Raw genomic sequence first — 57671 nt, 5'->3', positions numbered from 1 at the left:
GACACTGAAGTGCGCCTGCGCGTGCACGCCCCGCCGGCGCTGTGGGTCAATGCCCCGAGCCTGGGGCCGGGCTGGCTCAAGGTGCCGCTGTATCCGCACCCGCTGCGTGGCCAGAAAATCTGGAACGTGCTGGGCTGGTTCCTGGCGATCGGCCTGTTGTCCACAGCCTCCGCCTGGATCTTCGTCCGCCAGCTCAACCAACCGCTCAAGCGCCTGGTGTTTGCCGCGCGTCAGCTGGGGCAGGGGCGTAGCGTACGCTTGCCGATCAGCGACACGCCGAGCGAGATGGCCGAGGTGTACCGCTCGTTCAACCAGATGGCCGAAGACGTCGAACAGGCCGCGCGTGAGCGTGAGTTGATGCTAGCCGGGGTGTCGCATGACCTGCGCACGCCGCTGACACGCCTGCGCTTGTCGCTGTCGCTGATGGCCAACGACAACGACCTGACCGATGACATGGTGCGGGATATCGAGGATATGGACGCCATCCTTGACCAGTTCCTGGCCTTCATCCGCGATGGCCGTGATGAGCCGGTGGAGGAGGTCGACCTGGGAGATCTGGTGCGTGAAGTGGTGGCGCCGTACAACCAGCCGCAGGAACGTGTGCGCCTGTGCCTGGAGCCGATCCCACCCTTCCCGCTGCGCCGGGTTTCACTCAAGCGCATGCTGGGTAACTTGATTGGCAACGCGCTGCATCACGCCGGCAAAGGCGTCGAGGTGGCGGCCTATGTGTCGGGCGACGAGAGTGCGCCGTATGTGGTGCTCAGCGTGCTCGACCGCGGGGCGGGGATCGATGAGTCGGAGCTGGAGACGATCTTCAACCCGTTCATTCGCGGAGACCGGGCGCGTGGCGGCAAGGGCACCGGGCTGGGGTTGGCGATCGTCAAGCGGATCGCGGCCCAGCATGGCGGCAATGTTGAATTGCGCAATCGATCTGGCGGTGGGATCGAGGCGCGGGTGCGTTTGCCGTTGGGGCTGTTGTTGCCGCGTAATGCTGTTTGATCGTTAGCGTCTGTACCGGCCTTATTGCGGGGCAAGCCCGCTCCCACGCCGAAATTTCGTCATGTTGAAAGTTGGCGTGGGAGCGGGCTTGCAACGCGATGAGGCCAGGATCAACAGCATCAGCCTTTGCCTTTGGTCCGGGTTTGATTCGGCCCGCCATTCTTTTCCAGATGCTCGATGATCATCCCAGCCACATCCTTGCTGGTGGTCACCTCGATGCCTTCCAGCCCAGGCGATGAATTCACCTCCATCACCAACGGCCCGTGATTGGAGCGCAGGATATCCACCCCGGCCACGCTCAAGCCCATGACCTTGGCCGCACGGATAGCGGTGATCCGTTCTTCCGGGGTGATCTTGATCAGGCTGGCGACCCCGCCGCGATGCAGGTTGGAGCGAAACTCGCCTGGCTTGGCCTGGCGCTTCATCGAGGCGATCACCTTGTCACCCACCACGAAGCAGCGGATGTCGGCGCCGCCAGCCTCCTTGATGTACTCCTGGACCATGATGTTCTGCTTCAGGCCCATGAACGCCTCGATCACCGATTCTGCCGCCTGGGTCGTCTCGCACAGCACCACGCCGATGCCTTGCGTGCCTTCCAGTACTTTGATCACCAAGGGTGCGCCGTTGACCATCTGGATCAGGTCTGGGATGTCGTCCGGAGAATGGGCAAAGCCGGTGATCGGCAGGCCGATACCCCGGCGCGACAGCAGCTGCAGCGAGCGCAGCTTGTCGCGCGAGCGGGCGATGGCCACCGACTCGTTGAGCGGATACACGCCCATCATCTCGAACTGGCGCAGCACCGCGCAGCCATAGAAGGTCACCGATGCGCCGATGCGAGGGATCACTGCATCGAAACCTTCCAGCGGCTTGCCGCGATAGTGGATCTGCGGCTTGTGGCTGGCGATGTTCATGTAGGCGCGCAGGGTATCGATCACAACCATCTCATGGCCGCGCTGGGTACCGGCTTCGACCAGGCGGCGGGTGGAATACAGACGCGGATTGCGCGACAGCACAGCGATCTTCATGCAGCACCTGTGACAGGGGAAAGGGTGGCCAGGAAGGCCGGTTTGTCTTGCACGTATTTCAAACCTGGGTTGACCACCAGTTGGCCGTGGATCAACGCCTTGGAACCGAGCAGCAAGCGGTAACGCATGGACTTGCGGCAGGCCAGGGTGAATTCGACCTCCCAGACCCGGTCGCCCAGGGCCAGCGCGGTGCGGATCACATAGCGTACCTGGGCCTGGCCATTGGAGCTCTTGATGGTCTTCATGGTCACCAGCGGCGCTTCGCAGCGACGATGGCGCAACTGCACCACGGTACCCAGGTGCGCAGTGAAGCGCACCCATGGCTCACCGTCACGCTCGAATGTTTCCACATCGGTGGCGTGCAGGCTGGAGGTGCTGGCACCGGTGTCGATCTTGGCGCGCAGCCCCGCGACACCGAGGTCGGGCAGGGCGACCCACTCACGCAGGCCGATCACACTCAGATGGTCAAATGTCTTCACTAATCACACCCTGCGGATAAGGTGGTGAACTGTAAGCATCGCGCAGTTTTTTTGCATCCGTCAGTCACGGTAGTACAGTTCCGTGAAAGACAGAATTCGAGGAAATGAGATGGCACAAAAGCCTGAAGACGACGACAAGGTGCGCCTGGACAAATGGCTGTGGGCGGCGCGTTTCTACAAGACCCGTGCCTTGGCCAAGGCCGCCATCGAAAGTGGCAAGGTGCATTGCCGGGGCGAGCGCTGCAAGCCGGGCAAGGAGCCGCGCGTGGGCGATGAGTTCGTTTTGCGCACCGGGTTTGACGAGCGCACTGTGGTGGTCAAGGCACTGTCAGTGGTACGCCGCGGTGCGCCGGAGGCGCAGCTGTTGTATGCCGAGACCGAAGAGAGCATTCGTCGTCGTGAGCAAGCGGCGCAGCAGCGCAAGGATGGGGCGCTGGGCATGACCACCGACGGTCGGCCGAACAAGAAGCAGCGGCGGCAGATTCATCAGCTGCATGGCAGTTTTGATTGAGGAGTGGCTGCTGGGGCTGCTTTGCAGCCCTTCGCGGGCAAGCCCGCTCCCACAGGGACCGCGCCGCTATTGGGCTCAGCGCTGTCATTGTGGGAGCGGGCTTGCCCGCGAAGGGCCGCAAAGCGGCCCCACAATCGATCAGGCGCCGCGCACCACAGCCAACCTGCCGACCCACGGCAATCGCTCAACCACACCGAACAATGGCGCAGTCCAGCGCAGCAGCGCCGCGCTGCCTTTAGCCGCCAACGGCGTATAACAGCTCCAGCCCAACGCCAGCACCGCCATCAGCAATCCGCCGATGTAGTCGTCCTGCCCCCAATGCGCACCGGCCACCAGGCGCGGCAGCATGAACACGCCAGCCAGCCCCCAGATCACCAGTCGTTGCAGCAAACGGCGACTGAACAGGTTCATGAACAGCGCCCAGACCAGCAACACCGAGGCATGGTCACCGGGGAAACTCTTGCTGGAACGGTCTTTAAGCTCCCAATGAGCTTCAAGGTGCGGGTAGAAATCGCTCAGGCGTATGGCATCGCCAAACACCATCGATGGACTATCGTGTTGCCATCCGGATGCATCCACCCACTTGGAAAACAGCGCGCGAATCACCACTAAGAGGATAAGCGTGATCAAAAAGCCAAAAAATGCCTCGCGCACTTGGCTGGCCTTGAACACCCATTCGCCACGGATCAGCAGCGTCAGTAGGATCAGGCCGACGACGATGTCGAACGGTCGCAGGCTGCCGAGGGTCCAGATGTAACGCCAGGCGCTATTGTCAGCCAGCGGCCCATTGAGGCTGTGGAACAGCCACTCGTCGAAAGTCAGGCACAGGATCTGGCCAAATGGCCATAACCAGAAACACAGTAGAGCGATGGGCAGCAGCGTGCAGGCTGCCAAGGGTCCCCAGGACCACTTCGCTTGGAACAGTGGTCGATTGTCCATAAGATACCTCTATTACCAACAGGATATGGAGCGCCTCGTGAGCGCTCTGCATCGGGCCTTTTGTAAGGCCTGTAAACATTTTGACATCATTTTCAGATAGCCAGAACCTATGAGCGATTTTCCAGATACCGATTTCACCCAACGTTTCATCTTCGACGACCGCGACGTGCGCGGCGAAATGGTCGGGCTGGAGCGCAGCTATGCCGAGGTGCTGGCCAAGCATCCCTACCCACGGCCGGTCGCGCAGTTGCTTGGCGAGCTGATGGCCGCCGCTGCCCTGCTGGTCGGCACGCTCAAGTTCGATGGCTTGCTGATTCTTCAGGCGCGCTCCGAAGGGCCGGTGCCGCTGCTGATGATCGAATGCTCCAGCGAGCACGAGATCCGTGGCCTGGCGCGCTATGAGGCGAGCCAAATCGCAGATGATGCGACCCTGGCAGACTTGATGCCCGAAGGCGTGCTCGCCCTGACCATCGACCCGATCAACGGCCAGCGTTACCAGGGCATGGTCGACCTGCATGGCAAGGACCTGTCGGAGTGCTTCACCAATTACTTCGTCATGTCCCAGCAGATCAACACCTGCATTTCCCTTACCGCCGACGGCACTCGCGCCCGTGGCTTGCTGGTGCAGCAACTGCCGGCTGATCGCCACAAAGACAGCGACGAGCGTGACGAGAGCTGGAACCACGTCAAGGCCTTGGCCAACACCGTAAAAGCTGAAGAGCTGCTGGGCCTGGACAACGAAACCGTGCTGCACCGTCTGTATCACGAAGACGCTGTGCGCCTGTTCGATATCCAGCCGCTACAGTTCCGTTGCAGCTGCTCTCGGGAACGTTCCGGCAATGCTCTGGTCAGTCTTGGCCAGGACGACGCCCAGCAGCTGGTGGCCGAACATGGCGGGCAGATCGAGGTGGATTGCCAGTTCTGCAATCAGCGTTATCTGTTCGACGCCGCCGATGTGGCGCAATTGTTTGCCGGTGGCGGCACAGGCGGGGCAGCAGAAACACGTCACTAAAACGTTTAATCGTAGTGAATTCTCCTGTCTAAATGCGATAAACCGCAGTTCTGACAGGAGGGGCCTACTTTTTTTGGGCGTTTCTGGCATAATCCGGCCACTTTTTTCGCTGTAGTAGTTTGAAACAGACAACTACAAAACGTTTGGAGCACTCGGCCTCGGGCCGGATGGGGTATCTCATGACGCAAGCCAACAACACCGTGTACACCGACCTGAGCGTCGATGAGCTGGTAAAAGAAGCGCTGTCCCGCGGTGAAGGCGTGCTGGCCGATACTGGCGCACTGGTCGTGGAAACCGGTCACCGTACCGGCCGTTCGCCAGCGGACCGTTTCATCGTCGACGAACCCAGCACCACTGCGGCAATTGCGTGGGGCCCGATCAACCGCAAGTTCCCGGCCGACAAGTTCGATGCCCTGTGGGCTCGCGTCGAGGCGTTCAACAACGCTCAGGAACACTTCGTTTCCCACGTTCACGTAGGGGCTGCCGAAGATCACTACCTGCCGGTCAAGATGACCACCCAGACTGCCTGGCAGAACCTGTTCGGCCGTTGCCTGTTCATCAACCCTGCCCAGTACAACCCAGCGGGTCGTGATGAGTGGCAGGTGCTGAACGTGGCCAACTTCGAGTGCGTGCCTGAGCGTGACGGCACCAACTCCGACGGCTGCGTGATCATCAACTTCGCCCAGAAGAAGGTGCTGATCGCTGGCATGCGTTACGCCGGTGAAATGAAGAAAGCCATGTTCTCGGTGCAGAACTTCTTGCTGCCGGCCGCCGACGTGCTGCCGATGCACTGCGCTGCCAACATCGGCGAAGCAGGCGATGTGACCCTGTTCTTCGGTCTGTCCGGTACTGGCAAGACCACCCTGTCGGCCGACGAAAGCCGTTACCTGATCGGTGACGACGAGCACGGTTGGGGCGAAGGCGTTGTCTTCAACATCGAAGGCGGCTGCTACGCCAAGTGCATCGACCTGTCCGAGAAGAACGAGCCGGTCATCTGGAAAGCCATCAAGCACGGCGCCGTGCTGGAAAACGTCGTTATCGACGATGCCAAGCACGCCGACTACACCGATGTCAGCCTGACCCAGAACAGCCGCGCCGCCTACCCGCTGGAGCACGTTGCCAAGCGCTCCGAGCACAACCTGGGCGGCGAGCCGAATGCGGTCATCTTCCTGACCTGCGACCTGACCGGCGTACTGCCGCCAGTGTCGATCCTGAACAACGAGCAGGCGGCCTACCATTTCCTGTCCGGTTACACCGCGCTGGTCGGTTCGACCGAAATGGGTTCGGGCGGCGGCATCAAGTCGACCTTCTCCACCTGCTTCGGCGCACCGTTCTTCCCGCGTCCGGCTGGCGAATACGCTGAGCTGCTGATCAAGCGCATCAAGGGCTTCAACTCCAAGGTCTACCTGGTCAACACCGGCTGGACCGGCGGTGGCTACGGCGTTGGCAAGCGTTTCAGCATCCCGACCACCCGTGCAGTGATCGCAGCGATCCAGAGCGGCGCGTTGGTAGGTACCGAGACCGAGCACCTGGACATCATCAACCTGGACGTGCCTAAGGCTGTTCCAGGCGTCGAGACCAACCTGCTCAACCCACGCACCAACTGGGAAGACAAGGCGGCCTACGACGAAGCAGCTAAAGGCCTGGCCAAGCTGTTCATCGAGAACTTCAAGAAGTTCGAGGTTTCCGACGCCATCAAGGCGGCTGGCCCACAGCTGTAAGCTGTAGCTAGCTTGGAATGAAAAAGCCGCCCTTTGGGGCGGTTTTTTCGTTCATGGGACATGGTTTATGGCCACAGCCGTCGCGCATGAATGATGCGTAAGATCTCTACGCTGTCCTGCAAGATGCGGTAGACCATCACGTAGTTTGGCCGAATCACGATTTCCCGGGTGCCTGGATACCGACCTTGTTTATAAATGCGGGGGTTCTGGGCTGCTCTTCTTGCCTTGTCTCTGAAGTCTTCGTCTAACGCAATGGCGGCGTCAGGGTTATCGTCAGCGATGGCATCCATGATTCGCAAGCGGTCTTTCTGAGCGTTGGTGTGCCAAAGCAAATGCATCAACGGGTTTTACCCTTCAACGCGAGGCGGCGCGCGGCGAATTCTTTTTCTATTTGTTCATCATCCATCGCAGGGGTTGGGTCGTTCAGGCTTGCCTCGACTTGTTCGATAAACCAGGCGTCATATGCGGCGGCCTGATGTGCACGCTTCAGGGCCGATGCACGATCAGGTCGTTGATAGGTGCTCATTTGAAGTGGGTCGTAGGTCGAGCTATCCACCTGGAAGTGGTCGATGCCTAGTTCGTGCAGGTAGCTGACCAAGGTTTCAAGCTTCTTGAACAGCCGGGTGTTGCCGCTTCGTTGCGCCGTCAGGACATGTTCGTCATGGTTGATATTGACCTGTATGGCCCAGCCGCCAGGCTGCCCCACAATGTGGGTTCCATTGATACGTCCGGTTTCAGCCATGCGCCTAAGGTCGGCGTGATCGAGTTGATGGGTCGGCACGGGTGTATGTCTCGGTTTCATCGGGATGCACCATGCTATGCAATCTACAGTTGATTGCGACTATATGACTTCCTAACTCTTTGTGGGAAGCTTCTCTCTCATGTAACCAACATTTGTGGTATTCCATGACCGAATCTCCCCAGCGCACCGACTTCAGCCATTTCCACCCCATCCTCACCCGCCCGCAAGACAACGACCTCAACGGTCATATCGCCGGTGCCACGGTGCACGGCTTCTTCGAAACCGCGATCCAGGCATTTCTCGTCGAACAGGCCGAGCTTGACCTGCGCGAAGGTGCGCTGGCCGGCTTTGTGATCAGCTCGGCGGCAGAATTCTACGCATTGCCTGCCTTCCCCGACGTACTCGAAGTGGGCCTGGGCGTCACCCGCCTGGGTGGCAGCACAGTGGAGTACCGATTGGCGTTGTTCCGTCCCGGAGAGCCGGATGCCTGTGCGGCAGGCACATTGGTGCAGGTGTTCGTCGAACGCGCCTCTGGCGAGCCGGTGGCACTGCCAGAAACGCTGCAGATCATCCTCGCAGGCCTGCAGCTCAATCGTTGAGACGGATGATGCCCTCGCGCACGGCAAACAGCACCAGGCCGGCGACGTCATGAATCTGTAGGCGATGCATGATTTGTGAGCGATGAGCTTCTACAGTCTTCACGCTCAGGCCCAGGCCTTCGGCTATCGAGCGGGTGGTTTCGCCACGGGCGATCAGTCGCAGGATTTCCAGCTGGCGGGTGGTTAGCGGTGCAGACAGGGTGGCAGCGCTCCGCTTGCGGCTATGTCTGAGGGCCTGGCCGATGACCATCGGCAAGACGCTCGAAGACAGGTACTGGCCGCCTTGGCGCAGGGTCAGCAGCGCCTGCTCCAACTCGGCCACCGTGGCGTTCTTGAGCAAAAAGCCGTGGGCGCCCAGCTGTAGGCAGCTCAACACATGCTCCAGTTCCGAGCGCGGCGAGAGCATCAGCACGCGGCTGGTGGGGGCGCGAATGAACAGTTCTTGCAGCGCCTGCTGGCCGTCCAACTCGCCACTCATGTCCAGTACGACCACGTGCGGCTTGAGCTTTTCGGCCAGGGCCACGGCGTTCATCGCATCGCCGGTATCGGCAACCACGGCATATTGTTTTTTCTGTTCGAGCAGGGCGCGCAGGCCTGCGCGGAACAGCGGCGAGTCATCGGCAAGCAGTATTCGACAAGGCATGGATCAGGGCCTGTTTCGCAAGAGAAGAGGGGCGGCATGCCTGCTCGATCCACAAGCGCCCAGCCGCACGGGGCGCGTTCAGTCCCTGTCTGCCGATCACTGCGGCAGTGCTGCTCATCATAGGCGCGCGAACACCGAGGGCAGTAGTGGCCGCAAGGGTAGGTCGAGGTCGTGGATGCTTTCGCTGTGGCCGATCATCAACAGACCGCCTGGGGTCAGATGCTCGACCACACGCTGCAGCACGTCGAGCTTGTACCGGGGGGCAAAGCTTGAGAGCAGGTTGCGCAGCAAGATCACATCGAAGCGGCCCAGGTGCGTGGGAAACGGCTCGATCAAGTTGATCGTCTCGAACATCACCTGCGCGCGTAAAGCTGGGGCGATGCGCAGGCGTCCGGCCATTTCGCCGACACCGCACAGGCAATGCCGGCTCAGCCAGCCTTCGGGAAAATAGCGCGCCTGGCTGACGTCATAGATGCCCGCGCGCGCCTGCTCCAGCAAGGCTGCGTCGCGATCACTGGCAAGCACCTGCCAGCCAGCGCCAGGGTGCTGCTCGGCGGCCACCATGGCCAGGCTCCAGGCTTCTTCGCCGCTCGCGCAGGCGGCGCTCCACAGCCGGGGCGGGTGAGCGAGCTCGGCCAGCCAATGGTTGAGGAACTCGAAGTGTCGGTGCTCACGGAAGAAATAACTGTCGCAGGGCACCAGCAGGCTCAGCAAGTGCCTGTATTCGCTATCGTCCTGAGCGTTGCCTAGCAGCGCCAGGTAGGCGTCGAAGTCGGACAGTTGATGCAGCTTCAGGCGCTTGTGCAGGCGCGCCGCGACCACCGCGCGACGGTCATCGGCCAAGTGCACGCCGCTGGCCTGTTCGACCAGTAGACGGATCTGTTGGTAATTGGCTTGATCGAGCAGTGGCGGGCGGGAGCGGCTGGGCATGGCTCAGCTGGCCCAGGTCGTGATCTGACCTATGGTATCGACGATGATCGTGCGCATTCCCCGCGTCCTGTGCGTAATTATTCAATAAGGGATGATAGCTAGTGGCACCTTGCCTCCATATCGGGGCCACCCTTAATCCTGTTGTGCGCGGGACAAATGAAAAGGCCCCGCCGATAGGGGCAGGGCCTTAGGTGCCTGGCTTAGGGTTGCACGCCTGAGCCGTCAGGCATCAGTGACGCCAGTGGCGTTTGTGCTTGTTCTTGCGATGGCCGTAGTGGTGGCCGCGGTCGTAGTGACGACGGTCGTCGTCGTAGCCACGGCGGTAGCGGCGTTCATGGCGCTCGTCTTCATCGGCCTTGTTGCCCATGTAGTTACCCAGGGCGCCACCTGCACCGCCGCCAGCGGCTGCACCGATGTAGCTACCGTTGGTGCCGCCGACGCTGCGGCCGAGTACGTTACCGCCAGCCGCGCCCAGGGCGCCGCCGATTGCTGCTTCGCCGCGCTGGCGTTTGTCGGCACCGACCGCACTACCGGCCGCACCGCCCAGGCCTGCGCCGATGGCGCCACCGGTGCTGCCACCGATTTGCTGGCCGACCACTGAGCCGAGTACCCCACCCAGTGCGCCGCCAATACCGGCTTCGGTGGTGCCGCCCGCCATGGCAACGCCGCTGAGCAGGCCAAGAGACAACAACAGAATCGAGGAGTACTTCTTCATCAAGAGAGCCTCATAGGGATGACGAGGGCGAATTTGAGGCTCGGCAGGGCGTCTGGCAATCGAAATCCGACGAGTAACACGAGTTGTACACAATTCTCTAAGTTACTGTTTTTTCGGTGAAACTTTCTCGATTTTCGGCGGTCATAGGTTACTTGAGACAAAGCCCTGGCCATTGCGGACAGGGCTTTTTTTTGGCTTTTTCGCAGGTTTGAGGGCAGGTCCGCTTCGGGTGGATGTTCTGACCCTATCGCTGTCTTAGATGATGCGCCCGCTATCGCCAGCACGCTCAAGCTTGATGGCGACGAATTTCGAGGTCGGTGTATGGCTACCGTCGCCGATGCTCTCCAGCGGCACCAGCGGGTTCACTTCTGGATAGTAAGCCGCTGCCTGGCCTGCCGGGATGTCATAGGCCAACAGCGTGAAGCCCTGCACCCGACGTTCAAGCCCATCGTCCCACAGCGAGACGATATCCACCTTCTGCCCCGGCGCGAAGCCAAGGCGAATGATGTCGGCCTCATTGACGAACAGCACATCGCGCTGCGCTTTGACGCCGCGATAGCGATCGTCCAAGCCATAGATGGTGGTGTTGTACTGATCATGCGAGCGCATCGATTGCATGATCAGGTCTGGTAGCTGGCCGCTGGCGCGCACGCGTGGGTCGAGCAAGCTGTCGGGCAACAGGTTGGCCTTGAAGTTGGCTCGCTTGGTCGCGGTTTGCCATTGGCGGCTGCCAGCGCTGTTGCCCAGGTAGAAACCACCAGGATGGCGCAGGCGTTGGTTGAAATTGGCAAAGCCTGGAATGGTGTCGGCGATCAGCTCGCGAATGCGGTCGTAGTCGGCTACCAACCAGTTCCAGTCGACCGGCTGCTTGCCCAGCGTGGCGGCAGCGATACCGGCGACCACCGAAGGCTCCGAGCGCATCTGTTTTGACAGTGGGTGCAGCTGGCCATTGGAGGCATGCACCATGCTGAACGAATCTTCCACCGTCACCGCTTGCGGGCCTTCGGCTTGCAGGTCGATATCGGTACGCCCCAGGCATGGCAGGATCAGTGCCTGCTTGCCATGGACCAAATGGCTGCGGTTGAGCTTGGTGCTGATGTGCACGGTCAGCTCGCAATTGCGCAGGGCGCGAGCCGTACGCTCGCTGTCCGGGGTGGCTTGGGCGAAGTTACCGCCCAGGCCGATGAAGACCTTGGCTCGACCTTCGAGCATGGCGTGGATCGCCTCGACCGTGTTGTGGCCGTTGTGGCGCGGCACGGCGAAGTCGAAGCGCTTTTGCAGGGCATCGAGCAGCAATGCCGGTGGCCGCTCGTTGATGCCCATGGTGCGGTCGCCCTGCACGTTGCTGTGGCCACGCACCGGGCACAAACCTGCACCTGGCAGGCCAATGTTGCCGCGCAGCAGCATCAGGTTGACGATTTCCTGGATGGTCGGCACCGAGTGACGGTGCTGGGTGATGCCCATCGCCCAGCACATGATCACCCGCTTGCCTTTGCAGTACATGCGCGCCGCTTGTTCGATCTCGGCCAAGGTCAGGCCAGATTGGGCCTGCAATTGCTCCCAGGGGGTGGCATCGACCACGGCCAGGTATTCATTGATGCCGTGGCCATGTTCAGCGATGAACACATGATCGAAAATCGCTGGTTCACCCTTGGCCTGGGCCTCGCGCTCCCACTGCAAGAGGAACTTGGCCATGCCGCGCAGCAGCGCCATGTCGCCTCCCAGGGCTGGGCGGAAATAGGCGGTGTTGGTAGGCCGGTCGCTGTTGGTGAGCATCTCCAGCGGGTTCTGCGGGTGCTGGAAGCGCTCCAGGCCACGTTCCTTGAGCGGGTTGACGCAGACCACCTGGGCACCGCGCTTTACCGCATCGCGCAGCGGATCGAGCATGCGCGGGTGGTTGGTACCCGGGTTCTGGCCCCAGACGAAGATCGCGTCGGCGTGCTCGAAATCATCGAACGTCACCGTGCCTTTGCCGACCCCGACGCTCTGGCCCAAGGCGACCCCGCTGGCCTCGTGACACATGTTCGAGCAGTCAGGGAAGTTGTTGGTGCCATAGGCGCGGACGAACAGCTGATAGAGGAACGCCGCCTCATTGCTGGCCCGGCCGGAGGTGTAGAACTCGGCTTGGTCGGGGGTGGCCAGGTTGTTCAGATGGCGGGCGATCAAGGCGAACGCGCTGTCCCAGTCGATCGGCTGGTAGCGGTCGCTGGCTGGGTCATAGACCATCGGCTCGGTGAGCCTGCCCTGGTACTCCAGCCAGTAGTCGCTCTGCTCGAGCAACGAAGTGACGCTATGCCGGGCGAAGAACGCCGCATCGACGCGGCGCTTTGTAGCTTCCCAGTTGACTGCCTTGGCGCCGTTCTCGCAGAACTTGACCATGCCGCTTTCCGGCGAGTCGCCCCAGGCGCAGCCCGGGCAGTCGAAGCCGCCGTTCTGGTTGGTCTTGAGCAGCGCGCGGATGTTCTTCAGCGCGTTGTCGCTGGCGACCCAGGCCTTGGCCACGCTGCGCAAGGCGCCCCAGCCTCCGGCGGCGCCGTGGTAGGGCTTGTAGCGGGGAGTGATTTGTTCTTGTGGGAGTTGCTGATGCGAGGTCACGTCTACGACTACTCCGCCACAGGGCTGAACACCCGTGGTGCACTGTGTTTAGGCAGGTGAATAAGATTGAGGTTGTGCTTGCGCGCCCATTGCAGGGCAAGACCGGTGGGCGCCGACAGGCTGACCAGGGTTTGAATGCCCGCGCGCAGGACCTTCTGGATCAACTCCAGGCTGCAGCGGCTGGTAACGATGGCCAGGCCGCCGCGGGTATCGATCTGCTGGCGCAGCAGGGCGCCGATCAGCTTGTCCAGGGCGTTGTGCCGGCCGATATCCTCACGGCCCATCAACAGCTCGCCGTTGCTGTCCATGTACAGCGCGGCGTGCACCGCGCCGCAGTGCTGGCCCAGCGGCTGGAATTGGTCGATGCGTTGCCGCAGGTCCTTCAGCCAATGGGCGGGTGGCAGCGGTGCCCCAGGCAGTTTGTCGAGCTCTGGCAGCGCCTGCTCCAAGGCTTCGACACCGCACAGGCCGCAGCCGCTGGTGCCGGCCAACTGGCGGCGCTGGTTCTTCAGGTTCCAGAAGGCGCGGCTGGAGATCTCCAGGTCGGCATACAACGCCGAGCCTGAGCCTGAGAACTTCATGTCATAGATTTCCGCCGTGCCCTCGACGATCCCGCTGCCGACGCTAAAGCCGACCGCGAAGTCTTCCATATCGGTAGGGCTGACCAGCATCACGGCCTGATTGAGGCCGTTATAGGCGATGGCCAAGGCGACTTCCTCGGCGAGCGGCGTGCTGGCGCGCGCGTCATCGCTAAGCTGGAGATAGTCGTAGGTATTGCTGGCGGCAGGCAGGGACAAAGGCGTGGACGCCGAGCAGACCGGAGGTTTGCTGTTCATCAGGGCGGATCACTGGCAGCTTTTTACCAGCACAAGCCTAGGCCCGTGGGCTGGCGCCGTCTAATCGCTAGGGTCTATGCCTTGATAGAGCGCGTCGATGGGTCGCAGCAGGGCGAGGTTGGCAAACCTGGCCTAGACTCGTGCTTCCGAGGATTCATCAACAAGGAGCGCGTCATGAGCCTGTTCAGTTTCGTCAAGGAAGCCGGCGAGAAGTTGATCGACCTGCTGACCCCTGGCAATGCCAATGCCGAAGAGCAACTCAAAGAGCATGTAAGCAAGGTCGGCCTGGGTAATCCGAACATCACCGCCACTGTAGAGGGCGACAAGATCATTCTCAAGGGCGAGGTGGCCAGCCAGGAGGAGAAAGAAAAGATCATTCTCGCAGCGGGCAACATCAGTGGTGTGGCCAGCGTCGATGACCAGATCACCGTAACCGGGCCGATTGCCCAGGCGGCGAAGTTCGTCACGGTCGAGAAGGGCGACACCCTGAGCGCTATTTCCAAACGGGTGTATGGCGACCCGAACAAGTACCAGAAGATCTTCGAAGCCAACAAGCCGTTGCTGTCGCATCCGGACAAGATTTATCCGGGGCAGGTGCTGCGGATTCCGGATTGAAGGCTATTCATCAATTGATTTAACCCCTTCGCGGGGCCCAGCAGTTCTGTAGGAGCGGGTTTACCCGCGAAGAGGCCAGTGCGATCAAGCGCTATGTACGGGCGAGGGCTGCGCCCTTGTTCGCGGGCAAGCCCGCTCCCACAGGATCCTGTTCAATCCATGAAAGTCTGTTTCGCTTACTCGATCCCCACCAGCAACTCCCGATAATCCTCAACCGCCGCGAACTCCTGGGTATCACGCGGCGCTGCCTTGCTGTCCGGCTGGCGCACCGCTAGCAGGTGCCTCACGCCAAAGCGCTGCGCGCTACGCAGGATCGCCAGGGTGTCGTCGATAAAGAGGCTGCGCGCAGGCTCAAAGCCGATATCCGCCTGCAATGCGTCCCAGAACTGTGGGCTCTCCTTGGGATAGCCATAATCATGCGAGCTGATCAGCCGCTCGAAATACGGCGCCAGCTCGACGCGCTCCAGCTTCAGCGACAGCGAATCGCGATGGGCATTGGTGATCATCACCACCCGCTTGCCCGCCTTGCGCAGGCCGGCCAGGAAGGTGTCGGCGTCCGGTCGCAGGGCGATCAGTTCAGCGATTTCCTGCTTCAATTGGCGAATCGGTAACTTCAGCTCGCGGCTCCAGAAGTCCAGGCAGTACCAGTTGAGCGTACCGGCATTACGCTCGAACAGCGGCTGTAGCTCCATTTCCGCCATTGCCCGGCTCACGCCATGCAGCTCGGCGTAGCGCTGGGGCAGGTGCTGCAGCCAGAATTGATTGTCGTAATGCAGGTCGAGCAGGGTGCCATCCATGTCCAGCAGGACGGTATCGATATCGGACCATTGAATTTGCGGCATGGGAAACTCTCGATCAGTCGGCAAGCCACGGTATAGTAACCCGTTCACGCCAAGGAGCCGCCCCATGCGCCAGAAACCCACCGTCCTCAGCCGCGAAATCGTCGCCAGTAGCCGCCTGTTCCGGGTCGAAGCGGTACAGCTGCGCTTCTCCAACGGCACCGAGCGGACCTACGAACGGCTGGTCGGGCGGGGGAATGGCTACGGCGCGGTGATGATCGTGGCGATGCTCGATGCCGAGCATGCGGTGCTGGTCGAAGAATACTGCGGCGGCACCGACGAGTATGAGCTGTCGCTGCCCAAAGGCCTGATCGAACCGGGCGAGGATGTGCTGGCCGCAGCCAACCGTGAGCTCAAGGAAGAAGCCGGTTTCGGCGCACGCCAGCTGGAACATCTGACCGAGTTGTCGCTCTCGCCCGGCTACATGAGCCAAAAGATCCAGGTGGTGTTGGCCACCGACCTCTATGAAGAACGCCTGGAAGGCGATGAGCCTGAGCCGATGCGGGTCGACAAGGTCAACTTGCGCGAGCTGTCGGCCTTGGCCATGCATCCGCAATTCACTGAAGGTCGAGCCTTGGCAGCGCTGTACCTGGTGCGTGACATGCTGACTCAACGCGGGCTGCTCAGCGCATGAACGACCAACAGCTGATGCACGAAGTGGTGAAGCTCGCCCTGGTTGCCGGCGAGGCGATCTTGCCGTACTGGCGCGCAGACGTGGCGGTCACCGCCAAAGCCGACGATTCACCGGTCACCGCAGCTGACTTGGCCGCTCACCGGGTCATCGCCGACGGTCTGCAAGCGTTGGCGCCTGAGATCCCGGTGCTGTCCGAGGAAGATTGTGAGATCTCCCTGGCCGAGCGGCAAAGCTGGAGCCGCTGGTGGCTGGTCGATCCGTTGGATGGCACCAAGGAATTCATCGCCGGCAGTGAAGAGTTCACCGTCAACATCGCCCTGATCGACAACGGTGAAGTGGTGTTCGGTGTGGTGGCGATGCCGACCAATGGCCGCTGCTACTTCGGCGGTCGTGAGCTGGGCGCCTGGCGCGTTGATCGAGGCGCTCACGCCGAACGGATCCGGGTGCGCAACACGCCGCCAGCCGATGGCCAGTTCACCGTGGTCGCCAGCCGCCGCCATTCCAGCCCTCAGCAGGAAGCCTTGCTTGCCGGCCTGAGTGGTGCCTTGGGCGAGTTGGCACTGGCCAATATCGGCAGCTCGCTGAAGTTCTGCCTGCTGGCCGAAGGCGCCGCCGATTGCTATCCGCGCCTGGCACCGACCTCGCAGTGGGACACCGCGGCCGCCCAGGGCGTGCTGGAAGGAGCAGGCGGCGAGGTGATCGGCCTGGACGCCCAGCCGTTTCGCTATCCACCGCGTGAATCGTTGCTCAATCCGTTCTTCCTCGCCCTGCCCAGCGCCGCGCAGTGGCGCCAGGCGTTGATCCAGCTCGCCTCAGCGATGTAGCACGTACTGCCCGCTGAAGTTGACCGCGGGCTCGTCGCTGCCACTGTTGCTCACCACCGTTGCCAGCGTCAGGCGGGCGCGGCCACGGCGCTGGTACATCGTCACGAAACGCTGCCAGGTGCTGTCGTCCGGCGCCTGGCAGCGGGCGACCGCCGCGCCGGTGACCGGCAGTGGATAACTGATCTGCCCCTCCTGAATGACGATATGCCCATCGTCGATGCCGGCCTCGCGCAAGCGCAGGTGTAGCCAGCCCCAGCCCACCAGCACCGCCGCGCAGTACAGGCTGCCGCCAAACATGGTGCTCTTGTGGTTGACGTTGGCTTCCAGCGGCAGTTGCAGCTGCAAGCAGTGGTCTTGCCAGCTGAGCACTTGCAGGCCCATTTCGCGGGTCAGCGGGATGTCGCTGTGCAACACCCCTTGCAGGTATTGGCTGTCGCTGCTCATGGGCGGTTGTCCTCGTGGTCGTCAGGCCCGCTGCCATTGCTGTCGGCAAAGCTCAGGCCGTGCTTGCGCAGTTTGTCGTGCAGGGTTTTACGGGGGATGCCCAGCGCTTCGGCGAGGCTGCGCATGGAGCTGTGTGGCTGGGTCAGCTCAGCGGCGATCAGCGAGCGCTCGAACTGCTCGACCTGTTCGCTGAGGTTGCCGCTGAGCACGGGCGCAGCCACCTGCGGGGCAGCCGCCACCTGACCATCGAGCGCCAGCTCCAGGCCCAAGGCGAAACGTTCGGCGGCGTTTTGCAGCTCACGCACGTTGCCTGGCCAGTCGTGACGCAGCAGCACCGCGCGTTGCGCCGGTTGCAGGGTGTGCGGCGGCAGGCCGTGGCGCTGGCTGGCGGCATCGGCGAAATGCTGGAACAGCACCAGGATGTCGTCGCCGCGCTCGCGCAGGGCCGGGATGCGCAGCGGGGCGACATTCAGGCGGTAGTACAAGTCGGCGCGAAAACGCCCTTGATCGGCAGCCTGGCGCAGGTCTTCCTTGGTCGCGGCGATGATGCGGATATCCAGCGGGATCAGCTGATTGCCACCCAGGCGCTCGACCACCCGCTCCTGCAACAGGCGCAGCAGCTTGACCTGCACGTCCAGGCTCATGCTCTCGATCTCGTCGAGGAACAAGGTGCCGCCGTTGGCGAATTCGAACTTGCCGATGCGGCGCTTCTGCGCGCCAGTGAAGGCGCCGGGCTCATGGCCGAACAGCTCGCTCTCGACCACCGATTCGGCCAGGGCGCCGGCGTTGATCGCCACGAACGGGCCGTCACGGCGGCTGGACAGGTCGTGCAGGGCACGGGCCACCACCTCTTTGCCGGCGCCGGTTTCGCCGAGGATCAGCACGTCGGCGCGGGTCGCGGCCAGGGCACCGATCTGCTCGCGCAGACGCTGCATGGCCGGCGACTGGCCGAGCAGGCGGGTGGACAGCTCGTGGCGGTCGCTCAAGGCCAGGCGCAGGCTGCGGTTGTCCAGCACCAGCCGGCGCAGGGCCAGGGCGCGGCGCACGCTGTCGAGCAGGGCGTCGCTGGCGAAGGGTTTTTCCAGGAAGTCATAGGCCCCCGCGCGCATCGCCTGCACCGCCAGCGGCACGTCGCCGTGACCGGTGATCAGCAACACCGGCAACTCGTGGTCACGCCCGCGCAGGTGTTCCAGCAGTTGCAGGCCATCGATGCCGGGCATGCGGATATCGCTGACCACCACGCCGGGCCAGTCCGCCTCGATGCGTTCGGCCAGGCCTTGGGCGTCGGCCAGGGTCACCACCTTGAGCCCAGCCAGGTCCAGCGTCTGGCCCAGCGCCTGGCGCAGGTGCGGGTCGTCGTCGACCAGGATCACCTGGGTACGGCTGTCGATCAATGTCTCGGACGTCATGCCGAGGGGTCCTCCGAAGTGGGCAAGGTCGCGCCGGGCTTGGCGACGCGCATCTGCAATGTGAGCAGGGCGCCACCTTCCGGGTGGTTGCCGAGCAGCAGTTCGCCGCCCAGGGTGCGCATCAGGCTTTCGCAGATGGCCAGCCCCAGGCCCAAGCCCTGGGTACGGGTCTTGGTGGTGAAGAACGGCTCTTTGGCGTGCTCCAGGGCTTGGCGGGTAAAGCCAGGGCCATTGTCGCGAATGTACAGGTAGACGTACTCATCGCGCCGCTCGGCACTCAGCCACAGCCGGCGCGGGTTGGCTTTTTCGGTGAGCGCGTCGAGGGCGTTGGCCAGCAGGTTGCCGAGCACCTGGCGCAGGCGGGTTTCGCCGGCCTGGACCCACAACGGCGCATCGGGCAAGTCGCGGATCAGTTCCACCGCCATCGCTCTGCGACGCTTGGCCAGCAGGGCCAGGGCGTCATCCAGGGCTGGCTGCAAGGCCACGCTCTCGGGGGCATGGCGATCGCGGCGGGCGAAGGCGCGTAGGTGGGCGATGATCGAGGCCATGCGTCCGGTCAGCTCGCCGATCAGCTTGAGGTTGCCGCGAGCATCCTCGGTGCGCTCGTGGTCAAGCAGGATCTCCGCGTTTTCGGCATAGCTGCGGATCGCCGCCAGCGGCTGGTTGAGCTCGTGACTGATGCTTGCCGACATGGTGCCGAGCACCGACAGCTTGCCCGCCTGGACCAGTTCGTCCTGGGCGCGCACCAGCTCCTGCTGGGCATTTTCGCGTTCCAGCACGGCGCTCTTGAGCCGGGTATTGAGCCCTTCAAGGTCGGCCGTACGCTCGGCCACGCGCTTTTCCAATTGCTGGCGGCCCCGGGCTTCGAAGTCGATGCGGTCGATGTAGTGGCGCCGCCGCTGCATCACCAGGCCCGTCAGCAGAATCAGTACCAACAACGCGCCGCCACCGATGGCCATGACCGTCTGCACCGAGCGATCGATGAGGATGTGAGGCGCGAGGATGCTCACCTGCCAACCGGTTTCCTTGATGTCGCGGGTCTGGATCAGCCAGGCATCCGGGTTGAGGTTCAGCGGCTGTGGGGCCTGGGTCGGATAAGGCTGGATGGCGAGCATGGCGGCCCGTTCGGCTTCGGTCAGGGCGCGGGTGGCACGGAAGCGCCAGTCGGGGCGCGAGGTCAGTACCACCACGCCGTTCTGGTCGGTCAGCAACAGTTGTTCGGGGGTGCGCCCCCACAGCGTTTCGGTGTGGTCCAGGTCGACTTTCACCACCAGCACGCCGATCACCTTGTCGCGATCATGCACGGCGGCTGCGAAGAAGTAGCCACGCTTGGCCGAGGTCGTGCCCTGGCCGAAGAAGCGCCCCAGGCGGCCCTCCATCGCTTCGATGAAGTACGGACGGAAGGCGAAATTACGCCCCAGGAAGCTGTCGTGCTTGTCCCAGTTGGAGGCGGCCAGGGTGTTGCCGCTGACGTCCATCAGGTACATCACCTCGGCGCCGGTCTGCTGGGTGATGCCCTTGAGCAGGCGGTTGGCGTTGGTCACCGCCTCCAGCTTGAACGGATCGGCCAGCACCTGGCGCAGCGCCGGCAGGTCGCCGAGGATCTGCGGCAAGGTCTCGTAGCGGTGCAGGGTGCCTAGCAGGTTGGCCACGTAGAGGTCGAGGGTCTGACGATTCTGCGAGGCCAGTTCGTCCTGGTAGTAGCGCTCGGCCAGGTGATGCAGCGGCCAGAGCAGCGGTGCCAGGCACACGGCAAGTATCGCCAGGCTGCGCCAGCGGGGGCGTCGAGGTGGGGTGGAAATCTGCATCATCGCCAGTCATGCCAGAAGAGTCTGCGGCAATTATGCGCTACTTGGGGCCTTCCTTGGGCGCTCGCGGATTGTGCGGGTTCAGGTGCTCCGTCGTCTTTACGCACACGCCTCTTGAATATCGCCCGCAGCAGTGGCGATATAAGCGACAAAAAAACCGAGGTCACTTGCACATGCCCCTCAGCACCCTGATTCAACGTTCCAGCCAGCCCAGTCCTTCGCTGAGCGAAGCCCAGGCGCATGCCTTGCTGAGGGCGCACTACGACCTTGAGGGCAGCCTGCAATCATTGGGTAGCCAGCAGGACCTGAATTTCCGCGTCGACAGCGGTCACGCACGCTACGTGCTCAAGGTGTGCCATGGCAGTTATGCCGAGGTCGAGTTGCAGGCCCAGCATGCCGCCCTGGCCTACCTGGGTGAGCAGGGCTTGCCGGTGCCGGTGGTGCGTCCCGCGCGCAATGGTTCAGCCTTGCTGGCGCTGGACAGCGAAGGCCAACCGCTGCGCGTGCGCCTGCTCGACTACATCGAAGGCCAGCCGTTGACCCGCCTCAAGCACCTGCCAGCCAGGCTGATGGCCGAGCTCGGCGCACTCTGTGCCCGGGTCGACCAGGCCCTGGCCGACTTCGACCATCCGGGGCTTGAGCGCACCTTGCAGTGGGACCCGCGCCATGCCCAGGCACTGATCGCGCATCTGCTGCCAGTGTTGCGTGATGAAACCCGCCGCGAGCAGGTCGCACGGGTGGCGAGTGAAGCCGGGCAAACCTTGGCAACCCTGGTCGATCAACTGCCGACCCAGGCCGTGCATCTGGATATCACCGACGACAACGTGGTCTGGAGCCGCGACGCCCAGCGCCAATGGCAGTTGCAAGGAGTGATCGATTTCGGCGACCTGCTGCGTACCTGGCGCATTGCCGATCTATCGGTGACCTGTGCGGCGTTGCTGCACCATGCCGAGGGCGATCCGCTGCGCATCCTGCCAGCGGTCAGCGCTTATCAGGCGGTCAATCCGCTCAGTGATGCAGAGTTGCGTGCCCTCTGGCCTCTGGTACGGATGCGCGCCGCGGTGTTGGTGCTGAGCAGTGAACAGCAGTTGGCGGTCGATCCGGACAACCAGTACACCCGCGACAACATCGCCCATGAATGGCAAATCTTCGACACCGCCAATGCTGTGCCCGCGGCGCTGATGGAAGCGGCGATTGTGCAAGCCGCCGGTCGCCAGTTGCCGCCCGTGCAGCTATCTGGCTGCGCGCCTTTGCTGCCGGAGCTGGCAGGTCAGGCGGTGACCAGGGTCGATCTTGGCGTGCTCAGCCCGCATTGCGAGGCGGGTAACTGGGAGCATGCCGGCTTTGACCAGGCCGTACTGGCCGCGCAGCTCGGCGCTGCATGCAGCCTGCATGGCCAGTATCGCTTGTCGCAGACCCATATCGATCGGCCGGACGAGCCCGCCACCTGCGCACTCGGCGTGGAGTTGAAAGTGCCAGCTGGCAGTGTGGTGCAAGCCCCGCAGGACGGCATCTGGCAGCGCACTGGCGAGGGTCGTGGACGCTTGCGCACGGCCGATTGGAGTCTGTGGCTCAAGGGCCTGGAAGACACCCCGGCCGATGGTCAGGCTGTGACCCAGGGGCAGACGCTGGGTACGGCTTGTGGCTTTTTGAGTGTGCAGCTGTGTCGCGACCATGCGCTGCAGCCGCCGTTCTTCGCCAAGCCGTCCGCAGCCGCCGCCTGGTTGGCCCTGTGCCCGTCGCCGCAGCCTTTGCTCGGCTTTGCCTGCGATGCCGAGCCATTGCCCGACGCCCAAGCGCTGCTGGCCCGTCGCGACGCCAGCTTTGCTCGCTCGCAGAAGCACTACTATGCCCAGCCGCCGCATATCGAGCGGGGCTGGCGCAACTACCTGATCGACATGCATGGCCGCTCGTACCTGGACATGCTCAATAACGTGGCGGTGCTCGGCCATGGTCACCCACGCATGGCCGCAGAGTCGGCGCGCCAGTGGTCGCTGCTCAATACCAACTCGCGCTTTCACTACGCGGCCATCGCCGAGTTCTCCGAGCGCCTGCTGGCCATGGCGCCACCTGGCTTTGACCGGGTGTTTCTGGTCAACAGCGGCACCGAGGCCAACGACCTGGCAATTCGCCTGGCCTGGGCCTACAGCGGCGGGCGCGACCTGCTCAGCGTGCTGGAGGCCTATCACGGCTGGTCGGTGGCCACCGATGCTATTTCCACCTCCATCGCCGATAACCCGCAAGCGCTGGAAACCCGGCCGGATTGGGTCCACCCGGTCGAGGCGCCGAACACCTTCCGTGGCCGTTATCGCGGGCCGGACAGCGCTGGCGACTACCTGCGTGACGTCGACGCCAAACTTGCCGACCTCGACGCGCGCGGGCGCCAGCTGGCCGGCATGATCTGCGAGCCGGTGTACGGCAACGCCGGGGGTATTTCGCTGCCGGCAGGCTATCTGCGCGATGCCTACGCCAAGGTGCGCGCCCGGGGCGGGGTGTGCATCGCCGATGAGGTACAGGTCGGCTACGGCCGCTTGGGCGAGTACTTCTGGGGTTTCGAGGAGCAGGGCGTGGTCCCGGACATCATCACCATGGCCAAGGGCATGGGCAACGGCCAGCCGCTGGGCGCGGTGATCACTCGCCGTGAAATCGCCGAGGCGCTGGAAGCCGAGGGCTACTTCTTCTCCTCCGCAGGCGGCAGCCCCGTCAGTTGCCGGATCGGCCTGGCAGTGCTGGACGTGATGCACGACGAGGGCCTGTGGCAGAACACCCGTGAGGTCGGCGCCTACTTCAAGGCGCGTCTGCAGGCTTTGGTCGATAAACATCCGCTGGCCGGCGCCGCCCATGGTTCGGGTTTCTACCTGGGGTTGGAACTGGTACGCGATAGCGACACCCTGGAACCGGCCAGTGAAGAGACCATGACCCTGTGCAATCGCCTGCGCGATCTGGGCATCTTCATGCAGCCAACCGGCGATTACTTGAACATCCTCAAGATCAAGCCGCCGATGTGCACCACGCGGGCCAGTGTGGATTACTTCGTCGATTGCGTGGATAGGATCTTGGCTGAAGGTCTCTAACAGCGGGCGAATGGCTCGATCAAATCGATTCATATCGATTTGATCGAGCTTTTTATATCTAAACGGTCTCTTTGATCGCTTTTAAAGCCGATATTTATCGGATATAAATGCGGGTCATTGACCCTCGGGCCGCAGCGCGACCCAGACCCTCCGACAGTTTTTCCAGAGGTTACTGATGAAAACCCTCAATTCGACCCCGCGTGCCGACGGCTTCCACATGCCAGCCGAATGGGCGCCGCAGACCCAGGTCTGGATGGTCTGGCCGGAGCGCCCTGACAACTGGCGCCTGGGCGGCAAGCCAGCACAGGCTGCGCATGTCACCCTGGCCAAGGCCATTGCCCGCTTCGAGCCGGTGACCGTCGGCGTTTCCGCCGGCCAATACGAGAACGCTCGGCGCCAGCTCGACGTGCCGAACATACGTGTGGTGGAAATCAGCAACGACGATGCCTGGGTGCGCGACACCGGCCCAACCTTCGTCATCAATGACCACGGCGAAGTGCGCGGTGTGGATTGGGGCTTCAACGCCTGGGGCGGCTTCGACGGCGGCCTCTACGCGCCGTGGAACCGCGATGAAGAGCTGGCCGCCAAGGTGCTGGAAATGGAGCGCTGCCAGCGCTATCAGACCGAAGGTTTCGTGCTCGAAGGCGGCTCGATCCACGTCGACGGTGAAGGCACCCTGATCACCACCGAGGAATGCCTGCTCAATCGCAACCGCAATCCACACCTGGACCGCGAGCAGATCGAGCAGATCCTGCGCGAGCAGTTGGCGGTCGATACCATCGTCTGGCTGCCAGATGGCTTGTACAACGATGAGACTGACGGCCACGTCGACAACTTCTGCTGTTACGTCGCCCCAGGTGAAGTGTTACTGGCCTGGACCGATGATTCCAACGACCCCAACTACGCCCGCTGCCACGCGGCCTTCGAGGTGCTGAAAAACACCCGTGATGCCAAAGGGCGCGAGTTCGTGGTGCACAAGATGCCCATTCCTGGACCACTGTTCGCGACGCAAGAAGAGTGCGCCGGGGTCGATCAGGTCGCCGGCAGCCAGGAGCGTGATCCATCGGTGCGCCTGGCTGGCTCCTATGTGAACTTCCTGATCGTCAATGGCGGGATCATCGCGCCGAGCTTCGACGATCCGGCAGATGCTGAAGCTAGAGCGATTCTGGCCAAGGTCTTCCCTAATCATGAAGTGGTGATGATCCCGGGTCGTGAGTTGCTCCTGGGCGGTGGCAATATCCACTGCCTGACCCAGCAGCAACCGGCGCCGATCAAGCGCTAACCTCCTGGCAAATGAAAAGGCCCGTCTCGATGACGGGCCTTTTTGTTGGTGCGACGGCTGGCGCCGGGAATGGCATACGTTTTGTATTGTTTTCCATTGTGTTTCAAACAGATAGGACTACTCCGATCTGTAACAAAACCCACGTAAGTTAGCCGCTCACGGGCCCAGGGAGTTTGTGTAGAGATGAATGCAGCAAGTGAGTCGGCTTTGCCCCCATCGGCAGTGAATCACGAATCGCTCAAAATATTGACGCAGTGGTTGAGACACCATGGAAGCAAACGGGTCAGGACGACCGACCCGCGACGTCTGCTGGATGGGCGCTATCCGCAAGGCTTGATCAGTGAAGCAGAGCTTGAGGCTCTGATGGCTGTCTGGCATTGACCGGGTAGTACTTACGGATGAATGAAAAACGCCACCGCGATCATGCGGTGGCGTTTTTGTTTGTGGGTGTCAGTTGCACGGCCGTGCCTACAGGAGTGCTGTTCACTTGAGAGTTTGGGGCCGCAAAGCGGCCCCAAAACAGACGAAACAGGTCTAACAGTGAACAGTAGCGGCCGGTAAGCACCCTGCAAATTTAGAAGTTGTACGTACCGGTCACCACCAGGCTGCGCGGATCGCCCACCTGAATCTGCGCCGCACTGGTCGCCGAGGCGTAGTAGGTCTTGTCGGCAATATTGTTCAACGCCGCGCGCACATCCCAGTCGCGTGTACGGAACCCTGCCAGTGCATCCCAGCGGCCATAGCCCGGCAACACCGTGGTGTTCTGGTTATCGGCATAACGCTCGCCCACCAGGGTCAGGCCGGTTTCTGCGTACCAGCCCAACTCTGGCTTCCAGGTGATGAACAGGCTGCCGTTACGCTTGGCCACGTCATTGATCCGGTTGCCCTCCTGGCCGTTGTTGTCCTCGACGATGATCGCGTCCTGGATACCGATCCCGCCGCGCACGTACCAGTTGCCAACGATATTGCCGGTGGCGGTCAGCTCGATACCACGCGACCGTTGCAGGCCGCTCAGTTGAATCAGCTCTGGGTTGTTCGCGTCGCGGGTGCGGCGGTTGTACAGTTCCAGTTCATAGATGGCGAGGGTGGTGGTCAGGCGGTCATCCAGCCAGTCGCTCTTGACGCCGATTTCCTTCTGCCGGCTGAGCTCTGGCCCGGTGTCGTTGGCATTTCCAGGCGCACCTGGGGTGATGCCGATCAGCCCGCCGCCAACCGGCGAGAAGGTCTTGCTCCAGGACGCATAGAACGAATGGTCTTGCCATGGCGAATACACCACGCCCAGACGGGGGCTGGTGGTGTTGCTGTCCTGTTTTTCGCTCAGGTTGCGAATCTGGTTGGTCGTCTCCACCTCGAACTGATCGAAGCGCACGCCAGCGAGGATCTGCCACTGATCGTTCAGGCGGATCTGGTCCTGCAAGTACAGGCCGCGGCTGTCGACCACGCTGTGGTTGTTGCTCGACACCACCATGCGGCCGTTGTGTTGCAGGTTACGGTCGGGGTTGTTCAGGTCCAGGCTCGGAACCAGGGTGCCGCCGTCCTTAGGCTTTGCGGCGGTGTACAGCAAAGGATCGCGGCGCTGATGACCGAACTCAAGGCCCACCAGCAGCTTGTGCTCCAGGCTCCAGGTGGCGAAGTTGCCTTCGGCCTCGAGGTTGTTGAACAGGTTGCGGGTCTTCAGGTCCTGCTGCCAACGCTGGCGAGTGACGGTGTTGTTGCTGGCGTTGTAGGCGGTCACGTAGGTGTTGTCGAAACCACTGTCGAGCTGGAACAGGCTCAGGGTATGGCGCAGCTGCCAGGCGTCGCTGAGCTGGTAGTTCAGGCGCGAGCGCAGCGACTGGCTCTTGTCGTCGATGAAATCGCGCTGGGTGTCGCCATAGGTGGTGTCGCGGCCAACGTCGGCCGGGCGTCCATTGACACCCGGGATGCCGCGGTCAGGTGTGCGGTTGAAGCGGCTGTACTCGTACTGCACCAGCCAGTTGAGATCTTCGCTCAGCTGCCAGCTCATGGAGGGGGCGAACAGCTGGCGGCTGCCGTCGATACCGTCGCGGAAACTGTTGTTGTCCTGGTTGCCCAGGTTCAGGCGCAGGCTGATGTTATCGCTAGGGTCGGCGCTGAGGTCGGCGTACAGGCTGCGCAGGTCCTCGCTGCCGCCTTGGACCTCAATGCTCGAGCGGCGGCCATGTTCTGGCACCTTGCTCACCCGGTTGACGATACCGCCCTGGCTGCCCCGGCCATACAGCACTGCCGCTGGACCCTTGAGCACATCGACCCGCTCGATGTTGTGCAGGTCGCGAATGTACTGGCTGTCGTCGCGCACGCCATCGAGATAGAAGTCGTTGCTGCTATCGAAGCCGCGGATTCGCACGCTGTCGAAGCGCGTGTCGGCGCTGCTGCTGACGTTGGGGATGCCTTCGAGTGCCTTGCCCAGCGAACTGCTGCCGTAGTCCAGCACATTTTGCGTCTTGAGGGTGTCGATCGCCTGCGGCACGTAACGCACCGGGGTCGAGGTGCGGGTCGCGGTGCTCACCTCTTTGACCCGGGGGTTATCACGCTCGCGTTCACTGTCGGCGGTGACCGACAACTCCGGCAGGGTAGTGGTAGCAGCATGGGCAACGCCTGCGCTGCACAGCAGCGACAGGCCGAGGGTTACAGGAGAAAGGCGGCAGGCAGCACGCATGGGAACATCCGCAAAAGGCAGTAATTGGAAAAAGGGTGCGGATGATAATGCGTGCTATTTACTCGTGCTTGGGTATTTGTAAAGACTCGTCTTTACATATGTATCAGTTTGTAAATGCCAGACCACAGGCAGGATGTCAGCACAAGAGACAGATTGCCCCAGGCAATGACAGATATGCATTGAAATGCACCAGACCTAAGCGTGATTTTGGTTATATCGACCTGCATTTCACGATTTTTTGACATCCTCAAGCGCAGGCGGATAGGATTCGGCCAACGCCTGCCGGCCATGACTTGGCCATGCAGCTGCACAAGGCCCGCCAGGCAAGTATCGGTGGGGCCTTCCAGTTGGATCCGCATAGCGTCGAACCTACGAAGGGGCGTTGGTTCCTGGCGTCAAAATGCAGAGCGTTTTTGATTAAGAAATAAGGAAAATAACATGTTGAAAACCAGGATCAGCCTGGTCGCGTTGGCGATGATCGCCGCGACCCAGGCTCAGGCCAACGAGCAGGCCGAAAGCAAGGGCTTCATTGAAGACAGCCACGCAAACGTTCTCCTGCGTAACGCTTTCATCAATCGTGACAAGAAACACGGCACCAACGATCAGTCCCAATGGGGCCAAGCGTTCATCGCCAACTTCTCCTCCGGCTTCACCCAAGGCACCGTCGGTGTAGGCGTTGACGCCTTCGGCCTGTACGCCGTGCGTCTGGACGGTGGTAAAGGTCGCAACCAGGGTGGCGGCGTCGACTTCTTCAAGCGCTCCGACCCCACCTTCGATGGCGAGAAAACCAACGCGCCGCACAACCTGGCCCGCGCTGGCGCGGCCGTGAAGTTCCGCATCTCCAACACTGTGCTCAAGTACGGTGACCAGATGCCAGCCCTACCGGTTCTGCAATACGACGATGCCCGTCTGCTGCCAGAAAGCTTCACCGGTACCCTGATCACCTCCAAGGAGATCGAAGGCCTGGAGCTGAACGCCGGTCGCTTCACCCAGGAAGCGCGCAAGAGCGCCGAGCGCCGTGACGGCGGCGGCCTCAAGTCGATCAACGTGCTCGGTGGTAGCTACAAAGTTACCGACAACTTCACCGCTTCGCTGTACACCGCAGACAACGAAGACGTGATGAAGAAGCACTACCTGGGCTTGAACTACGTCTTCCCGATTGCCGCTGACCAGTCGCTGACCCTGGACTTCAACGGCTACAAGTCGGACATCGACAACAAGTACGTGCGCGCCGCCAAGCTCAATGGCGACTCCAACACCATCTGGAGCCTGGCTGCTACCTACGCCTACGGTCCGCACTCGTTCACCCTGGCGCACCAGCGCAGCACCGGCAGCACCGGCTACAACTACGGCTGGTACCAGAACGATGGCGGCGTGGGTGACGGTGGTTCGACCATCTACCTGGCCAACTCCTACTGGTCTGACTTCAACGCTGAAGACGAGCGTTCCTGGCAGCTGGGCTATGGCCTGGACTTCGGCGCCTTCGGCGTACCGGGCCTGACCTACAAGGTTGCCTACGTTGTTGGTGACAACATCAACACCCGTAAAGTCGGTGCCCCACAAGGCTACGGCGAGGGTAAAGAGCGCGAGATCTTCAACCAGCTCCGTTACGTCGTTCAAGACGGCCCGGCCAAGGACCTGTCGATCAAGCTGCGTAGCTCGTTCGTGCGTACCAACAACGCCGTTCAGCAAAACGGCTACAACGACGACGGCAACGAAGTCCGCGTATTCGTCGAGTACCCGATCAGCATCTTCTGATCCTGACTTGGCGTCTCAAACAGCCCCGGCCTATGCCGGGGCTGTTTGTTTGCGGCGTACCGTAGCCACGGCTGGCGCTTTTTCACTCTCTCCCGTCTCTGGCGCAAAGCTGTCACTGCGCGCCATCCGCCACATCCGCGCATAGAACTCACTTTCGATCGAGCCACTGAGCAATTCGCCTGGCTTGAGGAAGGTATGCAGCTGCGAGAACAGGCCAATTTCACTGGGGCTGATACGCCGCGCCAGGTGCTTGGGCTTGAGCTCAGAGGGATGCTCCAACCCTGCGGCGGCGAGCATCTCGGCCAGGGCATGCAAGGTGTTGCGATGGAAGCTGGCCACGCGCTCGGCCTTCTCCGGCACCACTAGCGCACGCTGGCGCAGAGGATCCTGGGTCGCCACGCCAGTCGGGCATTTGTTGGTATGGCAACTTTGCGACTGAATGCAGCCAATGGCGAACATGAAGCCGCGCGCCGAGTTGACCCAGTCGGCGCCAATGGCCAATACGCTGGCGATATCGAATGCGCTGACCAGCTTGCCCGCCGCGCCGATGCGTACCCGATCACGCAGGTTCAAGCCGACCAGGGTGTTGTGCACGAACATCAAGCCCTCCCGCAGCGGTACGCCGATATTGTCGGAAAACTCCCGCGGCGCCGCACCCGTGCCGCCTTCCTTGCCGTCGACGACAATGAAGTCCGGGGTAATGCCGGTGGCCAGCATGGCCTTGGCGATGGCCATGAACTCCCACGGATGCCCCAGGCAAAACTTGAAGCCCACCGGCTTGCCGCCAGACAGCTCACGCAGCAACGCGACGAAGCGCAGCAGCTCGACCGGGGTACGGAAGGCGCTGTGGGCGGCCGGCGAGATGCAGTCCTCACCTTCGCGCACGCCACGGGTGGCGGCGATTTCCGGGCTGACCTTATGCCCCGGCAAGATCCCGCCGTGGCCAGGCTTGGCACCTTGGCTGAGCTTGATCTCGATCATCTTCACTTGCCCATCGCGCGCCTGCTCGGCAAAGCGCTGCGGATCGAACCGGCCCTCGTCGGTGCGACAGCCAAAGTAGCCACTGCCGATCTCCCAGATCAGGTCGCCGCCGTGCTCGCGATGGTAGGGGCTGATACTGCCTTCGCCGGTGTCATGGGCGAAGCGGCCCAGCCGTGCGCCCTTGTTCAGGGCGGCGATGGCGTTGGCGCTAAGGGCGCCGAAGCTCATCGCCGAGATATTGAAGATCGATGCCGCATAGGGTTGCAGGCACTGCGGCCCGCCGATACGGATGCGAAACGACGCCGGATCCGGCGTTTGCACCGGCAGCATCGAATGGCTGATGAACTCGAAACCGGTCTTGTAGACGTCATTGAGCGTGCCAAAGGCTTTCTCGGCGCTCTCGTTCTTGGCGCGGGCATACACCAGTGAACGTTGCGCGCGGGAGAACGGCAGCTTGTCGTCATCACCTTCGATCAGGTACTGGCGGATTTCCGGGCGAATGGTTTCGATCAGGTAACGGATGTTGCCCAGGATCGGGTAGTTGCGCCGCACCGCGTGATGGCTCTGGCGCAGGTCGTTGAGGCCGACCAGGCTGAGCAGGGCAGTGATCACGCAAAACGGCCACAGCCAGCTGTGCTGGGCGAGCAAGGGGATACTGGCAAAGGTGAAGATCAGGCAGGCGGCCAGGCAGGCGTAGCGGCTGGGGAGCGACTCTTTCATGGGTCCATCGCAGGCAGGATGACCCGACCTAGGATAGGCAAAGCAGGCGCGCGGAAAACCAGGGGTTTCGGTAAAAGACTCTTGCGCGCGCGCAGCTTGTGTTCAACGGATTGCTTACGCTAAGACCACCTGCAATGCGATCAATCCAGTTCGAAATACCATTCGAGGAAGGCGTTGAAATCTGGCCACTGAGGTTTCACCTTGCCTGCCAGGAAATCGACCAGCAACGGGCCGGCCTCCAGCTCAAGCACTTCGCCTGTATCGCGGTTGTAGAAGAAACCGTGTTCGGAGTGGAACCCGTCCAGTGGCAGGTATGCTTCTGGCAGCCCCATCTCATGGGCAGCCTTGATACTACCCAGATAGCTGGAGTTCACCAGGAACCAGCCCACCTGAAACATCTCCACATGACGACTGAGAAAGGTCGGACCGTCTTCGGCATGCAGGAAGAAGCGCACGAAATCAGAGTCCATGGGGAGGCCAAGGCCAAGCAACGCTTGGCGGTAGTCTTCAGAGGCATCATCGAACCACCAGCCTTTGGTCTTGCAGTGGTTGATCAGTTTTTCGGAAAGCATGTCAGGCTCCACATCGGTTTGGTTTGCCACCGCCCTTAATGGAGGCAGTGGCACGTTGTTTCCAGTATGCCTCACGGTCAATGTCAAACGCGCTACGGTTGACCGGGTTGTGTGGGTGAGCATTGGGCAAGTGCGGATGCAGCGCCTTGCTCTTTTGGAACCGATTATGGGTATCGGCCGACAGTTCGAACAAGGATCCGATGCCATTCTGCTTGGAGTGGTGCAGGTGGACCACCTCGTACTTGCCGTTCTTGACGATCATCGGGCTGCGCTGCTCTTCCAGCACCAGCTGACGGTTGGTTTTCACGCCATTACGTGTATTGACCTTCAAGTCCCAGTCGATCTCCTGCTGATAGACCGTATGCACATTGCCAGAAGGCGCCTCGAACACCGTTCTGGTGAAGATGCCATCCAGGCCGAGCGGGTCGATCCAGGTGAACGGGTTGGGCCCATAGGCATACAGGTTCAGGCCACCGTACAGGCCAATCGGGTCCGGTTGGGTGAAGCGCCCGATATCGGGGTCGTAGTAACGGTGCAGGTTGTAGTGCAGGCCAGTTTCGCGATCAAGATATTGGCCCTGAAAGCGCAGATTCTGCTCGTCGATGAAGCGCGCCTCGCGCTCCTCGCGCAAGGTATTGCCCCACACCTGATAGCTTGCTTGCCAGAGCAACTGGCCCTGGTCGTCGGTCAGCTTGTTCGGCAGGCCATTGACGTCGTTGTGGAAGTGGCAGACCTGCTGCGTCTGGCCCTGGCCGTCGATGCGCGCAAGTGGCTCGAAGCCGTCGTTGGCATAGACGTAGACGCTAGCGCGGCCATTGCGTCGCTCGCTCAGCAAGCGCTGGCCCTCCCAGGTGAAGCAGGTCTGGTTCAACAGCTGACCCTGGCCGTCGTACTCGGTTTTTTCCAGCCTGCGCCCCAGCGGGTCATAGCGCATGCGCAGCACGCGTTCGCGCCCTGCCTGATGGCTGTCGACCCGTATCAGGCGGTGCTCGGCGTCATAGTGAAAATGCTGCGTGCCCCAGCGACGGCTGCGTTTTTCCAGCAAGCGGCCGAAGGCGTCATAGCGGTAGCGTTTGTCCTGGTAGTGGCTCAGGCGATTATGGCGAACCGGCTTGGCCGGCGCCTGCGCGGGGTCTATCAGGTTGGCGGCAGCATCGTAGGTGAAGGCTTCATGGGTGCCATCGTGAGCATCCTGACGAGCGATTATCCGGCCGGCGGCATCGTGGCGTAGCCACTGCTGATGCTGTTGGCCGGGCTGCTGGCTGAAATGCCCCGCCAGATCATCGGCCAAGCTCCACTGGTAGCTGTCCTGGAACGGCGCCAGCAGCTGGGCGGCTTGGTCGAGCTGGCGAGATTGGCGTCTGTGCAGCCGCCCGCTGCGGTCGTACTCGCTTTGCGTCGCCAGGCGACCTTGCACGCGCAAGGTCTCGCGATGCAGGCGGTCGCGTTCGAAGTCGCAGAGCAACAGGCCATCGAGGTTGATGTGGTGCAGATGGCCATTGCCGTAGAAATGCCGATTGAGCCAGCGGCCGTCAGGCAACTGGGTTTGCAGGGGATTGCCCAGTTCATCGTAGACCCGCCTCAGTACCCCGCCTGCAGTGTGTTCCTCGGTGTTTTGCCCCAAGGCGTCATAGGCGAACGCTACCCGTTGCGTGTTGCCGTCGCGGTCAGTGCCGAGCACTTCCAGCAGTTGGTCCAACGCGTCGTAGCGATACTCGGTAAAACCATCGTCGGTGGTCTTGCCGACCATTCGCCCAGCGGCATCGCGGGTGTACTGATGGACGATTGCCGCTGGGGTCGCCTCGGCGAACGCGGGCGAGGGGTAAAACTCCAGCGCGATCAGGTTGTCCGTGGCGTCATAGCGGTAGCGGCGTCCGCCGCCGTCCAGCTCTTGCTGGTCAATCAAGCGATCGAGCGGGTCCCAGCTGAACCGATAGTGCTCGCCGTTGGCATTGCTCAGGGCACTCAAGCGACCGTAGGGATCGTAGCGATACTCCACCTGGTGACCGAGTGGGTCGATGCTTTTCCAGGCTTTGCCTTGCCGATTGAAACTGTAGAGGCTGGTCTGCCCGCCCGTATCGCTGTAGCGCACCAGCCGGCCCAGGGCGTCGTGCTCGAAGTGCTCCCGACGACCGTCAGGCTGCACGATGGCAGTCAGGTAGCCACGGATATCCCGCTCATAGGTAGTGCATTCACCCAAGGCATTGGTCACTACCTGCAAGTGGCCGCGGTGATCGTAGTCGAAGCGGGTTGTTGCAGCAGAACAGTCGGTATAGCGCTTGAGTTGGCCCAGTGGGTTCCAGTGCAGTTGCTTGTGCTTGCCTGCCGCATCGATGATTTCCACGACCTGGCCGTGCGCGTCGTAGCGGTAGCGTGTGACCTGGCCCAGCGGGTCGGTCTCACGGGTGCGATTGCCACGCGGGTCATAGCGATACTGCCAACGATTGCCCGCCCTGTCGGTGCGCGCGCGCGGCAAGGCCCAGTGCTCCAGCCACTGAAACGACTCGCTGCGGCCAAGCGGGTCGATGCTTTCGGCCAGGTTGCCCGACTCGTCATAAAAGTACTGCCATTGGCCGCCATCGGGCGCCTGGGCGCCGAGCAGTTGGCGCTCATCGTTCCACTCGAAGTGCCAGGTGTCGCCCAGCGCATTGGTGAACGAGGTGACCTGGTACTGCGGGTTCCAACGACGGGTCGAGACCCGTTGCAGGCCATCGGTGATACGCGTAATGCCCGCGCCAAGGTCATACTCGAAGCGATACTCGTCGCCTTCGTTGGTCCAGTGTCGGACCACCCGCCAGCCATCGTCGAAACTCGCCCACTCATAGCAGCACTGCAGGCCGTCGTAGGTCTGGTGCAGGGTCAGGCGAGCGCCGCCATCGTAGCCGAACTGTCGGGTGGGGCGGGCCAGGGCGTCTTCAACCTGGGCCAGGTTGCCGTTGGCGTCATAGCGGTAGCTGACCAGCGTTTCCCGGCTGGGCTGGGGCTGATTTGCCTGAGGATAGTGACGATCAACCGCGAGCAGCCGCTGGGGCCACTGGCTGCAATAGCGCAAGTGGATCTCGATCTGCCCGCTACTGTCGCGCAAGCGTGCCAGACGGCCGAGGTCGTCGTATTCCAGGTAGAGGCGGTTGTCGTTGCGGTCGCCCAGCTGGCTCAGGCGCAGGCGATCAGGGTTGCCCGGCGTAGGCTCGAACAGCCGGTAAACCCCTTGCAGGCTTTCGATCAGCAGTTCGCCATTGAGGGCGTGACGCACGCTCAAGCCTTCACTGGCACTGAATACCGCATCGCCCTTGGGGATCTGCCCCATGTCGATGACTCTGGCTTGCTCATCGGTGAACAGCAGGCGTTCTGTGCCCGCGTCACGCTTGAACTCGACGAAGACTTCGTAAGCCACGCTCCAGCCGGGGCCAAACAGCCCGTCGCGGCGTTCATCGCGGCTGTTGTAGTAGCGCTGCCAGGGCAGCGGGATCGGGCCTGGCAGGTTGAAGTCCAGGTCCTCTTCGCCGTTGAGCAGCTTGGCGCCAGTGGGCGCGTGAACCGGATTCGGCGAGCCGACGATGGCAGAGGTGAGGGCGCTGGTGACCTGGCCGCTGACATAGCTGCTCACGCCACCGATCAGCATGCAGCCAAACCGGCTGTAGAACTTGCCACCGCGCCCGCGCAAAAGCATCAAGGCAGTGATCGCCAGGCCGATCCCAGGCGTCTTGCCGCTGCGTATCTCGCGGACCACGATAGGCTCGCCGCCGATGCGCACATTGTTCGACACCAGCCCACCGTCGACGATCACCGCTTCACAGGTGCTGCGGTCGCCACTGCGCGCAGCCGGATGGCCGTTGATCAAGACCTTGCTCGAACCTTCGGCAAGGTACTGTGGCGGCATCGGCGGGTGCTTGCTGCACACGACCTTGTCGTCGTTGGCTTCCTGGGTGTTGGCGGCGGGGCTGGCGACGGTGGGGCGCCACATCTGCGAGAAGAACCCCTTGGCCATGTCCAGGAAGGTTTCCTCAGGCTCATCGGCACCCTCTGCGCCGCCTTCCAGTGGCGCGGGGGGCGCGATAACTACACCTGCTGCGCGGGCTGCCGGTTTACCGTTGGTCTTGGTGTCGGGGGAGCCTGAAGCGATGGTCGCCTGCACCGAGGGCGGAAACAAAAAATTGCCGATACCCTCACATAATCGACTGAGCCCAGTGTCGGCGCCAGTCGCCGCCATGGCCACGCCCACCACCAGGCCCACCACTGCGCCGAGCACGAAGCAGCCCAGCCCGCCAGTGGCTACGGTGATGCCCAGGGCCGCAGCGACGGCTGCCGTCGCCAGGGCGCCAATGGCCACAGTGGCAGCAACTTCCAGCACACCGCCGACGATGTCGGCCATCATCGAGGTGTGCAACAGGGCATCGCCTTCGCGTGCCGCCCACAGAGCGTCAGACATGGAAGGGGATCAGCCGAGGTTGTCGAAGTCGAGCGATTGTTTGATCGCCAGCCAATGCGCTGCCTCTGCTTCGCCCAGCGGCTGCGGCTTGACGTAGCTGAGCGCGAACATCCGGCGAGTGCCGGGCAGCACAAAAGCCAGCTGGTACTGGTAGACCTTCTCCTGGCCCTTGCTGAACTGGCTGCTCAGCTCGATCGCGTCAATGCCTGTGGCACCTACGCGCACCGCCTGGGCGGGCTGGAAGTTGAGGTCCTTGACCTGCTGTTGCAGGCGCTGCAATTGACCATCGAAGTTGCTGTGCAGGGTCTCGCCCTCGGCCAACAGGCTACGGCTGACGATCAAGGAGGTGCCCAAGGCCTCGAAGCGCAGGATATTGATCGTGGAGTCCTGCACAGTGGCGTCAGGCAGGGCGAAGCGGAATTCGTTGAGGCGGTAGCTCATTGGGCGTCTCGTTACTTGCTGGAGTCGGGGAACATGGCCTTGACCGAGTCCTGGATGGTTTTCTGCACACCTTGCTCATTCGCTGCGGTTTGCGCACCGCTGCCAACGTTCAGGTCGAGGGTGCCGTCCGTGTTGATCTCGGCATCTTTGCTGGCGTGGAAGCTGAACTGCACGCAGCTGAGGTTGATCTGCCCACTGGCATTGAGCTCGATCACGCTCTTGCCGCAGACCAGCCGCAGGTTGTCACCCACTTCCAGCAGGTAGCTGTTGCCGATGCTGTCGCGCTTGCTCGCGCCGACCAGCAGCACCTCGTCGCGGCGCACTGCGCGCAAGCGGTCCTGGCCGATGGTGATGGTCTCCAGCATGCCGACGCTCTGGGTGCGGTTGATGCCTACCGAAAGGGTCTCGCTCTGCTCGACCACGGTGTCCATGTTGCGCTCGGCATGCACGTACAGCTGCTCGGCACCCTTTTTGTCTTCCATGCGGATTTCATTGAAGTTGGCCGGGCTGCCGCCCTTGCTTGAACGGCTCTTCATGCCGCTCTGGGTGGCATTGCCGGGCAGGTCGTAAGGCACCGTTTGTTCAGCGTTGTAGACCCGCCCGGTAATGATCGGTCGGTCAGGGTCGCCTTCGAGGAAACTGACGATCACCTCCTGGCCAATCCGTGGGATCTGCATCGAACCCCAGTTCTTGCCGGCCCAGGCCTGGGACACACGAATCCAGCAGGAGCTGTTTTCGTTGGATTGGTCATGCCGGTCCCAGTGGAAATGCACCTTGACCCGGCCGTACTGGTCGGTCCAGATCTCCTCACCGGCAGGGCCTACTACCACGGCGGTCTGCGGCCCTTTGACGATCGGCCGCAAGGTGCTCGAAACCGGCCGATAGCTCTGCTGCGCAGCGATGCAGCTGAGGTTGCTTTCGAACTGCGCCGAGCCGCTGCCACCGCCAGTCTCCAGGCGCTCCTGGACCACGTAGTAACGGGCAGAGACGATCAGGTACTCGCGGTTCTGGTCCTGGCGGGTAAAGCCGCTGAGGCTGAACAGATGGCCGCTACCCAGGCCGCGGGCGTTGCCGCGCAGCTCGACCCGCTCGTGCAGGCTTTGCAGCGACTCCAGGCGGGTACGCGCATAGTGCTCGCCGTCCTGCGACTGTTCGTAGGCGCCGGGGTAGTCGAACAGCGGATAGTCGCCGGCCTGGTGCGGGCGTGGCATCGCCGAGCGCACGTCGATGCGCGCGCTGGGGCGCTGGAAGTCGTAGTCGTTGAGCTCGAGCGAGCCTGGCTGCACTTCCTGGGCAAGGTGCCAGTCATTGATATGGTCGCGTTCGCGGTGCTGTCCATCCGGGGGATAGAAGGGCACCGACTCGTAGCCCGGCGCCTTGTGGTGGGCGCCGTAGGCGTCGGCCAGCACCAGCACGTGGCGCTCTTGTTCGTGGCGGAAGAAGTAGTAGATGCCTTCTTCCTCCATCAGCCGGCTGACGAACTCGAAGCTGGTCTCGCGGTACTGCACGCAGTATTCGCGCTCGCGATAACTGCGGCTCAGGGCGTCCTCGAAGTCGGAGAAACCCAGGTCGCGGAATACCTGCTTGATGATCTGCGGCGCGCTCAGGTGCTGGAAGATCCGGCAGTCGCTGGTGCGCGTCAGCAGCCACAGCCACGGGCGCAGGGTCACCCGATAGCTGGCGAACTGGCCACGGTCGACCGACTGGCTACAGCGCGCGACGATGCCATGGAAATAGCGCGAGCCACCCAGGCTCAGCTGCAACGACAGGCTCATCGGCTTGCCGAGCAGTTGGTTGAGGTCGATCGCCGGATCGTCGCTGGTCAGTTGCAGCTCATAGTCGAACAGGCGGCCGAGTTCTTCGCTGCCGCCCATCTCGCTGAGCAGCAGCACGTCCGGGCCCAGGGGGCTGTTGATCTGCGCCAGGCGCGTGAGTTGCTTGAACAGCATGAAAGGTCCTGTCAGCTGGCGGCACTGAAGTCGTAGTGCAGGTCATTGTCGCGGCGGCTGATGCTGACGCTGGCCAGCGGCTTGCCTTCGAGCAGGCGCGTGAGGAACTCGCGGCTCATGTCCGGCAGCAGGCCATTGGTCAGGATCGCGTCGATCATGCGTCCGCCGCTTTCGCTCTCGGTGCAGCGCGAGACGATCAGCTCGACCACGCCTTCGTCGTAGGCGAAGCCGACTTTGTGGGTGTTCTCCACGCGCTTGCGGATGCGCTCCAGTTGCAGGCGAGTGATGGCCTTGAGCATGGCGTCGCTGAGCGGGTAGTAAGGGATGGTCACCAACCGGCCGAGCAGCGCCGGCGGGAAGATTTCCAGCAACGGCTTGCGCAACGAGCTGGCGACCGACTCGGGATCGGGCAGCGCTTGCGGGTCGTTGCAGGTGCTGGCGATCAGCTCGGTGCCGGCGTTGGTGGTGAGCAGGATCAGGGTATTGCGAAAATCGATCTGGCGACCTTCGCCATCCTCCATGACGCCCTTGTCGAACACCTGGAAGAAGATCTCGTGCACATCCGGGTGGGCCTTTTCCACCTCATCGAGCAGCACCACGCTGTACGGCCGACGACGCACCGCCTCGGTCAGTACCCCGCCTTCGCCGTAGCCGACATAGCCGGGTGGCGCACCCTTGAGGGTCGACACGGTGTGGGCTTCCTGGAACTCGCTCATGTTGATGGTGATCAGGTTCTGCTCCCCGCCATACAGCGCTTCGGCCAGGGCCAGGGCGGTCTCGGTCTTGCCTACCCCAGAGGTGCCGGCGAGCATGAATACGCCAATCGGCTTGTTCGGGTTGTCCAAGCCTGCGCGCGAGGTCTGGATACGCTTGGCGATCATTTGCAGGGCGTGGTCCTGGCCGATGATGCGCTTGGCCAGGTGGCTGTCGAGGTTGAGCACCGTCTCGATTTCGTTGCGCGCCATGCGTCCGACCGGAATGCCGGTCCAGTCCGCGACCACCGAAGCCACCGCTTGGTAGTCCACGGTTGGCAGAATCAGCGGTGACTCGCCTTGCAGCGCGCTCAGGCGCTGTTGCAGGTCGATCAATTGCTCGCGCAGGGCATGGCTGCCCTGAACGTCGATCTCCTGATCGACCACGCCGACGTGTTCGCGCAATTGCGCGCGAGTGGCCAGCAGCTCATCGACCAGGGCTTTTTCTTCGGCCCAACGGCTTTCCAGCTCGGTGAGGCGCTGGCGCTCTTCGCTCAGGCTGGCCTCGACCTTGGTCTGGCGCTGGGCAGTGTCGACGCCGATGGCGCTTTCGCGGGCGATGATCTGCAGCTCTACCTGCAGGGCCTCGATGCGTCGGCGGCTGTCGTCGACCTCGGCCGGGACCGCATGCAAGCTGATCGCCACGCGTGCGCAGGCAGTGTCGAGCAGGCTGACCGACTTGTCGGGCAACTGACGCGCCGGGATGTAGCGGTGCGACAGCTTGACCGCGGCCTCCAGGGCTTCGTCGAGGATTTGCACCTGATGATGTTTTTCCATGGTCGAGGCAACGCCGCGCATCATCAGCAGCGCCTTGTCTTCACTCGGCTCGGCCACTTGCACTACCTGGAAGCGGCGGGTCAGGGCCGGGTCTTTCTCGATGTGCTTCTTGTACTCGGCCCAGGTGGTCGCGGCCACGGTGCGCAGGCTGCCGCGCGCCAGTGCCGGTTTGAGCAGGTTGGCCGCATCCCCGGTACCGGCTGCGCCGCCTGCGCCGACCAAGGTGTGCGCTTCATCGATGAACAGGATGATCGGCTTGGGCGAGGCCTGGACATCCTCGATCACCTGGCGCAGGCGCTGTTCGAACTCGCCTTTCATGCTCGCGCCGGCCTGCAGCAGGCCAACATCCAGGCTGCGCAGCTCGACGTCCTTGAGCGCTGGCGGTACGTCGCCAGCCACGATGCGCAGGGCGAAACCTTCGACCACCGCCGTTTTGCCAACCCCAGCCTCACCGGTGAGGATCGGGTTGTTCTGCCGGCGGCGCATGAGGATGTCGACCAGTTGGCGAATCTCTTCGTCGCGGCCGACGATGGGGTCGAGCTTGCCGCTGCGGGCCTGCTCGGTGAGGTCGACGGTAAAGCGCTTGAGCGCTTCCTGCTTGCCCATTGCCGCGGGCGCCACAGCGCCGCTGGCCTCGCCGGGAGCGGCGGCAGTGAAGCCGTCGCTGGCGCCCAGGTTGTTCTCGGGCGAGTCGCCGACATACTCATCGAAACGCTCGCTCAAGGCCTCGACCTTGATCTTGGCGAACTCGCTGGACAGCCCCAGCAGGGCGTTGCGCAGGCTTGGTGTCTTGAGGATGCCCAGCAACAGGTAGCCGGTACGCACCTGGCTTTGGCCGAACATCAGGCTGCCGTAGACCCAGCCGCGCTCGACCGCTTCCTCGACTTGCGACGACAGGTCGGTGATCGAGGTCGAGCCGCGTGGCAGGCGGTCCAGCGCGTCGGTCAAATCCCGCGCCAGGCGCGCAGGTTCGATGTTGCACTGGCGCACGATGCGGTGCAGGTCCGAGTCCTGGAGTTGCAGCAACTGGTGCAGCCAGTGCGCCAGTTCCACGTACGGATTACCCCGCAGCTTGCAGAACACGGTGGCGGCTTCGATCGCCTTGTAGGCGACGCTGTTGAGTTTGCCGAACAGCGCGGCGCGGCTGATTTCACCCATGTTGTTGACTCCTTGTACCCGGTGGTGTGAGTGGCTGCTCGGCGTAATACCGGGCTAGCTTGAGATCGTTGGCATCGCGTGCTGGCTGGCCGAGCCAGGTATCGAAGCCCAGGCGTTGGCCTGCATTGAGTTGCAGGGCGGGAACCTGCTCGCGTTGCAGAATCAGGTTCAAATCCCAGTCCAGCTCGTGGCCCTGGTACTCAGCGACCCAGGCGGCCAGTTCGATGAATGCGCTGCCGCCGGGCAGCAGGGCGTGGTACTGGTCGAGGGTCAGCGGGCCCAGGCACAGGCGAAACTTGTGCTGGCGGTCCCAGACGTAGCGGCCCAGGCACAGATCCCCCCCCAGGCGATTGGCGCGCACGCCGAGCTGGCTGCGCTCGGGCAGCTCAAGCCATTGGCCGACGTACTCTTCAAGTTTCACCGGCACGCCGAAGTAACTGGCCAGGATGCTGCACAGGCCATCGGGGTAGCGGGTTTGCGCGGCCAGGTGGCCGGAGAAATGCAGCTTGGCGGTATCGGCCAACGGCCCCTGGCCTTGCAGGGCCGGCAGGCCACGGCCGCTCAGGGCGGCCAGGCGCGCGGCCCAGTAGTCATCCCCCGGGCGGTCGTGGCTGACCGTCGGCCGCGCCTCGGCCCAGGCCCGGTAGAACAGGCTCAGCAGGCGGTGGTGGAAGATATCCAGGAAGCGCTTGCTGGTATGGTCGGCGTGATTGCGCTGGCGTTCACGCATGTGCTCGGTGAGGTGCAGCGGCAGTGGCCCGTTGGGGCCGCCGAGGCCGAAGAAGAACTGCTCGAGGCGCGCAGGCCGCTGTTCTTCAGCCGGGCTTACCGAGGCCAGGGTTGCCGGGGCGAACGCGCAGTCCAGGCGCTGGCCAAGGCGCACCGGCTCATCGGCCAGGCGCAGCGAATGACCGAAGCGCGGCAGGTCGGGGTGTTCTGCTTCGAGCCGGCGCAGGGCCTGGAAGAAATCGTACTCCCAGGGCTCGGCCTGCATGGCATCGAGCGTGTTCACAGGGTCGGTCGGCGTCCGGGCTTGGCTTTCCATCGCATGATCTCGCCGCGCTCAGTGGTGCGCAGCACGGTTTCGGTGAAGCTGTTGATGGACACGTAACGGGTGAGGAAACGTTCGAACACCGCGCCGAGCAGAAACACCCCGGTGCCGCGGAAGGCGTTCTCGTCGAACGCCAGGGTAATCTCCAGGCCACGACCGAAAACGATCGGCCCGGGCATCGGCAGGCGCCGGGTGCAGGCTTTGCTGCTGACCTCGCGCAGGCCGTCGATCTGCAATTGCAGCGCGCTGTCCTGGCTGTCGCCATACAGCCGGAGCAACTCGCGCAGGGCCGCTGCGCCCTGACCTTGCTCGGTCAGCGACAGGTAGTTCAGCGACAGCTGGCTGATCAGCCGCCAGGCGCGGTTGTCGTGGGCGTGGCTGGCGCGCGGGCGGCTCGGCCCGGCCAGGCAGCGCACGGCCGACACCGGGGCGCTGTCGGCCAGGCTGAAGTCGCTACGACCGTCGCCGATGTTCATGAACAGCGGCAGGTCGCGGTTACTGCACAGCGCGCTGATGCCCAGCTGGCGCAGGTCGTGGCGATAGGGCGCCTGTTGGCCGTCGACCAGGCTGACGAAGGTCTCGCTGCCCATGTAGCTCGAACGGGTGCCATTGCGCCGCTGTTCGCTGGACAGCACGCGCGGCTCACGGCGCACGATGTAGTAGGACTGCTCGCGGCCATAGCGCGACGGATCGCGTACGGCGTAGAACGGCAGGAATTCTTGATCAGCGCCGGTGCCATGGCCGGTAACCCGTTGCAGCGAGTGGATCTCGAAATCGGTTGGCCGGGTGCGGTCGGCAATCACATGGTGTTCGTTGACCTTGTCGCTCAGGTGAATACGGTCGACTCGACGCGGGAACAGGTTGATCGCCGGGGTACAGAAGGGCACGAACTGGTTGGCCGTGACGCTGCTTTCCAGGCTCTGGTCAAAGCGCTCGAACAAGATCAGCAGCTCCAGCTCTTGGCCGCTGCAGCGTTTGACCGCGCGCTCCAGGCCGGCGAAATCGACGAACAAAAAGCGCTGTGGCAGGGCGAAGTATTCTTGCAACAAGCGGTAGCCCTGAAACGCCTGGGGCACCACCGGCAGCGCCGCCTCCTGGTCATCGAAGCCGCAGGGTAGCAAGGCTTGCTCGACGGGGATGCGCTCGACCCAGTCAGCCCCTGGCTGGCGAACGAACACCGCGCAGGCATTGCCCAGCAGTTGCTCGTAAAGACGAAACGGCGTTTCGTCGGCGCCGTTGAGGTACAGCGGCAGGTGCTTCAATGGCAGGCTGGCGAACGGCACTTCAGCGCCGCTGCGCAGGGTCAGGCGCAGCCCGGCGCGGGCCTTGGGCTCGCTGCTGGCAAGCCGGCCGAGCACCGCGCCGGGGTTGCCGAAGTACTCGGCGCGGGCCACTTGCAGGGGCCACAGGGTGACGTCCTGGGTGCTGCGAAACTCACAGGGCGTCTGCGTATCGCGGCCAAGGTTGGCGCGCAGCACGCTGCCCCGCGGCAGCTGGAAACCGGCGCTGAGCGAGCCTTCGTCGGGGTCGGTCTGCATCTGCACCACGGTCATCGACGGCGTCGGCGCCAGGTAGTGCGGGTAGGCGATTTCCAGCAGGTTGTGGGTAAAGGTCGGGTATTCGGCGTCGAGCTTCAACTGCACCCGCGCAGTCAGGTAGGCAAAACCCTCCAGCAGCCGCTCGACATACGGGTCGGCGCAGTCGATGCCGGACAGGGTCAGGCGCCCGGCGATCTTTGGGTATTCCTGGGCGAACTCTGCCGCGCTTTCGCGGATGTGCTGCAGCTCCTGGTTGTACAGCTCGAGCAGGCGCGGGTTCATGCACGTCTCCGGCGGTCGGCGGGGGCCACGCGCACATGGCCCGACTCCAGGTCCAGGTCAGTCTGCAGCAGCAAGGGCAGGGCGGCCGGTTGCGCCCACAGGTCGCCTTCGATCTCGAAGCTCAGGGCGTTGGCGTTCATCTCGCCAGGTGCCGCCTGGGCCCGCACTTTCAAGGTGTGGGCAAGAATGCGTGGTTCGTAGGTGGCGATGGCCTGGTGGATGATGCGCTCCAGGGCGGACAGGTCGATATTCGAGGCACTGTTGCCGGCCAAGGCGGGCAGGCCGTAGTTGATCACCGAGGCGCCGGCTGGTGTGTTCAGGGTCGCCTGGGTGTCGAGCAGCGAAGTGGTGTTGAGCAGCCAGGTCAGGTCGCGCAGCACCGATGCCTTGAGCTGTTGCAAGGACAGCACGCGTTTGTCGGCGGCTTCCTGCAGGTTGCCGGGCTCGTCGTCGGTCAGACGATCCAGTAACGAGGGTTGCAGAAGGTCGCGGGCGGCGATGTTGGCTACCACGGAAAAACTCCGCTGGAACAATTCGGGACCGCGTCGCCTGCTTCGCGAGCAAGCCCGCTCCCACAGGGGCAACCGATGGCCATTGTGGGAGCGGGCTTGCCCGCGAAAAGGCCGACGCCCAGATCAGATCTTGACGTTGGAGCGCACGTTCCAGCCGTACTTGATCGGCCCGCCTTCCTTGGAACCATCGGCCTTCTGCGGTTGGTAGTCGACGGTGACCTTGGCGAAGTTCAGGGTGACGTTTTCGGTCAGGCGATCATCGCTGCCCGAGCCGCCGGTGCTCAGCGAGCTGATCAGCACTTCTTCAAGGTTGATGATCAGGTACTCGACCTGGCTTTCGCCGCCGGCTTTACGCACGGTCAGCTTGACCTTGTCGATGTGCTTGCCGCTGGAGCAGTGGGCCATCAGGTTCGGGCTGGATTTGTCGACGTACTTGGTGATCGACAGGTCCTGGATATTGACCTTGCCGGCACCGCCGCCACCGCCCATGTGCATGTTGCCGGACTGGGACATGCCCCAGCTCCAGTTGAGCACGTCGATCTCGTCCTTGTGGGCCTTGTCCATGGACTCGCCCTTGATGTCGCCGATCTTGATGAAAATATCTACAGCCATGATGTCTCCGGAATGTCGCGTCGTTTGGCAGTGCTAGAGGGCGGCGGTGCCGCCCTTAGCGGGGTTTAGGCGCTCTTGGCCGATGGCAGCTTGGAAACCAGGCGCAGCGACACGGTCAGCCCTTCGAGCTGGTAGTGCGGGCGTAGGTAGAAGCGCGAGTTGTAGTAACCCGGGTTGCCCTCGACTTCCTCGACCACCACTTCGGCAGCCGCCAGTGGGTGCTGGGCCTTGGTGGTCTCGGTGGAGTGCGCCGGATCGCCGTCGACGTAGTTGAGGATCCAGTCCTGCAGCCAGCGCTGCATCTCGTCCTTTTCCTTGAACGAGCCAATCTTGTCGCGAACGATGCACTTGAGGTAATGGGCGAAACGGCAGGTGGCGAACAGGTACGGCAGGCGCGCAGCCAGGTTGGCGTTGGCGGTGGCGTCCGGATCGTCGTATTCGGCCGGCTTTTGCAGCGACTGGGCGCCGATGAACGCGGCGAAGTCAGTGTTCTTTTTGTGCAGCAGCGGCATGAAGCCGTTTTTCGCCAGCTCTGCCTCGCGGCGGTCGGAAATGGCGATTTCGGTCGGGCACTTCATGTCCACGCCACCGTCATCGGTGGGGAAGGTGTGCGCCGGCAGGCCCTGTACCTCGCCGCCCGATTCAACGCCACGGATGCGCGAGCACCAGCCGTAGTACTTGAACGAACGGTTGATGTTGACCGCCATCGCGTAGGCCGCGTTGGCCCAGGTGTACTTGCTGCTGTCGGCGCCGTCGGTGTCTTCTTCGAAGGCGAAGGCTTCCACCGGATCGGTCTTGGCCCCGTATGGCAGGCGTGCGAGGAAGCGCGGCATGGTCAGGCCGATGTAGCGCGAGTCTTCCGATTCACGCAGCGAGCGCCAGCCGGCGTATTCCGGGGTGGTGAAGATCTTGGTCAGGTCACGTGGGTTGGACAGCTCTTGCCACGAACCCATGCCCATCACCGTCGGCGAGGCGGCGGAAATGAACGGCGCGTGCATCGAGGCGCACACCTTGGACATCTCGCCGAGCAGCTCGACATCCGGTGGCGACTGGTCGAAGTAGTAGTCGCCGACCAGGCAGCCATAAGGCTCGCCGCCGAACTGACCGTACTCTTCTTCGTAGAGCTTCTTGAACACCGGGCTCTGGTCCCAGGCGGTGCCCTTGAATTTCTTCAGGGTCTTGTGCAGGTCGTTCTTGGAGATGTTGAGCACGCGGATCTTCAGCTGCTCGTCGCTCTCGGTGTTGTTGACCAGGTAGTGCAGGCCACGCCAGGCGCTTTCCAGCTGCTGGAAGTCGGGGTGATGGATGACCTGGTTGACCTGGGCGGTGAGCTTGGCGTCGATGGCGGCGATGATCTGCTCGATCGAGCCGATGGCATCGTTGGAGACCAGGTTGGTCTGTGCCAGGGCTTGTTCGGCGAGGGTGCGCACGGCGCTCTCGACGGCTTCCTTGGCGCGCTCGGTCTTGGGCTTGAACTCTTGCAGCAGCAGCGCTGCGAATTCACTCGGCTCCTGGGTGGTGGCCGGTTGCGACTGGGTGTCGCGCAATGGATCGTTCATGGGCGGTCTCCTCAGGCGCTTGGGTCAACGTCGGCAGGCTTTGGCGCGCTGGCCAGGGCCTGCAGCAGGGCAGGGTCTTTGATCGCTTTGAGGATGATGTCCTCGGCGCCGGTCTTGCCGTCCATGTAGGTCAGCAGGTTGGCCAGCTGGGTGCGTGCTTCGAGCAGCTGGTTGAGCGCGTCGATCTTGCGCGCCACCGCTGCAGGGCTGAAGTCGTCCATGCTCTCGAAGGTGATATCCAGGCTCAGGTTGCCTTCACCGGTCAGCTCGTTGGGCACGTTGAATGCTACCCGCGGCTGCATGGCCTTGAGGCGCGAGTCGAAGTTGTCGACGTCGATCTCCAGGAACTTGCGCTCGGCCACAGCCGGTAGCGGCTCGGCGGGTTTGCCGGCAAGGTCCGAGAGCACGCCCATGACGAACGGCAATTGGACTTTCTTCTCGGCGCCATACAGCTCGACGTCGTATTCGATCTGCACCCGCGGCGCACGGTTGCGTGCGATGAATTTCTGGGAGCTGGTGTTCGCCACGTTGTTCCTCCTGGTCGCCGGTGCGGCGGCTTCGTCTGTTGCGGGCGTCGGTTAAGCGGTGCGCGTGGGGCTCAGTCGGCCTCGGGACCGCGCAGGTTTTCAAATTGCGAGAGACCGTCCGGGATCAGGTCGCGGACGATGGTCGCGAAGTCGGCATTGACCAGGTTCTTGGCCCGGCGCAGCAGCACCGGCAACGGGCTCGACGGCTCGTGACGGGCGTAGTACTGGAGCAGGCGGTCAAGGCTTTGCAGCACCTCTTCGCGGCTGCTGACCTCACCGGGGCGAGCTGATGGGCGCAGGCTTTGCGCAGGCTGCGCGGCGCTTTGCTGGTCGCTGCCTGGGCTGTCGTCAGCGCCACTCTGGGCTTGGCTCAGTGGCAGTTCGCCGCCTGGCGCGTAATCGCCAAGCACTTGCTGCGCCTGGCGCAGTGGCTGCTTGAGGGCGCTGAGGTCGACCCCGCTGGCCGAACCGACCTGATCGCTGACGCGTCGCTCGATGGCCTCGCAGGCTTCGCGGGCTGCGGCCAGGGCCTGACGGGTCTGGGCCAGTTGTTCGGGATCGGCGTCGCGCAGGGCCGCGGCCAGTTCTTCGACGCTCAGCTGCTCGCTGGCGAAGTGCTGTACACCGGCGGCATTGAGTGCCGCGCGCAGGCTCACCGGGCCAAAGGCGCGCGAGCGGGCCAGCACGGCTTCGCGCAGCAGGGCAATGTTGGCATCGCAGGTCAGCCCGGCGAGGGCGTTGATGCGCACGGTAGGGTCGTTGTCGTCGGAGGCATCGAGCTGCGGGTGCACGTGCAGCCAGTACTCATCGAGCAAGTCGCGGATCAGTTCGAGGCTGGCGGCCAGGCCTGGCAAGCCGTGCAGGGCGAGGTTGGCCTGCAGCAAAAAATGGGTGATGCGCAGGTCTTTGCTGCGTTGCAGCAACGCGCTGCAAGACGCTTCGATAGCACGCCACTGTGGTGGCTCGGCAGGCTGGATGGCATCGCCCATGACACGCTCGGGCCGGCCCTGGGCATCGCGCTCCAGTTGCAGGAAGTCCGGGTCGTATTCGAGGTCTTCGCCGCAAGGAAAGTCTGCGCAAACAGCGGCGAGCAGCAACGGCGAGTTCACCAGAATTCGATCTCCATATCGGCCCGTGGTGGGGGCTTGATTGGCGCGAGTTGCGTTATGTGAACTGGCGCACAAACTTGTCAAAGAATGCGAAGTTGACATCACAGTGATATCACTTTGGCACTCTCAAGTTGCGCATTTATGGTTTATTTCCAAATTGCTGTCAAGGTAAGCTAGCCGCCCTCGAGTGGGGGTGTGATCGAGTTGGCAGGTGTTGAGCGCCATTGGTCGACTGCCAGCAAAGTGCGAGTTTCGTGTGGTTAGAATTCACGATCCAAGCGCAAAGAACCGCAAGAATACCCAGGAAATTCAATGGGTTTACTGAGTTTTTTGGACGATTGTGCTGAAACACTCAAATGAATGGAATCGAGCGTTGCAATATATGCAGGAGGCGTGGTGGCACTTTGCCTAACAATTACTAGTTACCACAAGATCACCCCGGGACAATGCTCGGAGAAGGTCGTGGAAAGTAGTGCCATCACTATTGGTCGTGGCCCTGATAATGACTGGGTACTGCCCGATCCTGAACGCTTGGTATCTTCACAACATTGCGTCATCCAATTCAGGGATGGCCGATACTATCTGACCGATAACAGTACAAACGGTGTGGAGTTAGTTCACGCCGGTATTCGCCTGCGCCGCGGCAACAGTGAGCCATTGATGGATGGCGAAGTTATTCGGATTGGCGATTACGAGATCCAGGCGCGGGTCGATGCGGGCTTTTCCCTGGGTGCTGGCGGACAGCCGCAAGCGCAGAGCTTCGAAGCGTTGATGGCCAATCAGGCGAGTGCCTCCAGCTCACCGATTGCCCCGGCACCTGCGGCGTTCTTGCAGGGGGCGTCGAGCCACGACACCCTGCCGGATCTGTTCGACTTTCTCGGCCCATCTTCCGTGCCTGCGGCCAGTCAAGCCGATCACCTGCCCGCCCAGCAACACGATTTCCGCCCACCCACGCTGGTGGCGCCACCCGCGCCAGCTGAGGCTGCGCCCGCACCTGCCGGGCCAGGGGTGATTCCAGCGGACTGGCACCTGCTCGATGACCTGCCGCCGGCTGCTGCACTGGCGCAAGCTGTGCCGCCTGCCCCGGCCGCTGCGCCGCTGGCGCCAGCGCAAACTACTGCGCCTGTGCCACCAGAGCTGCCCCAGCAGGCACCTGAGCCTGTGCCGCGTGCAGCGGCACAGGCGGTCGATGGCGATGCGCTGCTGCAGGCCTTCCTGCGTGGTGCGGGCATCGAGCATCTGCGTATCGATGGCGGTGACGCCACGGCGCAGATGGAAGCTATCGGCCGCAGCTACCGGCTGATGGTCGAAGGGCTGATCGACGTATTGCGTGCACGCAGCAGCCTCAAGGGTGAGTTCCGCATGCAACAGACCTCCATCGCCCCGGTGCAGAACAACCCCCTGAAGTTCGCCCCCAACGCTGACGAAGCCCTGCTGTTGCTGCTGCGTCATGGCAATCAGGCGTTTCTCGCTCCGGACCAGGCGGTACGCGACAGCTTCGATGACCTGCGCGCCCATCAGTTGGCGGTGATGGCTGGCGTGGAAGCCGCGATCAAGCACCTGCTGACGCGCTTCGAACCTGCTCGCCTGGAGGCGCGTCTAGCCCCCGCCGCAGGCTTGGCCAAGCTGTTCGGTGGCTCGCGCCAAGCCCATTGCTGGCAGCAGTTCACCGAACTTTACGGGCAGATTTCGCGCGAGGCCGAGGACGATTTCCAAGACTTGTTCGGCCGCGAGTTCAGCCGCGCCTACGAGGCTCACAGCGCTCGCTTGCAACGCTCCTGAGGCACACGCAGCAGGACAGGAAGAACACCAAGACGTCATGAGGACGAGGATGAATGCAACAAGACTGATCGCAGTCGCGGCTCTCGCACTGCTCAGTGCCTGCAGCAAGGATGCGAGCGTAGCGCCAGTGGCCGAACAGGCCGCCGCCGGCCATGCCGTGACCCTGTACTTCAGCGCCGCCGAAGGCCTCAACCCAGGTGCCAGCGGTATACCTGCGCCTGTCCGGGTGCGTATCTACGAGCTGAAAAACAGCGCGGCGTTTGCCCGCGCCGACTACTTCGCCCTGGCCGAGCGCGCCCAGGCGACCTTGGCCGCCGACCTGCTCGACCAGGACGAGGTGCTGCTGCAGCCCGGAGAACAATTGAGCGTCGAGCGTCCCCTCGACCCGGCCACCCGCCAGATTGGCCTGGTGGTCGGCTACCGCGAAATCGACCAAGCCCAGTGGCGCAGCGTGCTCCCTGTGCCACCGCGCGATTATCAGATCAGCCTCGATGTGCGCGCCGTGCGCAGCGCCGTGGCCGTCCAACCCATTGAGTCTGCCCGCTAGGCAATCGGAGAACCCATGTCCTGGAACAATCGCGTGGTCTGGTCGGAAGGCATGTTCATCACGACCCAGCACTTCCAGCAGCAAGACCGCTACCTGGAGAACTTCATCGATGCCCGCAGCCGGCCATTGTCCTGCGCTGCCTGGGGTTTCTCCGAGCTGCTGATCGACCAGGGCCTGCTGGCCCAGGGCAAGCTGGCGATCCTCAGCGCCCGCGGCCTGCTGCCTGACGGCACGCCGTTCGATATCCCTCGCGATGACCTGCCGCCGCCGCCACTGGAGATTCCTGATGACCTGCGCGATGGCCTGATCTACCTGGGCCTGCCGCTCAAGCGCTCTGGCGCCCGCGATACCGTCGATGAAGGCGAAGCTGCCGAGGGGGCGCGCTACGTCAGCCGTATCAGCGAGGTGCGTGACGATAACGCCCCGTTCGAGAACCGAGCGCCGCTGGCCTTGGGCAGCCGCGCCCTGCGCTTGCTACTTGAGGTCGATGGGGTCAGCGATCATGCCGCGCTGGGTGTGGTGCGTATCCGTGAGAAGCGCGCCGACCGCGCCCTGGTGCTCGACGACAACTACATTGCGCCGCTGCTGGATGTCAGTGCCAACAACCTGCTCTCGGGGTTTCGCAGCGAACTGCTGGGCCTGCTGCACCAGCGTGGCGAAGCGTTGGCCGGGCGGGTGGTGGCCTCGGCCAACGGCGGCGCCTCGGAAATTGCCGACTTCATGCTGCTGCAACTGGTCAACCGCGCCCAGCCACTGCTCGAGCACCTCAACCAGCTCAGCCCGCTGCACCCCGAGCGGCTGTACAGCGAGCTGGTCAGCCTGGCCGGTGAGTTCGCCACCTTCTGCAGTGAAGGCCGGCGTCCGGCCAGCTATCCGGTGTACCAGCACGACGATCTTGCGGCCACCTTCGCCCCGGTCATGAGCGCGTTGCGCGAAGCGCTGTCGATGCTGATCGACAGCAAGGCGGTCGCCATCCCGATCATCGAGAAGGCCTACGGCATTCACGTGGCCATGCTCGCCGACCGCAGCCTGCTCGACAGCGCCAGCTTCATCCTGGTGGTGCGCGCCGATGTGCCCAGCGAGACCCTGCGCAGCCGGTTCGGCCAGCAGAGCAAGGTCGGCTCGGTGGAGCACATCCGCGACATGGTCAACCTGCAACTGCCGGGTATCGGCCTGCTGCCGTTGCCGGTGGCGCCACGGCAGATCCCGTTCCATGCCGGCTCGACCTACTTTGAGCTGGACCGCGGCAGCGAGCACTGGAAGCAATTGCAGCATTCCGGTGGTTTCGCCTTCTATGTCGCCGGCGAGTTCCCCGGCCTGAGCCTGGCCTTCTGGGCCATTCGAGGATAAGCCGCGATGCACTCCGACGATCCGCAGGCGTTCGACCGCACCCAGTTCATGCCCAGGCCCGGTGGCCGTGGCCCGCAACCGGCCGCAGCGGCCCAGCCAGCCCCGGCGCCGCTGAACCTGCCCGCCGAGCCACTGGCGCTGGGCCAGGCCCAGGGGCTCAATCCGCTGGAGCAGGCGGCGGGTCCGCTGCTGGCGCTGCTCACCCGCTTGCGCAACACCATTGCGCATCCGGCTCCGGCCAGTTTGCGCGCGCAACTGCTGGCCTACCTGCGCCAGTTCGAGGAGCGCGCCGAGGCTGCCGGGGTGGCGCGCAACGAGGTGCTGCTGGCGCGCTATGCCCTGTGCACCGCGCTCGACGAGGCGGTGCTCAGCACGCCTTGGGGCAGCAGCAGTGACTGGAGCAAGCAGAGCCTGTTGATCACTGTGCACAACGAGGCCTGGGGCGGCGAGAAGGTGTTTCAACTGCTCGAACATTGCCTGCAGAGCCCGCGTGAGCGGCTGAACCTGCTGGAGCTGTTGTACCTGTGCACCAGCCTCGGTTTCGAAGGTCGCTACCGGGTGATGAACGGCGGCCGGGCGCAACTGGAAGCGCTGCGCGAACGCACCGCCTCGGCGATTCGTAGTGCCCGCGGTGAGGTCGAGCGCGAACTGTCGCCGCATTGGCGTGGGGTGACGGTGACGCGTGATCGCTTGGCGCAGTTCGTACCGCCCTGGGTTGGCCTGGCGGTGGCCCTGGCCCTGCTGTTGCTGGTGCTGTTCGGCCTGCGCCTGAAGCTGGCCGCCGATGCCGAGCCGGTGTTTCGTGGCATCCATGCGCTGGGGGAAATTCCGGTGCAGGCGATGGACCGGCCAGTGGTCCAGGCAAAACCGGTGGAGCGCCCGCGCCTGGCGGGGTTCCTGGCAGACGACATCAAGGCCGGTCGAGTCAGTGTCGAGGATGCGGTCGACCGCTCGGTGGTGACCATTCGTGGCGATGAACTGTTTGCCTCCGCCAGCGCCAGCATCAAGGGCGATTTCGAGCCGCTGATGCTGCGCATCGCCGAGGCCGTAGCCAAGGTCAAGGGCAACGTGCGGGTCTCCGGGCACAGCGACAACCGACCGATCGCGACACTGCGCTTCCCCTCCAACTGGGCACTGTCGCAAGCCCGCGCCGAACAAGTGCGCGAAATCCTCGCGGCGCGTACTGGCCAGCCTGAGCGCTTCACCGCGCAAGGCCTGAGCGATACCGAACCGCTGGCGTCGAACGACAGCGCCCAAGGCCGCGCGAAGAATCGCCGGGTTGAAATCACCGTTTTGGCGGAGGGCGTCGAGTGAAGGCGTTTTTCAGTTTTGTCATCCGCTGGGTGATTCCGCTGCTGGGCCTGTTGGCCCTGAGCCTGATCATCTGGTTCGTCGGCCCGCTGCTCGATGTGCTGGTGCCAGCGGCGCCGCGCTGGGTGTTGATCATCCTGCTGTTCGCCGGCTGGCTCGGCTATCGCCTGTGGCGTATCGTCCAGGCCCGCCGGCAGGCGGCCAAGGTGATCCAGAGCCTGGCCGCAGAGAGCGCGCCCGACCCTGCCAGCGTCGCCACCGCCGAAGAGCTGGCGACCCTGCGCCAGCGCATGGACGAAGCCTTGCAGTTGCTGAAAAAGGCCCGCCTGGGGGGCGATGAGCGGCGCAACCTGTATGAGCTGCCGTGGTACGTGATCATCGGCCCACCCGGTTCGGGCAAGACCACGGCGCTGGTCAATTCCGGCCTGCACTTTCCGCTGGCGGCGCAGATGGGCGAGGGCGCCATTCGTGGCGTGGGCGGTACACGCAACTGCGACTGGTGGTTCACCGACCAGGCGGTGCTGCTCGACACCGCTGGCCGCTACACCACCCAGGACAGCCACGCGCAAGTCGACAAGGCGGCCTGGCTGGGCTTTCTCGACCTGCTGAAGAACCAGCGCTCGCGCCGGCCCATCGATGGCGCGTTCATCGCCATCAGCCTGTCTGACCTGCTGCTGGGCAGCGAGGCCGAGCGCGCCGCGCATGCCGTGGCGATCCGCACGCGGATCCAGGAGCTGTACAGCCAGTTGGGCGTGCGCTTCCCGATCTACCTGATGCTGACCAAGCTCGACTTGGTGCCGGGCTTCATGGAGTTCTTCGACAACCTCGGCAAGGACGAGCGCGCCCAGGTCTGGGGCATGACCTTTGGCCTGGACGACGGCCAGCACGGCGAAGGCCCGCTGGCCCAGTTCGGCAGCGAGTTCGCATTGCTCGAGCAGCGCCTCAACCAGCGTCTGGTCGAGCGCCTGCAACAGGAGCGCGACCCGGCCAGGCGTGACTTGGTGTACGGCTTCGTGCAGCAGTTCGCGGCCTTGCGCGGCAACCTCAAGACCTTCCTCGATGGCGTGTTCAAACCCAACGCCTTCGAAGACCGCGCGCTGCTGCGCGGCGTCTACTTCACCAGCGGTACCCAGGAAGGCAGCCCGATCGACCGGCTGATCGGCAGCATGGCCCAGAGCATGGGCCTGGATCGTGCCCACCTGGCCCGCCAGAGCGGTACCGGCCGCAGTTATTTCATCGAGCGCCTGTTCAGCGCCGTAGCCTTCGCCGAGCGCGGGCTGGTCGGCAGCAACCCGCAGGTCGAGCGCCGGCGCAAGTGGATCGCCCGCGGCGCGTTGGCCCTGAGCGTGGCCCTGGTGCTGGTGGTCGGCACCTTGTGGACCCTCAGCTATCGCGCCAACCAGCAGTACATCGCCGAAGTCGACAGCCGGCTCAAGCCGTTGGGCAGGAGTGTGCAGGCGCTGAGCCCGGCGCAGCGCAACGTGCTTGAAGTGCTGGGGCTGCTCAATGCCGTGCGCGGCCTGGCCGACAACCCGCCGAGCTGGGCCGAGGGCCTGGGGCTGTACCAGGGCGATATGCTCGAAGGCGAATCGAACAGCGTCTATCGCAAATTGCTGATCGCTGTGTTCGCCCCCCGGCTGGTGACACGCATCGAGGAGCAGCTGTATGCCGGTGGCCCGTCCGATTACCTCTACGAGGGCCTCAAGGCTTACCTGATGCTCGCCGACAGCGAGCATTACGACCCTGAGTTCATCAAGGCCTGGATCAGCCTCGATTGGGAGCGCAGTCTGCCGCGCGACCTGGCGCCCGAGCAGCGCCAGGCCCTTGAGCAGCACTTGCAGGCGCTGTTCGAGCGCCGGCCGCCAAATGCCCGCCTGGACCAACGCCTGGTCGAGGACGTGCGCCGCCAACTGCAGCAGTTGCCGGTAGCCCAGCGCGTCTATGACCGGGTCAAGCGGCAGAAACTGCCGGCTGGGGTCAGCGATTTTCGCATCAGCGACGCTGCCGGGCGCGATGCGGCGCTGGTGTTCCGACGCAAGAGCGGCAAGCCGTTGGACGAGCCGCTGCCGGGCATCTTCTCCGTCGAGGGCTACCGCAAGGCGTTTCTCGCTGCGAGCCTTGCGCACAGCGAGACGCTGGCCGAAGAGCGCTGGGTGCTGGGCCGCGAGGCCAGCGAGTCGGGCGATGCCAAGCGGTTGGCCGCCGATGTGCTGCAACTGTATTACCAGGACTATATCCGCCATTGGGATGCGCTGCTGGCCGACCTCGACTTCGTGCCGATCACCAGTGTCGGGCAGGCCGCAGATGTGCTGCGGGTGCTGTCCGGTCCGACCTCGCCGATGAAGAAGTTACTGCAGGCGGCGGCCAAGCAAACCAACCTGGCGCAGCCGACCAGCCTCGACAAGGTCCAGGCCAAGGCCGAGCAGGCCGGGGTCGATCAGCTGCGTCAGCGCCTGGGCGGTCTGTTGGGTGATGCGCCGCTACCCAGCGACGACCCCGCCGCGCGTGAGCTGGACCCGGTGACCGCGCACTTCGCCGAGCTGGCCACCCTGGTGGAAACCAGCGAAGGCCAGCCAGCGGCCATCGATGCACTGCTCAGCGACCTCAATGCCCTGTACGTGCAGGTCAGCGCCATGGTTGGCGCCAGTGGCGACGCGCTGCTGGGCGAAGCCAAGAACCAGGCCCAGGCCACTGCGCAGCGTGTCGCCCTGGGCGCTGCACGTCAGCCCGAGGTGGTGCAGAACCTGGTGAGTTCGGTGCTCGGCTCGACCCACACCATTGTCATGGGTGGGGTGCGCAACCAGCTCAATGCCGCCTGGAACAGCGAAGTGCTCAACGTCTACCGCCAGTCGCTCAGTGGCCGTTATCCGCTAGTGGCCGGCAGTGCGCGCGATGCCACCCTGGAAGATTTTGGTCAGTTCTTTGGGGTGGGCGGGGTAATGGACAACTACTTCCGCAAATACCTGCAACCCTACGTCAACACCTCCTCGACGCCGTGGAGCTGGCAGCCGGGGGCGGCGCAGAAGCTGGGTATCAACAGCAACGTCCTGGCCACCTTCCAGCGCGCCGCCGCCATTCGCGATGCCTACTTCCGTGCCAGCGGCGGCATGCAGCCGGGGGTACGCTTCGAGCTCAAACCGGTGGCGATGGATGCCTCGATCACCCAGTTCTTGCTCGATCTGGATGGCCAGCAGGTCAGCTATGACCACGGCCCGAGCCGGCCGGTAGCGCTGCAATGGCCTAATCCCAACAGCATTGGCGTGGTCCGGCTGTCGATCTCGCCGCCTGCCGCCAGCGGCCGCTCCGGGCTGACCATGGAGGGGCCGTGGGCCTGGTTCCGCCTGCTCGATCAGTCCGACCTGGTCGCCGCCGGCTCGCCTGAGCGCTTCAACCTGCGTCTGCGCGTCGATGGTGCCAGTGTCTCGTACGAGCTGCGCGCCAGCAGCGCGTTCAACCCGTTCCGCAGCCGCGTCAGTGGCTTCAGCCTGCCGGAGCGCCTGTGAACGATTTCGGCTTCTACGGCAAGCTCGCCAGTCGCGGCGATTTTGTCAGTCGCGGTTTGCCGCAGAGCTTCATCCAGCCCTGGGATCAATGGCTGGCGGCGGGGCTGCAGGCCAGCCAGCAGCAGTTGGGCGAGCAGTGGTTGCAGGCGTATCTGGTCAGCCCACTGTGGCGCTTTGCCCTGGCGCCGGGGGTATGCGGCGAGTCGCCGGTGGTCGGCGTGGTAATGCCGAGCATCGACCGGGTCGGGCGCTATTTTCCGCTGACTGTGGCGCAGCTACTGGCACCGGGTGAGTCGCTGGCAGCCGCAGTGTCTGGGGGGGATGAGTGGTTCGAGCAGGTGGAGAGCGATCTGCTGGCAACGCTTGAGCCGCAGGCTTCGTTTGAACAGTTCGAGGCGGCCTTGCGGCCTTTCCCAGGTGCCAGCCCCCAGCTGCCGGGCGCACGGGCTTCGTTCACTGGGATGCGCAGGCTGCACGTCACCACCCCTGAAGGGCGTGCACTGGCCCTGGCCGAGTGTGCCTGCGAGGGCATGAGCCTGTGGTGGGGCAGGGGTTCGGAGCGGATCGCCGCCGGCCTGATGCGCTGCGTGGGGTTGCCGCGCAGTGAGGATTTCGCCGGGTATCTCCTGGGCAACGAGGTAGATTGCAGATGACCGCCATGCATTACACCGCGGCCAGTTACAGCCATGTCGGCATGGTCCGCAAGATCAACGAAGACGCCTGCCTGGAATTGACCTGGGCGGGCTTGTGGGCGGTGGCCGACGGCATGGGCGGGCATGCGGCGGGCGATTATGTCAGCAGCCTGGCGGTGGACAGCCTGCGCAGTCTGCCGATGCTCGACGGCTTGGGCGAATTTGTCGATGAGGTGCGCGACGGGCTGGCCTGGGTCAATGGCACGGTGCGCGAGGAAACGCTGCGCCGGGGCGTGGCGATGATGGGCAGTACCGTCGTCGTGCTGGCCGCACGCGGTGACCAGGCGATTGGCCTGTGGGCCGGCGACAGTCGGCTGTACCGCCTTCGCGATGGCAGCATAGAGCGCCTGTCCCACGACCACAGCTACGTCCAGGAACTGCAGGACAGTGGCCTGCTCAACGAGGCC

At 63.3% G+C, this 57671-nt stretch carries 46 protein-coding genes (2 of these 46 only partly in view); 18 read left to right on the top strand and 28 right to left on the bottom strand.

What is annotated here, in order from left to right:
• Positions 1-999: the 3' portion of an ATP-binding protein gene (locus HU737_RS21360; RefSeq protein ID WP_186552866.1), read on the top strand. It extends 315 nt beyond the left edge of the window; 999 of the gene's 1314 nt are visible here — the last part of the coding sequence; the start codon falls outside the window, past its left edge; the stop codon is at positions 997-999.
• A gap of 119 nt (positions 1000-1118) precedes the next feature.
• Here HU737_RS21360 and rimK read toward each other — a convergent pair whose 3' ends face one another.
• Positions 1119-2024 carry a 30S ribosomal protein S6--L-glutamate ligase gene (gene rimK, locus HU737_RS21355; protein ID WP_119137413.1) on the bottom strand — a complete coding sequence of 302 codons (906 nt, stop codon included), beginning with the start codon at positions 2022-2024 and terminating at the stop codon, positions 1119-1121.
• Positions 2021-2503, bottom strand: a complete 483-nt coding sequence (gene rimB / locus HU737_RS21350) for a retropepsin-like aspartic endopeptidase RimB (RefSeq protein ID WP_496198504.1) — start codon at positions 2501-2503, stop codon at positions 2021-2023. Before rimB ends, rimK begins: the two co-directional genes overlap by 4 nt.
• Positions 2504-2612: 109 nt before the next feature.
• On the opposite strand from rimB, the gene HU737_RS21345 reads away from it, so the two are divergent.
• Entirely contained in the window at positions 2613-3014 is a 402-nt protein-coding gene (locus HU737_RS21345) for an RNA-binding S4 domain-containing protein (RefSeq protein WP_186552865.1), read from the top strand.
• Between the two features lie 138 nt (positions 3015-3152).
• Here HU737_RS21345 and HU737_RS21340 read toward each other — a convergent pair whose 3' ends face one another.
• Positions 3153-3953: a phosphatase PAP2 family protein gene (locus HU737_RS21340; RefSeq protein ID WP_186552864.1), complete on the bottom strand. Its 801-nt coding sequence runs from the start codon at positions 3951-3953 to the stop codon at positions 3153-3155.
• 109 nt (positions 3954-4062) lie between these two features.
• Between HU737_RS21340 and hslO the strand changes: the two genes are divergently transcribed.
• Together hslO and HU737_RS21330 are read left to right on the top strand one after the other, a co-directional pair.
• Entirely contained in the window at positions 4063-4965 is a 903-nt protein-coding gene (hslO, locus tag HU737_RS21335) for an Hsp33 family molecular chaperone HslO (RefSeq protein ID WP_186552863.1), read from the top strand.
• Between the two features lie 179 nt (positions 4966-5144).
• Entirely contained in the window at positions 5145-6686 is a 1542-nt protein-coding gene (locus HU737_RS21330) for a phosphoenolpyruvate carboxykinase (RefSeq protein ID WP_186552862.1), read from the top strand.
• Between the two features lie 65 nt (positions 6687-6751).
• Here HU737_RS21330 and HU737_RS21325 read toward each other — a convergent pair whose 3' ends face one another.
• Both HU737_RS21325 and HU737_RS21320 read right to left on the bottom strand, forming a co-directional pair.
• Positions 6752-7024, bottom strand: coding sequence for a type II toxin-antitoxin system RelE/ParE family toxin (locus HU737_RS21325; protein WP_186553222.1), 273 nt, complete (start codon positions 7022-7024; stop codon positions 6752-6754).
• Complete coding sequence (locus tag HU737_RS21320; RefSeq protein ID WP_189661656.1) at positions 7024-7488, bottom strand: ParC-related protein; 465 nt, start codon at positions 7486-7488, stop codon at positions 7024-7026. The genes HU737_RS21325 and HU737_RS21320 overlap by 1 nt, the downstream gene beginning before the upstream one ends.
• Before the next feature lie 104 nt (positions 7489-7592).
• Here HU737_RS21320 and HU737_RS21315 point away from each other — a divergent pair, with 104 nt between their 5' ends.
• On the top strand, positions 7593-8027 hold the full coding sequence (locus HU737_RS21315; RefSeq protein ID WP_186552861.1) for an acyl-CoA thioesterase: 435 nt from the start codon (positions 7593-7595) through the stop codon (positions 8025-8027).
• Here HU737_RS21315 and HU737_RS21310 read toward each other — a convergent pair.
• The 5 genes from HU737_RS21310 to fdhD all read right to left on the bottom strand — a co-directional run bounded on the left by HU737_RS21310 (position 8017) and on the right by fdhD (position 13746).
• The gene (locus HU737_RS21310) at positions 8017-8670 is read right to left on the bottom strand and encodes a response regulator (RefSeq protein WP_186552860.1); all 654 of its coding nucleotides are present in this window, start codon (positions 8668-8670) and stop codon (positions 8017-8019) included. The two genes, HU737_RS21315 and HU737_RS21310, sit on opposite strands and share 11 nt — an antisense overlap.
• A 117-nt stretch (positions 8671-8787) precedes the next feature.
• Complete coding sequence (locus HU737_RS21305; RefSeq protein ID WP_186552859.1) at positions 8788-9600, bottom strand: CheR family methyltransferase; 813 nt, start codon at positions 9598-9600, stop codon at positions 8788-8790.
• Between the two features lie 229 nt (positions 9601-9829).
• A complete protein-coding gene (locus HU737_RS21300; RefSeq protein ID WP_186552858.1) occupies positions 9830-10315 on the bottom strand; it encodes a YMGG-like glycine zipper-containing protein in 486 nt (161 codons plus the stop codon).
• A gap of 255 nt (positions 10316-10570) precedes the next feature.
• Positions 10571-12910 (bottom strand): FdhF/YdeP family oxidoreductase, encoded by a 2340-nt coding sequence (locus HU737_RS21295; protein WP_186552857.1) that lies wholly within the window; start codon positions 12908-12910, stop codon positions 10571-10573.
• 8 nt (positions 12911-12918) lie between these two features.
• On the bottom strand, positions 12919-13746 hold the full coding sequence (gene fdhD / locus HU737_RS21290; protein ID WP_186552856.1) for a formate dehydrogenase accessory sulfurtransferase FdhD: 828 nt from the start codon (positions 13744-13746) through the stop codon (positions 12919-12921).
• Between the two features lie 174 nt (positions 13747-13920).
• On the opposite strand from fdhD, the gene lysM reads away from it, so the two are divergent.
• Positions 13921-14361: a peptidoglycan-binding protein LysM gene (lysM, locus tag HU737_RS21285; RefSeq protein WP_186552855.1), complete on the top strand. Its 441-nt coding sequence runs from the start codon at positions 13921-13923 to the stop codon at positions 14359-14361.
• Between the two features lie 176 nt (positions 14362-14537).
• On the opposite strand, the gene yrfG is transcribed toward lysM, so the two are convergent.
• Entirely contained in the window at positions 14538-15203 is a 666-nt protein-coding gene (gene yrfG, locus HU737_RS21280; RefSeq protein WP_186552854.1) for a GMP/IMP nucleotidase, read from the bottom strand.
• Positions 15204-15267: 64 nt separating this feature from the next.
• Here yrfG and nudE point away from each other — a divergent pair, with 64 nt between their 5' ends.
• Both nudE and cysQ read left to right on the top strand, forming a co-directional pair.
• Positions 15268-15834: an ADP compounds hydrolase NudE gene (gene nudE / locus HU737_RS21275; protein ID WP_186552853.1), complete on the top strand. Its 567-nt coding sequence runs from the start codon at positions 15268-15270 to the stop codon at positions 15832-15834.
• Positions 15831-16658, top strand: coding sequence for a 3'(2'),5'-bisphosphate nucleotidase CysQ (gene cysQ, locus HU737_RS21270; RefSeq protein WP_186552852.1), 828 nt, complete (start codon positions 15831-15833; stop codon positions 16656-16658). The genes nudE and cysQ overlap by 4 nt, the downstream gene beginning before the upstream one ends.
• On the opposite strand, the gene HU737_RS21265 is transcribed toward cysQ, so the two are convergent.
• Genes HU737_RS21265 through HU737_RS21255 form a run of 3 tightly spaced genes read right to left on the bottom strand, consistent with a single transcriptional unit; the run spans position 16647 to position 20322 of the window.
• A complete protein-coding gene (locus HU737_RS21265) occupies positions 16647-17102 on the bottom strand; it encodes a YiiD C-terminal domain-containing protein (RefSeq protein ID WP_186552851.1) in 456 nt (151 codons plus the stop codon). The genes cysQ and HU737_RS21265 overlap by 12 nt on opposite strands.
• The gene (locus HU737_RS21260; RefSeq protein WP_186552850.1) at positions 17099-18511 is read right to left on the bottom strand and encodes a sigma-54-dependent transcriptional regulator; all 1413 of its coding nucleotides are present in this window, start codon (positions 18509-18511) and stop codon (positions 17099-17101) included. The genes HU737_RS21265 and HU737_RS21260 overlap by 4 nt, the downstream gene beginning before the upstream one ends.
• Entirely contained in the window at positions 18508-20322 is a 1815-nt protein-coding gene (locus tag HU737_RS21255) for a sensor histidine kinase (protein ID WP_186552849.1), read from the bottom strand. The genes HU737_RS21260 and HU737_RS21255 overlap by 4 nt, the downstream gene beginning before the upstream one ends.
• Before the next feature lie 170 nt (positions 20323-20492).
• Here HU737_RS21255 and HU737_RS21250 point away from each other — a divergent pair, with 170 nt between their 5' ends.
• Both HU737_RS21250 and aguA read left to right on the top strand, forming a co-directional pair.
• Positions 20493-23393, top strand: coding sequence for an aminotransferase (locus tag HU737_RS21250; protein ID WP_186552848.1), 2901 nt, complete (start codon positions 20493-20495; stop codon positions 23391-23393).
• Between the two features lie 175 nt (positions 23394-23568).
• Positions 23569-24675, top strand: a complete 1107-nt coding sequence (gene aguA, locus HU737_RS21245; RefSeq protein ID WP_186552847.1) for an agmatine deiminase — start codon at positions 23569-23571, stop codon at positions 24673-24675.
• A 574-nt stretch (positions 24676-25249) separates the two neighbouring features.
• Here aguA and HU737_RS21240 read toward each other — a convergent pair.
• Entirely contained in the window at positions 25250-27352 is a 2103-nt protein-coding gene (locus tag HU737_RS21240) for a TonB-dependent receptor (protein WP_186552846.1), read from the bottom strand.
• Between the two features lie 438 nt (positions 27353-27790).
• Between HU737_RS21240 and HU737_RS21235 the strand changes: the two genes are divergently transcribed.
• A complete protein-coding gene (locus HU737_RS21235) occupies positions 27791-29110 on the top strand; it encodes an OprD family porin (RefSeq protein WP_186552845.1) in 1320 nt (439 codons plus the stop codon).
• A 30-nt stretch (positions 29111-29140) separates the two neighbouring features.
• On the opposite strand, the gene HU737_RS21230 is transcribed toward HU737_RS21235, so the two are convergent.
• The 13 genes from HU737_RS21230 to tssA form a co-directional block, all read right to left on the bottom strand.
• The gene (locus tag HU737_RS21230) at positions 29141-30811 is read right to left on the bottom strand and encodes an FMN-binding glutamate synthase family protein (RefSeq protein WP_186552844.1); all 1671 of its coding nucleotides are present in this window, start codon (positions 30809-30811) and stop codon (positions 29141-29143) included.
• Positions 30812-30951: 140 nt separating this feature from the next.
• Positions 30952-31383 (bottom strand): hypothetical protein, encoded by a 432-nt coding sequence (locus HU737_RS21225; protein ID WP_186552843.1) that lies wholly within the window; start codon positions 31381-31383, stop codon positions 30952-30954.
• Between the two features lies 1 nt (position 31384).
• The gene (locus HU737_RS21220; protein ID WP_186552842.1) at positions 31385-35812 is read right to left on the bottom strand and encodes an RHS repeat-associated core domain-containing protein; all 4428 of its coding nucleotides are present in this window, start codon (positions 35810-35812) and stop codon (positions 31385-31387) included.
• Positions 35813-35821: 9 nt separating this feature from the next.
• A complete protein-coding gene (locus tag HU737_RS21215) occupies positions 35822-36253 on the bottom strand; it encodes a DcrB-related protein (protein WP_186552841.1) in 432 nt (143 codons plus the stop codon).
• Between the two features lie 11 nt (positions 36254-36264).
• Positions 36265-38202, bottom strand: a complete 1938-nt coding sequence (locus HU737_RS21210) for a type VI secretion system Vgr family protein (protein WP_186552840.1) — start codon at positions 38200-38202, stop codon at positions 36265-36267.
• Between the two features lie 11 nt (positions 38203-38213).
• On the bottom strand, positions 38214-40889 hold the full coding sequence (gene tssH, locus HU737_RS21205; protein WP_186552839.1) for a type VI secretion system ATPase TssH: 2676 nt from the start codon (positions 40887-40889) through the stop codon (positions 38214-38216).
• On the bottom strand, positions 40882-41934 hold the full coding sequence (tssG, locus tag HU737_RS21200; RefSeq protein WP_186552838.1) for a type VI secretion system baseplate subunit TssG: 1053 nt from the start codon (positions 41932-41934) through the stop codon (positions 40882-40884). The genes tssH and tssG overlap by 8 nt, the downstream gene beginning before the upstream one ends.
• The gene (gene tssF, locus HU737_RS21195) at positions 41898-43760 is read right to left on the bottom strand and encodes a type VI secretion system baseplate subunit TssF (RefSeq protein ID WP_186552837.1); all 1863 of its coding nucleotides are present in this window, start codon (positions 43758-43760) and stop codon (positions 41898-41900) included. Before tssF ends, tssG begins: the two co-directional genes overlap by 37 nt.
• Positions 43757-44272, bottom strand: a complete 516-nt coding sequence (tssE, locus tag HU737_RS21190; protein WP_186552836.1) for a type VI secretion system baseplate subunit TssE — start codon at positions 44270-44272, stop codon at positions 43757-43759. Before tssE ends, tssF begins: the two co-directional genes overlap by 4 nt.
• A gap of 123 nt (positions 44273-44395) precedes the next feature.
• Positions 44396-44884, bottom strand: coding sequence for an Hcp family type VI secretion system effector (locus HU737_RS21185; RefSeq protein WP_186552835.1), 489 nt, complete (start codon positions 44882-44884; stop codon positions 44396-44398).
• 65 nt (positions 44885-44949) lie between these two features.
• The gene (gene tssC / locus HU737_RS21180; RefSeq protein ID WP_186552834.1) at positions 44950-46443 is read right to left on the bottom strand and encodes a type VI secretion system contractile sheath large subunit; all 1494 of its coding nucleotides are present in this window, start codon (positions 46441-46443) and stop codon (positions 44950-44952) included.
• Between the two features lie 11 nt (positions 46444-46454).
• Positions 46455-46970: a type VI secretion system contractile sheath small subunit gene (gene tssB / locus HU737_RS21175; protein WP_186552833.1), complete on the bottom strand. Its 516-nt coding sequence runs from the start codon at positions 46968-46970 to the stop codon at positions 46455-46457.
• 71 nt (positions 46971-47041) lie between these two features.
• The gene (tssA, locus tag HU737_RS21170) at positions 47042-48079 is read right to left on the bottom strand and encodes a type VI secretion system protein TssA (protein ID WP_186552832.1); all 1038 of its coding nucleotides are present in this window, start codon (positions 48077-48079) and stop codon (positions 47042-47044) included.
• A gap of 396 nt (positions 48080-48475) precedes the next feature.
• On the opposite strand from tssA, the gene tagH reads away from it, so the two are divergent.
• The 7 genes in view from tagH to HU737_RS21135 are tightly spaced (at most 49 nt apart) and all read left to right on the top strand, a layout consistent with a single transcriptional unit that may run on beyond the window.
• Positions 48476-49861 (top strand): type VI secretion system-associated FHA domain protein TagH, encoded by a 1386-nt coding sequence (tagH, locus tag HU737_RS21165; RefSeq protein WP_186552831.1) that lies wholly within the window; start codon positions 48476-48478, stop codon positions 49859-49861.
• A 49-nt stretch (positions 49862-49910) separates the two neighbouring features.
• On the top strand, positions 49911-50408 hold the full coding sequence (gene tssJ, locus HU737_RS21160) for a type VI secretion system lipoprotein TssJ (protein WP_186552830.1): 498 nt from the start codon (positions 49911-49913) through the stop codon (positions 50406-50408).
• Between the two features lie 15 nt (positions 50409-50423).
• Entirely contained in the window at positions 50424-51758 is a 1335-nt protein-coding gene (gene tssK / locus HU737_RS21155) for a type VI secretion system baseplate subunit TssK (RefSeq protein ID WP_186552829.1), read from the top strand.
• Positions 51759-51764: 6 nt separating this feature from the next.
• On the top strand, positions 51765-53072 hold the full coding sequence (locus HU737_RS21150; RefSeq protein WP_186552828.1) for a DotU family type VI secretion system protein: 1308 nt from the start codon (positions 51765-51767) through the stop codon (positions 53070-53072).
• Positions 53069-56572, top strand: a complete 3504-nt coding sequence (tssM, locus tag HU737_RS21145) for a type VI secretion system membrane subunit TssM (RefSeq protein WP_186552827.1) — start codon at positions 53069-53071, stop codon at positions 56570-56572. The genes HU737_RS21150 and tssM overlap by 4 nt, the downstream gene beginning before the upstream one ends.
• Complete coding sequence (tagF, locus tag HU737_RS21140) at positions 56569-57225, top strand: type VI secretion system-associated protein TagF (protein WP_186552826.1); 657 nt, start codon at positions 56569-56571, stop codon at positions 57223-57225. The genes tssM and tagF overlap by 4 nt, the downstream gene beginning before the upstream one ends.
• On the top strand, positions 57222-57671 hold the 5' portion of the coding sequence (locus HU737_RS21135; RefSeq protein WP_186552825.1) for a PP2C family protein-serine/threonine phosphatase. The gene runs 270 nt beyond the window's last position; the window shows 450 of its 720 coding nt (coding positions 1-450); it begins with the start codon at positions 57222-57224; its stop codon lies off the right edge, out of view. The genes tagF and HU737_RS21135 overlap by 4 nt, the downstream gene beginning before the upstream one ends.

The sequence above is a fragment of the Pseudomonas urmiensis genome, from assembly GCF_014268815.2.
Classification (GTDB): Bacteria; Pseudomonadota; Gammaproteobacteria; order Pseudomonadales; family Pseudomonadaceae; genus Aquipseudomonas; species Aquipseudomonas urmiensis.
The sequence above is the reverse complement of the archived record's forward strand: the minus strand, read 5'-3'. Positions and strand labels throughout refer to the sequence as shown.

What these genes read in the sequence shown, in the direction of transcription:
- HU737_RS21315 (WP_186552861.1), top strand. Translation starts at nt 7,593, where the DNA reads ATGACCGAATCTCCCCAGCGCACCGACTTCAGCCATTTCCACCCCATC.
- tssJ (WP_186552830.1), top strand. Translation starts at nt 49,911, where the DNA reads ATGAATGCAACAAGACTGATCGCAGTCGCGGCTCTCGCACTGCTCAGT.
- HU737_RS21310 (WP_186552860.1), bottom strand. Translation starts at nt 8,670, where the DNA reads ATGCCTTGTCGAATACTGCTTGCCGATGACTCGCCGCTGTTCCGCGCA.
- tssG (WP_186552838.1), bottom strand. Translation starts at nt 41,934, where the DNA reads ATGGAAAGCCAAGCCCGGACGCCGACCGACCCTGTGAACACGCTCGAT.
- HU737_RS21220 (WP_186552842.1), bottom strand. Translation starts at nt 35,812, where the DNA reads ATGTCTGACGCTCTGTGGGCGGCACGCGAAGGCGATGCCCTGTTGCAC.
- tssC (WP_186552834.1), bottom strand. Translation starts at nt 46,443, where the DNA reads ATGAACGATCCATTGCGCGACACCCAGTCGCAACCGGCCACCACCCAG.
- HU737_RS21240 (WP_186552846.1), bottom strand. Translation starts at nt 27,352, where the DNA reads ATGCGTGCTGCCTGCCGCCTTTCTCCTGTAACCCTCGGCCTGTCGCTG.
- tssH (WP_186552839.1), bottom strand. Translation starts at nt 40,889, where the DNA reads ATGGGTGAAATCAGCCGCGCCGCGCTGTTCGGCAAACTCAACAGCGTC.
- HU737_RS21215 (WP_186552841.1), bottom strand. Translation starts at nt 36,253, where the DNA reads ATGAGCTACCGCCTCAACGAATTCCGCTTCGCCCTGCCTGACGCCACT.
- HU737_RS21185 (WP_186552835.1), bottom strand. Translation starts at nt 44,884, where the DNA reads ATGGCTGTAGATATTTTCATCAAGATCGGCGACATCAAGGGCGAGTCC.
- HU737_RS21260 (WP_186552850.1), bottom strand. Translation starts at nt 18,511, where the DNA reads ATGACGTCCGAGACATTGATCGACAGCCGTACCCAGGTGATCCTGGTC.
- lysM (WP_186552855.1), top strand. Translation starts at nt 13,921, where the DNA reads ATGAGCCTGTTCAGTTTCGTCAAGGAAGCCGGCGAGAAGTTGATCGAC.
- cysQ (WP_186552852.1), top strand. Translation starts at nt 15,831, where the DNA reads ATGAACGACCAACAGCTGATGCACGAAGTGGTGAAGCTCGCCCTGGTT.
- HU737_RS21305 (WP_186552859.1), bottom strand. Translation starts at nt 9,600, where the DNA reads ATGCCCAGCCGCTCCCGCCCGCCACTGCTCGATCAAGCCAATTACCAA.
- tssK (WP_186552829.1), top strand. Translation starts at nt 50,424, where the DNA reads ATGTCCTGGAACAATCGCGTGGTCTGGTCGGAAGGCATGTTCATCACG.
- HU737_RS21150 (WP_186552828.1), top strand. Translation starts at nt 51,765, where the DNA reads ATGCACTCCGACGATCCGCAGGCGTTCGACCGCACCCAGTTCATGCCC.
- HU737_RS21330 (WP_186552862.1), top strand. Translation starts at nt 5,145, where the DNA reads ATGACGCAAGCCAACAACACCGTGTACACCGACCTGAGCGTCGATGAG.
- yrfG (WP_186552854.1), bottom strand. Translation starts at nt 15,203, where the DNA reads ATGCCGCAAATTCAATGGTCCGATATCGATACCGTCCTGCTGGACATG.
- HU737_RS21320 (WP_189661656.1), bottom strand. Translation starts at nt 7,488, where the DNA reads ATGAAACCGAGACATACACCCGTGCCGACCCATCAACTCGATCACGCC.
- HU737_RS21225 (WP_186552843.1), bottom strand. Translation starts at nt 31,383, where the DNA reads ATGCTTTCCGAAAAACTGATCAACCACTGCAAGACCAAAGGCTGGTGG.
- hslO (WP_186552863.1), top strand. Translation starts at nt 4,063, where the DNA reads ATGAGCGATTTTCCAGATACCGATTTCACCCAACGTTTCATCTTCGAC.
- nudE (WP_186552853.1), top strand. Translation starts at nt 15,268, where the DNA reads ATGCGCCAGAAACCCACCGTCCTCAGCCGCGAAATCGTCGCCAGTAGC.
- HU737_RS21340 (WP_186552864.1), bottom strand. Translation starts at nt 3,953, where the DNA reads ATGGACAATCGACCACTGTTCCAAGCGAAGTGGTCCTGGGGACCCTTG.
- rimK (WP_119137413.1), bottom strand. Translation starts at nt 2,024, where the DNA reads ATGAAGATCGCTGTGCTGTCGCGCAATCCGCGTCTGTATTCCACCCGC.
- HU737_RS21265 (WP_186552851.1), bottom strand. Translation starts at nt 17,102, where the DNA reads ATGAGCAGCGACAGCCAATACCTGCAAGGGGTGTTGCACAGCGACATC.
- HU737_RS21325 (WP_186553222.1), bottom strand. Translation starts at nt 7,024, where the DNA reads ATGCATTTGCTTTGGCACACCAACGCTCAGAAAGACCGCTTGCGAATC.
- tssF (WP_186552837.1), bottom strand. Translation starts at nt 43,760, where the DNA reads ATGAACCCGCGCCTGCTCGAGCTGTACAACCAGGAGCTGCAGCACATC.
- HU737_RS21210 (WP_186552840.1), bottom strand. Translation starts at nt 38,202, where the DNA reads ATGCTGTTCAAGCAACTCACGCGCCTGGCGCAGATCAACAGCCCCCTG.
- fdhD (WP_186552856.1), bottom strand. Translation starts at nt 13,746, where the DNA reads ATGAACAGCAAACCTCCGGTCTGCTCGGCGTCCACGCCTTTGTCCCTG.
- HU737_RS21230 (WP_186552844.1), bottom strand. Translation starts at nt 30,811, where the DNA reads ATGAAAGAGTCGCTCCCCAGCCGCTACGCCTGCCTGGCCGCCTGCCTG.
- HU737_RS21250 (WP_186552848.1), top strand. Translation starts at nt 20,493, where the DNA reads ATGCCCCTCAGCACCCTGATTCAACGTTCCAGCCAGCCCAGTCCTTCG.
- HU737_RS21255 (WP_186552849.1), bottom strand. Translation starts at nt 20,322, where the DNA reads ATGATGCAGATTTCCACCCCACCTCGACGCCCCCGCTGGCGCAGCCTG.
- aguA (WP_186552847.1), top strand. Translation starts at nt 23,569, where the DNA reads ATGAAAACCCTCAATTCGACCCCGCGTGCCGACGGCTTCCACATGCCA.
- HU737_RS21300 (WP_186552858.1), bottom strand. Translation starts at nt 10,315, where the DNA reads ATGAAGAAGTACTCCTCGATTCTGTTGTTGTCTCTTGGCCTGCTCAGC.
- HU737_RS21345 (WP_186552865.1), top strand. Translation starts at nt 2,613, where the DNA reads ATGGCACAAAAGCCTGAAGACGACGACAAGGTGCGCCTGGACAAATGG.
- HU737_RS21235 (WP_186552845.1), top strand. Translation starts at nt 27,791, where the DNA reads ATGTTGAAAACCAGGATCAGCCTGGTCGCGTTGGCGATGATCGCCGCG.